General features: G+C 45.6%; 41 protein-coding genes. 10 read left to right on the forward strand and 31 right to left on the reverse strand.

Going from position 1 to position 55,962, the window contains the following annotated elements; all coding sequences use genetic code 11:
* Positions 1-416 precede the first annotated feature (416 nt).
* From DW657_RS06915 to DW657_RS18155, 10 genes are all read right to left on the reverse strand, one after another.
* The gene (locus DW657_RS06915) at positions 417-845 is read right to left on the reverse strand and encodes a hypothetical protein (protein WP_118311927.1); all 429 of its coding nucleotides are present in this window, start codon (positions 843-845) and stop codon (positions 417-419) included.
* Positions 846-911: 66 nt separating this feature from the next.
* Positions 912-1,187, reverse strand: a complete 276-nt coding sequence (locus DW657_RS06920; protein ID WP_147327884.1) for a hypothetical protein — start codon at positions 1,185-1,187, stop codon at positions 912-914.
* A gap of 39 nt (positions 1,188-1,226) precedes the next feature.
* Positions 1,227-1,727, reverse strand: a complete 501-nt coding sequence (locus DW657_RS06925) for a hypothetical protein (protein WP_147381900.1) — start codon at positions 1,725-1,727, stop codon at positions 1,227-1,229.
* A 29-nt stretch (positions 1,728-1,756) separates the two neighbouring features.
* Positions 1,757-2,101 carry a hypothetical protein gene (locus DW657_RS06930; protein WP_118311929.1) on the reverse strand — a complete coding sequence of 115 codons (345 nt, stop codon included), beginning with the start codon at positions 2,099-2,101 and terminating at the stop codon, positions 1,757-1,759.
* Between the two features lie 15 nt (positions 2,102-2,116).
* Complete coding sequence (locus DW657_RS06935) at positions 2,117-3,064, reverse strand: hypothetical protein (protein WP_118311930.1); 948 nt, start codon at positions 3,062-3,064, stop codon at positions 2,117-2,119.
* A gap of 213 nt (positions 3,065-3,277) precedes the next feature.
* Complete coding sequence (locus DW657_RS06940; RefSeq protein ID WP_147381901.1) at positions 3,278-3,649, reverse strand: hypothetical protein; 372 nt, start codon at positions 3,647-3,649, stop codon at positions 3,278-3,280.
* Positions 3,594-4,073: a hypothetical protein gene (locus DW657_RS06945; RefSeq protein ID WP_118311932.1), complete on the reverse strand. Its 480-nt coding sequence runs from the start codon at positions 4,071-4,073 to the stop codon at positions 3,594-3,596. The genes DW657_RS06940 and DW657_RS06945 overlap by 56 nt, the downstream gene beginning before the upstream one ends.
* 257 nt (positions 4,074-4,330) lie before the next feature.
* Positions 4,331-19,414: a DNA cytosine methyltransferase gene (locus DW657_RS06950; protein ID WP_118311933.1), complete on the reverse strand. Its 15,084-nt coding sequence runs from the start codon at positions 19,412-19,414 to the stop codon at positions 4,331-4,333.
* 42 nt (positions 19,415-19,456) lie between these two features.
* Positions 19,457-20,437, reverse strand: a complete 981-nt coding sequence (locus DW657_RS06955; RefSeq protein WP_147381902.1) for a hypothetical protein — start codon at positions 20,435-20,437, stop codon at positions 19,457-19,459.
* A 9-nt stretch (positions 20,438-20,446) separates the two neighbouring features.
* Positions 20,447-21,112 carry a hypothetical protein gene (locus DW657_RS18155; protein ID WP_199658317.1) on the reverse strand — a complete coding sequence of 222 codons (666 nt, stop codon included), beginning with the start codon at positions 21,110-21,112 and terminating at the stop codon, positions 20,447-20,449.
* Between the two features lie 151 nt (positions 21,113-21,263).
* Between DW657_RS18155 and DW657_RS06965 the strand changes: the two genes are divergently transcribed.
* The gene (locus DW657_RS06965) at positions 21,264-21,572 is read left to right on the forward strand and encodes a hypothetical protein (RefSeq protein ID WP_118311935.1); all 309 of its coding nucleotides are present in this window, start codon (positions 21,264-21,266) and stop codon (positions 21,570-21,572) included.
* 158 nt (positions 21,573-21,730) lie between these two features.
* On the opposite strand, the gene DW657_RS06970 is transcribed toward DW657_RS06965, so the two are convergent.
* From DW657_RS06970 to DW657_RS06985, 4 genes are all read right to left on the reverse strand, one after another.
* On the reverse strand, positions 21,731-22,009 hold the full coding sequence (locus tag DW657_RS06970; RefSeq protein ID WP_118311936.1) for a hypothetical protein: 279 nt from the start codon (positions 22,007-22,009) through the stop codon (positions 21,731-21,733).
* A gap of 2 nt (positions 22,010-22,011) precedes the next feature.
* Positions 22,012-22,371, reverse strand: a complete 360-nt coding sequence (locus tag DW657_RS06975; protein WP_118311937.1) for a hypothetical protein — start codon at positions 22,369-22,371, stop codon at positions 22,012-22,014.
* A 37-nt stretch (positions 22,372-22,408) separates the two neighbouring features.
* The gene (locus DW657_RS06980) at positions 22,409-23,167 is read right to left on the reverse strand and encodes a ribonuclease HI (RefSeq protein ID WP_118311938.1); all 759 of its coding nucleotides are present in this window, start codon (positions 23,165-23,167) and stop codon (positions 22,409-22,411) included.
* Positions 23,168-24,285: 1,118 nt separating this feature from the next.
* Positions 24,286-24,639: a hypothetical protein gene (locus tag DW657_RS06985; protein WP_089542820.1), complete on the reverse strand. Its 354-nt coding sequence runs from the start codon at positions 24,637-24,639 to the stop codon at positions 24,286-24,288.
* Between the two features lie 467 nt (positions 24,640-25,106).
* On the opposite strand from DW657_RS06985, the gene DW657_RS06990 reads away from it, so the two are divergent.
* The 3 genes from DW657_RS06990 (at position 25,107) to aroC (ending at position 27,353) form a co-directional block, all read left to right on the forward strand.
* Positions 25,107-25,391 (forward strand): hypothetical protein, encoded by a 285-nt coding sequence (locus DW657_RS06990; RefSeq protein ID WP_118311939.1) that lies wholly within the window; start codon positions 25,107-25,109, stop codon positions 25,389-25,391.
* Between the two features lie 145 nt (positions 25,392-25,536).
* Positions 25,537-26,133, forward strand: a complete 597-nt coding sequence (locus DW657_RS06995; protein ID WP_118311940.1) for a peptidylprolyl isomerase — start codon at positions 25,537-25,539, stop codon at positions 26,131-26,133.
* 77 nt (positions 26,134-26,210) lie between these two features.
* Positions 26,211-27,353, forward strand: a complete 1,143-nt coding sequence (gene aroC, locus DW657_RS07000) for a chorismate synthase (RefSeq protein ID WP_118311941.1) — start codon at positions 26,211-26,213, stop codon at positions 27,351-27,353.
* 93 nt (positions 27,354-27,446) lie between these two features.
* Here aroC and nth read toward each other — a convergent pair whose 3' ends face one another.
* Genes nth through DW657_RS07015 form a run of 3 tightly spaced genes read right to left on the reverse strand, consistent with a single transcriptional unit; the run spans position 27,447 to position 28,978 of the window.
* Positions 27,447-28,094, reverse strand: coding sequence for an endonuclease III (gene nth, locus DW657_RS07005; RefSeq protein ID WP_118311942.1), 648 nt, complete (start codon positions 28,092-28,094; stop codon positions 27,447-27,449).
* A 29-nt stretch (positions 28,095-28,123) separates the two neighbouring features.
* Entirely contained in the window at positions 28,124-28,738 is a 615-nt protein-coding gene (locus tag DW657_RS07010) for an OmpH family outer membrane protein (protein WP_117663843.1), read from the reverse strand.
* 45 nt (positions 28,739-28,783) lie between these two features.
* Positions 28,784-28,978, reverse strand: coding sequence for a hypothetical protein (locus tag DW657_RS07015; protein WP_089542716.1), 195 nt, complete (start codon positions 28,976-28,978; stop codon positions 28,784-28,786).
* A gap of 149 nt (positions 28,979-29,127) precedes the next feature.
* Here DW657_RS07015 and DW657_RS07020 point away from each other — a divergent pair, with 149 nt between their 5' ends.
* Positions 29,128-30,585 (forward strand): aminoacyl-histidine dipeptidase, encoded by a 1,458-nt coding sequence (locus DW657_RS07020; protein ID WP_118311943.1) that lies wholly within the window; start codon positions 29,128-29,130, stop codon positions 30,583-30,585.
* 38 nt (positions 30,586-30,623) lie between these two features.
* The gene (locus tag DW657_RS07025; RefSeq protein ID WP_117663841.1) at positions 30,624-31,007 is read left to right on the forward strand and encodes a hypothetical protein; all 384 of its coding nucleotides are present in this window, start codon (positions 30,624-30,626) and stop codon (positions 31,005-31,007) included.
* A gap of 134 nt (positions 31,008-31,141) precedes the next feature.
* On the opposite strand, the gene DW657_RS07030 is transcribed toward DW657_RS07025, so the two are convergent.
* The 7 genes from DW657_RS07030 to DW657_RS07060 all read right to left on the reverse strand — a co-directional run bounded on the left by DW657_RS07030 (position 31,142) and on the right by DW657_RS07060 (position 39,944).
* Entirely contained in the window at positions 31,142-31,687 is a 546-nt protein-coding gene (locus tag DW657_RS07030; RefSeq protein WP_118311944.1) for an RNA polymerase sigma factor, read from the reverse strand.
* A gap of 205 nt (positions 31,688-31,892) precedes the next feature.
* Entirely contained in the window at positions 31,893-33,950 is a 2,058-nt protein-coding gene (gene htpG / locus DW657_RS07035; protein WP_118311945.1) for a molecular chaperone HtpG, read from the reverse strand.
* A gap of 275 nt (positions 33,951-34,225) precedes the next feature.
* Complete coding sequence (locus DW657_RS07040; protein WP_233546642.1) at positions 34,226-35,089, reverse strand: N-acetylmuramoyl-L-alanine amidase-like domain-containing protein; 864 nt, start codon at positions 35,087-35,089, stop codon at positions 34,226-34,228.
* Positions 35,086-36,306, reverse strand: coding sequence for a DUF4421 domain-containing protein (locus DW657_RS07045; protein WP_233546649.1), 1,221 nt, complete (start codon positions 36,304-36,306; stop codon positions 35,086-35,088). Before DW657_RS07045 ends, DW657_RS07040 begins: the two co-directional genes overlap by 4 nt.
* A gap of 19 nt (positions 36,307-36,325) precedes the next feature.
* Entirely contained in the window at positions 36,326-37,309 is a 984-nt protein-coding gene (locus DW657_RS07050; RefSeq protein ID WP_089542721.1) for a Gfo/Idh/MocA family protein, read from the reverse strand.
* A 109-nt stretch (positions 37,310-37,418) separates the two neighbouring features.
* The gene (gene yihA, locus DW657_RS07055) at positions 37,419-38,024 is read right to left on the reverse strand and encodes a ribosome biogenesis GTP-binding protein YihA/YsxC (RefSeq protein ID WP_118311946.1); all 606 of its coding nucleotides are present in this window, start codon (positions 38,022-38,024) and stop codon (positions 37,419-37,421) included.
* Between the two features lie 87 nt (positions 38,025-38,111).
* Positions 38,112-39,944, reverse strand: coding sequence for an ABC-F family ATP-binding cassette domain-containing protein (locus DW657_RS07060; protein WP_118311947.1), 1,833 nt, complete (start codon positions 39,942-39,944; stop codon positions 38,112-38,114).
* Positions 39,945-40,096: 152 nt separating this feature from the next.
* Here DW657_RS07060 and rho point away from each other — a divergent pair, with 152 nt between their 5' ends.
* Both rho and DW657_RS17720 read left to right on the forward strand, forming a co-directional pair.
* Positions 40,097-42,181 carry a transcription termination factor Rho gene (rho, locus tag DW657_RS07065; RefSeq protein ID WP_118311948.1) on the forward strand — a complete coding sequence of 695 codons (2,085 nt, stop codon included), beginning with the start codon at positions 40,097-40,099 and terminating at the stop codon, positions 42,179-42,181.
* 322 nt (positions 42,182-42,503) lie between these two features.
* Entirely contained in the window at positions 42,504-42,644 is a 141-nt protein-coding gene (locus DW657_RS17720; protein WP_153089462.1) for a hypothetical protein, read from the forward strand.
* Positions 42,645-42,747: 103 nt separating this feature from the next.
* Here the strand turns inward: DW657_RS17720 and DW657_RS07070 are convergent, their stop codons facing one another.
* The 5 genes from DW657_RS07070 to dapA all read right to left on the reverse strand — a co-directional run bounded on the left by DW657_RS07070 (position 42,748) and on the right by dapA (position 49,795).
* Positions 42,748-44,928 carry a family 20 glycosylhydrolase gene (locus tag DW657_RS07070; RefSeq protein WP_118311949.1) on the reverse strand — a complete coding sequence of 727 codons (2,181 nt, stop codon included), beginning with the start codon at positions 44,926-44,928 and terminating at the stop codon, positions 42,748-42,750.
* Positions 44,929-44,974: 46 nt separating this feature from the next.
* Positions 44,975-46,294 (reverse strand): YihY/virulence factor BrkB family protein, encoded by a 1,320-nt coding sequence (locus tag DW657_RS07075; protein WP_118311950.1) that lies wholly within the window; start codon positions 46,292-46,294, stop codon positions 44,975-44,977.
* A 104-nt stretch (positions 46,295-46,398) separates the two neighbouring features.
* Entirely contained in the window at positions 46,399-47,802 is a 1,404-nt protein-coding gene (gene uxaC / locus DW657_RS07080) for a glucuronate isomerase (protein ID WP_118311951.1), read from the reverse strand.
* Between the two features lie 135 nt (positions 47,803-47,937).
* Positions 47,938-48,825 carry an AraC family transcriptional regulator gene (locus DW657_RS07085; protein ID WP_118311952.1) on the reverse strand — a complete coding sequence of 296 codons (888 nt, stop codon included), beginning with the start codon at positions 48,823-48,825 and terminating at the stop codon, positions 47,938-47,940.
* 82 nt (positions 48,826-48,907) lie between these two features.
* The gene (dapA, locus tag DW657_RS07090) at positions 48,908-49,795 is read right to left on the reverse strand and encodes a 4-hydroxy-tetrahydrodipicolinate synthase (protein ID WP_118311953.1); all 888 of its coding nucleotides are present in this window, start codon (positions 49,793-49,795) and stop codon (positions 48,908-48,910) included.
* 166 nt (positions 49,796-49,961) lie between these two features.
* On the opposite strand from dapA, the gene truA reads away from it, so the two are divergent.
* The gene (truA, locus tag DW657_RS07095; RefSeq protein WP_118311954.1) at positions 49,962-50,786 is read left to right on the forward strand and encodes a tRNA pseudouridine(38-40) synthase TruA; all 825 of its coding nucleotides are present in this window, start codon (positions 49,962-49,964) and stop codon (positions 50,784-50,786) included.
* A gap of 140 nt (positions 50,787-50,926) precedes the next feature.
* On the forward strand, positions 50,927-51,844 hold the full coding sequence (locus DW657_RS07100; protein WP_089542731.1) for a DMT family transporter: 918 nt from the start codon (positions 50,927-50,929) through the stop codon (positions 51,842-51,844).
* A 229-nt stretch (positions 51,845-52,073) separates the two neighbouring features.
* On the opposite strand, the gene DW657_RS07105 is transcribed toward DW657_RS07100, so the two are convergent.
* Together DW657_RS07105 and DW657_RS07110 are read right to left on the reverse strand one after the other, a co-directional pair.
* The gene (locus DW657_RS07105) at positions 52,074-54,101 is read right to left on the reverse strand and encodes a M13 family metallopeptidase (protein WP_118311955.1); all 2,028 of its coding nucleotides are present in this window, start codon (positions 54,099-54,101) and stop codon (positions 52,074-52,076) included.
* Between the two features lie 171 nt (positions 54,102-54,272).
* On the reverse strand, positions 54,273-55,703 hold the full coding sequence (locus DW657_RS07110) for a sodium:solute symporter (RefSeq protein WP_118311956.1): 1,431 nt from the start codon (positions 55,701-55,703) through the stop codon (positions 54,273-54,275).
* Positions 55,704-55,962: the final 259 nt, after the last annotated feature.

Here is a 55,962-nt window from a genome sequence, read left to right on the forward strand (position 1 = left end):
AATCCACCAAGCAAATAGCAAGCCTCCTCACCATACATATCAACAATACACCTTGAAGAACTTTTCGCACAGACTCCCCATCATATAGCATGGCTCCTCGCTTAGCATATCAATATGATCCTGCTCGCATATATGCGCTACCACATGAAGAAGCTCATGACCTATTGTGTTGATGATACTGCTATCAGATTCACATTTTCCAATGGCAAGAACACTCCTTCTTTCGGCTAGGTTTGAATAGGTAAGACCCCTATCTGCACTCTCTTTGGTTAGATGTTCTTGGGCTTCTGATAATGGATTGCCGCTGCATCCAATACCAGAAAGAGCATAGCATATCTCATCGGCATCATCCGGCTGATAACCTATGAAACATACTATGCTCCAATCGTACTTCGGGAGTTGTATTACTCTTCTGATCATAACACATCTTCCCAAGGGATAGGCACTCCATTATGGCAGCAGTCGGCATAGAATCGGTTGAAGATAAAACCATCCTTCTGGTCGGCATCATCCACCATATCCTTGATAAACTGGGCTAACTGCTCCTCATTCTTGATGGAAGACTTGTAGAAGTCTGCCCTAGCCATATTCGCCACATATACATGGTCGTAGCCAGCCTTATTCTTTACCTCAATTCCCTGACCAAGCAGAAGGGCATCCACCTTCTCTTTATCCCAAAACGAGACACTTACATCACGCTTGGATGAAGGGTCATACTTATACATCAGGCTCACCGCCCACTCACACATTTTCTTGCTGAAATGATAGCCATTGTATCTGAGATAGGCAACCATTGCCTCAGGTTTGAGGTCATACATATCCAATGGCATTCTGCATTTTCCCATATTGCTGAATATTAAAGGGAGTCTGGTTCCGACATAGTGCCGCTACCAAAACTCCCAAGTTAAACACTAGCGACCGCCACCATTGTAGCCGCCACCACCTCTTTCACCATAGCGGTTCGAGTAGTTCCAATCATCGTTCACGTTGTTGAATCTGCGTCTGTTCTCACGCTCTTCACGTTCCTCATGCTCTCTTCTCCAATCGTCACGATAATCAGGCATACGCTCACCCATACGCTCCTGCTTCATCTTTTTCAGACAAGACATAGCCTTGCTGCCAAAACCAAGCATAGACTCGATGTTGTCATACAAATCATCGAACTTATCTTCTGTAATCTCAATCATTACCATAATCATAAGATATTAAAGTGAATAGATAGGAGATTACTTGCTCATGCTCTGTTGGAGCCATCCCATCATCTTGTCAATCTTGCCCTCAATGCCGGAAACCTTGCCTTCCAGCTTGTTGATTTTCTCGGTCTGTTCCTTCTCCTTGGCTATCTGGGGGTTGAGCTGCAGTAGCATTCCCTCGCAAGATTTTACGACTCTTTCGTGGTAATCTACGCTCTCCAGTATCGCCTTGGATTGTCTCAGCATTGCATCGACCTCGGAACTCATGGCATCCTTGCTATCGCTTACCACAAGATTCTTGTCGTTCGCTATCTGTCCGTTAGCAGGTAGCTGCTTGAAATCCACTTCCTCGTCATTGATCTTCACCTTCACATCAACCACAGTCTCCATAGGCTGAGGAGTGAAGCCATTATTGAAAGAAGGGTATCTCGTCTGAGGGTTGCTCACCGAAACAACCTGACCGATCCGCAAGCTCGGGTTCTCGCCCTTGTCGAGGACATAGAACAAAGAATTAGTTCTTAAACCTTGAAACATAATGTAATCTCCTATTATCTATTCTGTTGTTAAACAATACCCGTCATAAGTTGAAGGGTGTTAGTATCTCGCTCGAACCAGAGCTGAACCACTCCAGTACCCGGCACATCTGCAACCGTCAATGGTTCGCCATTGAACTTGCTCACAGCTTGTGTCGCCCCGTTGGTCTCGAAAAGGATAGGCAGCGTACCAGTCGTTCCAGTCGGAATAGCCTGACGCAGATTTACGAAAATCGTTCCTCTGTAGCTGGCATTCACGAAAGCGTGGTTTTTGAAGGTGAACACCACATCGGAAGTATTCACCTTCACGCCAGTAGAAGCGATAGCTGCCGAGCCATTACGATTCACCCATGTATAAGGTCTTAACCATAACATAGCAGCCTCCTTTCTTTAACCCCAGAATCCTGCATTGTTGGCAGCATTCAGTCCATACAAGCCAGCCTGATAAGCCACGCAGTTAGGAACTGCAGTGAATGGGCTGTAAGGTGTAGTCACAGTCTCCGGCAACTTACACTTGATACCAGCCACCTCGTTCTGCAAACCAGCCAATACCTGATTGATAGGAGCCACCGCCTGACCAACAATCTGAGAGGTCATAGCAGAAGACTTGAAGGTGCTGTTCTCCTCACGGAGGGCATCAATCTTGTTCTGCATTTCCCTGAACTCAGCTTGCTTTTGTCCGTCAACGATGGTCTGAGTACTCTCCTTGATAGCGTTGTGCAAATCACAAGTCTGACGCTGGGTCTCGTAAGCCACGTTAGAGAAGCCACGCTCCTGACCTACTGCCACGTTGTTGATGGCAGTCTGCAAGGTTCCAGTCTGCTGGCAGATAGCCAAGCGGTTCTCGCAGCAGCAGTTTGCAATCTGCTGAGCAATCTGCATATTACCCTGCTGCAAAGCATTGATGGTCTGCATACCGCTCATACCAACCTGATTACCTACACTCTGAACCTGAGAAGTCAAGGCAGAAATGGCATTCTGAATCTGTCCTTCTGTGCAGTTGAGCTGAGTAGCGAGATTACTGAGTGCGTTACGATTACCGCCGATGGCATCCATCAAGAGGCTACGACCGTAGTCATTGTTAATCTCGTTAGCGATACCGCCACGACCGTTGCCGCCGAAGCCGCCCCAGCCATTGCCACCCCAACCCATAAGGAAGAAGAGGAAGATTACCCACATAAACCATCCACCTTCGCCACCGAAGCCATTGTTTCCCTTCATGGCAAGAAGGACATTTGGGTCAACACCCTGCTTCTGGAGAAGGGGTGCAAGAAGACCGAGCATCCCATTGTTAGATGTTGAGCCTTCGTTTCCGAATACATACGTTTTACTTTCCATATTATCCTGAAATCTTTTTTGTTAAACACTAAATTATGATTCTCACTTTGTAACGTTACGAGCACAAAGATACGAATAATATGGATAGAGATTGATAAACTCGTAAAAGGTTCTATAAGTGTGTGATAAGCAAAGATTTATGGTTACGGGAAAGGGCGTAAATATACAGGAGGGGCGATTGGGTCTCTCCTATATATAATAATGTAGCTGATGCTATATGCTTATGCCATACTTTCGGGCTTGCTTGCGGAAGAAAGCTTTCTTGTTGGCGAAGAACCTGATGAGCGATTTGTTCCACTTTTTTTCGTGACCGAACTGGTCGTGGATGCCCTCAGGTATCTTTCCATCGTGAACATACTTCTCGAATGAGGAGATAGACTTCCCCATTTCGTGAGCACACCAGCCCTTGTTGGCTTGGGTATCATTCATCATGGCGGTAAGGAGTGCCACCAGTTCCATATCATTCTCTGATAGACCGCAAGGGATAGGCTTGCCTTCTGCTTGGGCTACCGCTGATTCGTGAGCCTTGTCAGCAAGAGCACGAAGTCCTGCTTCGATGATGCTGTAATTTACTAATTGCGACATAAGCATATATAATTAAAATGAGTGTAATCAGGAACATATCACAATAGTACATCTGATTCGTGATAACGATGGAATCATACATGACGTGAATCACATTGACTCCTGCAATATAGAAAATCGGAATGCGCCACTCTACACACAATCGGTGCAACACCTGACCTTTCCAAAGAGAAATCGGGTAAAGAATGTAAGTGATGAAGTAGAAGAACCAGACAGGTTCCTCGTTCTCTTCGTACCATAGTGTTATCTCCATTTTGTTGTCATAGAACTGAGATATACCATACCATCTGAAAAGCATGACCAATATAGGCGCATACTTGAAATAAAACAAGTCAGTCTTAATCTTGCTTCGTTCAGGGAGTAACTTAGTTATCTCTCCAATTAACTTCTTGACTCGTATGTCTTCGTCTTCATCTTTTTTCATAAGCCTTCATTTTTAAGTTTATAATGATTGGATAATCTTTTGCTGATGTAATCACCTGAGATTCAGATATTCTTAGATGCTGCAAATATAAAAAGAAATAATGGGAACATAACAATTTAGGATATTTTTAATAGTTAAACTTTATAAATACTTACAGATTAACAGATTTACACAAGAAATATAAGTAAAAAGTTTCAGATTGAAAGCAATTATCCCCCGAAAGCCTAGCACTTTCAGGGGATAGTCATATATATATATTACTTCTCAGCCTTCGCCTTCTGGTTAGCCACAACCACCTTATTGGCTGGCTCCAGTACGGAGAGGATTCGCTTTCTCAGTTCACGGATTCTCTTCATATCCTCGGCATTGTAGGCATCCTTGCCATCTTCCAAGAAGCCCTTCTTCAACTCGGAAATTTCCTGCTTGTCAAGGGAAATCTCGTCAATGGCATCAATAGCAGCCTTGTTGGTGTTGTAGTAGCCATCGCTCTGACTCGGAGCCGTATCAAGCAAGAGGTCGTATGAAGTCTTGAATCCGTTCAGCTTAGTGTAGAGTTGTTTCAGCTTCAAATCCTCGAAATCATCCTTCGGAGTAGCGTGAGCCTTGTATATATCCTCGGCATTCAACTTGTGAGGTCTGTACTCTTCCCCACTCTCCTCGGCACGTTCCTTCTTCTTGTCTTCCTCATACTTCTTCACCTTCACATCTTCCTGCTTATACTGCTTGTATTCCTCTGAGCCGTAGAACCGCTCCAGCATAGAGTAATCGCCATCCACCTTAGCTTGTTTCTTCAACTTGCTCAGGGTATTGGCTGCACGGTCGTGGTTCTCCTTCATATTCCAGAACTCATCACCCTGCTTCTTTGTGACTGGTCTATCATCTGGGTTGCTCACGAACTTGCTTACCAATGGTATGTCTGCCATCTTGATTTCCTTCGGGTCGTTGAGTGACTTAGTGAGGACACCGAGCACCTGACTGCCCATGGTGTAAGCACCACCGAGATAGGAAGACAAGACATGGTCAACTACAGCAGGGTTGTTTATGTTGTATCTTGGGTTACCCAAAGCATCCCATCTATTCTGCTGCACATCAGGATAATCGTTCCCGATTGAGTTCATCATCCTTGATGCACGAACCAACCAATCAGGAGTGCCCACGTATGCCTTAGTGAAGTTCGGGTCATACTTATTATACTCTGTGTCCTTGAATAATGGCTTGCCAGTGAAGTCAACATTGAAAGCCAATTCAAAGACAGGACGGATAGGGTTCGGCATCAGGCTGACTGCTATGTTGCCATCATATCCAGTTGGGTCAAGCGGAAGCATATCCACTACCTGACCGAGCAAGTCTTCTGCATACTGGCTCCAAGTTTCCTCTGCCAGCTCGCCACCCATCATCTTGGATGCAATCATATCACCTACTCCATAGAAGGCACGGAACTCCTGAGCAAGCGGAATCGTCACATACTCATGAGTAAACGGAACCCACATAATCAGGTTGTTTCGTCTATCCCACTTGGTGAACTGCCAGTACTTATCCTTATCATCATCACCGCCCAACAGACTCATCAGGGCTGCATTGACAATAGGAACCAGCACACCACTCGCCAACCAAGCTGCAGTAACAGCCGTGAACTTGAAAGGATGATGCTTGGCAAGCGCACCCAATGTCTGCAAACTCTGTACAGCCGGATTGATGAAGAGATAGAGGTTTCTAATCATCTGCCAGCCATATTCGCCAGTACCCTTGCGGTTGAAGTTCAAGGTTACATCTTTGGCATCATTCACAGCCTCATCAATGGAGCGACCATACTGGATGGAAGTCATATAGACCGCAAATCGGTTGCTATCCTCAATCATTCTGTTCAGAAACTCAATGCCATCCATGATGGTATGTCCTACCTTTACTGGGTTCGCCTTCCATCTATCCAAATCCTTCAAGTCATTCTTGAATTTCTTCTTCAAATCTTCCACGTCAAGCGAAGAGACAAAGCCAGTCTCGCCACCATTCATCATAAAGTCATAGAACATCTGTTCCTTTGGAGTAGCATTTCCATTGCTTACCTTCTCTCTCAACTTGCCGTTCTGATAGTCTCTCAGCATAAAACCGAGATTCCAAGAGGTAGCGAGATTCCTTCTGAGGAGATAATTGTATCTGCCATCCTCACGAATAGCGGTAGAAGCCAGCGTCATGGTCAGGTCTCGGAAGTAGTTGGAAGGGATAAAGAGAGGAGAAAGACTTGTGTAGGCAGCAGCCATCTTTCTTCCCAACCAAGCAGCAGCCCTATCCAGTTTGCCGCTCTGAATTTCTCTCACTCGGTGTGCTCTGGTATTGTTCATCGCCTGAGCCAACTGAGGGTCACCATTCACATAGATAACATACTCCTCGCCATCCTTCATCACTCGTACCTCATGTTCTCTCTCCTCGCTATGAGTCTGAGGATAGGCAATATTCAAGCCGTCTCTCTGCTGGGTAGCATCGCCAGTTTGAGCCATCTGCTCCATCTTCTGCTCGAAAGCATCAATGGCAGCTTTCACCTGATTACTATTCATCTGAGAAGTAATCTTAGGGGTAGCAGGAATCCACTCCTCGTTGCCGTTGGCATCCGTACTCTTCACATACCAAGCCTTGCTCAGGGTGAGCAGGGAGGTAGGATGATTCTGCGCCAAGAGCATCAGGTGCTGCTTCACCCAGTTCTTGTTGTTCAGCAGGATTCCACTCTCTGCCATGTTCTCGATGTATGCGATAGGATCATCAGCGATAGAGGTTCGTCCATGTGCAGTCTTCAATGTCTGATTGAACGCACCCTTGCCGCCACCGATATAGTCCCATACTTGGTCGGCAGTAGTGCCATCCCAGCCACGGAGAGGAATGTAGTGGCTATACATACCCTTCACATACTCGTAGGCATCCTTGCTCATCATTCCAGCCTTGAATCCATCACGGAGAATCTTCTTGGTGGCAGCATTCGTTGCATTCCAAAGAGTCTGAACCTCGGCAAGATGCTTGGTTTCCACATCCCTTACCAGTTTGTGGGCAGCTTCCTCAAAGTCTGAGCCACCGAATAACTGAGACAAGCCAGAGTAATCATTGACGATACCATTCTCATCGTAGCGGTAGTCCATATAGGATGGAGAGTACTTTCCTCGGAGAGCATTATCCTTCTGTCTCCAAGTGGTGAAATCTACCCTGCCAAACTCCAAGTCGGCATCATTTGACACACGATCCAAGTCGTTTTTGTATGCCTTGTATGCTGCACTTCTCTGATTCACATCTTCATAGTCAGCTTCCAAAGACTTCTTGAATGCCATCTGAGCATCACGCTCCAAGCCGTGTTTCGCCATCATATAGACTCGCACATTGTCGTAGCTATCGCCCAGCACCTTCTTCATCTGATGATAAGCCTTTCTGAGTGGCTGCAGGAACTCGTTGTTGTACTCCTCAAACTCGTTCTTGCCCTTGCCATGACTGCGATTCTCGGCAGTATAGGCATCCTCAGCCATATTCAGGCGGTCAACACCCACTTCCTTCATAATAGCTTCCTGAGCTTTACGGATAGCCAGCATACTATCTTGAAAGGCGATACGTTTGAGCACAGAACCACGCTGCAACTCTCGGTTGAACTCACCAAGGGCAGTATCATCACTCAGAAGATGCTGCTCGTAGGTTGGAGCAGTCTTCCAAAGAGCCATCTGCTTGCGGTACTCGTCCACTCTCCTCAGGAAGTCAACGGCACTCTCACCAGCGTTGCGTTGTGGGATGGTTGGTCGCTGGGCATCCTTAGGCAGATTATTATCCTTCTTCCACTGGTTCAAGTCGTGTTCAAACTTGTCATAGCGCAAGGAGAACTTGGTATTGCCATCCTCAGGAGTGGTTGGGCGCAAGGTATTCTGCAAGAGTGGAGCAATCACATGTTCCGTCAACTGGGTAGGGATTCCGTTGCCGATGATGGTATGGCTCAGGTTCTCAGAGAACGGCATCTTGTAATCATCGCTCACTCCTGATACTCTAGCGAGCACTCTACCCATGGCACGATATATCTTACCATCCGGCATCACAATCACATCACCGCTCTTGGTTCTGAGTGTTGGCAGCAGTTCATCAGCGAAGGCATGAGGAATCTTTCCGTCAGCATAGGCACTACCCATCACATACAATGGCTTGTCAATGTTTCTCCAGTCAATGCCATCAGTCTTCAAGCGAATATCCATCCAAGGAGCCACACCATTCTTCTTCTCGGTCAGGGTCGGGATAATATCAGCCACAGCTTCATACCATCCACTCTTGTGTGCCATCTTCTTTGGCTTGGCAGGGAGTTTGCCATCACGAACCGCACGGACAATCAATCTCTCTCGGTTGGTGTAGCCTCCATAGTCAGCTGCATTATAGACATCTGCATCCCAAGTGTAGCCGTTGGCATCAAGCGCATCCGTGATAATCTTCATCGCATCTGAATCCTTGTAGCCCTTCACATTCTCAATGGTTACCACCTTTGGCTTTATGGAATTGATAAACTCTGCAGTACTTGCAGCAGTCTCCTTGTCAAGTTCCACCTCAGCGTGGTTACTCTTCGCCTGAGAGTAGTTCTTGCAGACTGGGCTGGCATGGAAATACTCTACCTCGCCATCTATCAGCTTCACCAATTCCTTTGGATCAACGTCACGGACATCAGCAGTAACGATGTGCTGCCCGAAGTTGTTGCGATATACACCGCTTATCTTCTCATCATACTCAACTGCCAAAACTGGGTCGATGATACCCTTCAAGCCTTCCTCAACAAGACCGCCACCGCTAAAGTAGGTTCCAGCCTTAATGAGAGTGCCATCCTTCAGGGAGAACTTAGGTTCCTCGCCAGCAATCTCTGCTTTGCGGTTCTCGCCCAGAGCCTGAGCAATATGAATCATCTTCCTATTAGCCATCCGCCAGCCGCTCGGCATATCATCAATGGCAGTCTTGATAGCATCATCCACCTCATCAGGAGTATTCAGACTCTTCAAGTCCTCAGCCATATCAGCCGCCCCACTCTCCTTTCCGTCAGCCATATCACGGAGAGAGAAGGACACATCGCCCACACCCAAGAAAATCTGGTCTTTGCGAGCCACGTCCTCAGTAGATTCAACGAGAGATTTTCTTCTTTCCTCAGGAGTCATATTCATTCTTTCCTGCACATTTCTTGCTTCCACCTCACCAGCAAGCGACTTGTAGCTGTTGTAATCATCATTCGCCTGATAAGCATTATAAAGACCTCTGTTCTTCTCAACAATAGCCTTAGCCTCATCTTCCTTGCCTTCTGCACGCAACTGGCGAATCTGCTTAGTGACCTCTGCTAATCTCTTCTTAATCTCACCTCTAACCAATCTAGGGCTACCTCCTCTATCAAAGCCCTCAATAGACTGGATTGCATGCTGAATCTCGTGATTCAATATACTATTCATATATTTCAGCTCGTCAGCATGGATGGTAATGGTGTTTGTCTTGGCATTATATTCACCATTTGAAGGCATATCGTTCATAATGGCATCCGTTTCAATACGTACATCCTTCAAATGAGGATAAGCCTTGAATAGTTCAGGAGCATCAATCACATCAGAAAGCTTGCCACCATTCCATAGCATATCATCCTCATAACGCTTAACAATATGTCCACCGCCTACATCCATCGTGTCCTTGATCTTAGCATCCGGCATTTCGTATCTCCACTTGCCATCAGCACCACGTTCCCAGCCAGTAGCAATCTTGATAGCCTTGGCATCCTTCTTCTCCTCTTCCATCTTGCGAGCCACGGAGAGGTTATCCATACGGAAGGTACGCTCATCTGCCTTGTCAGCAGCAGCCGCACCACGCTCGCCAGCGAGAGAGAAACGAATATCATTATTGTCGGCAGAGAAATCACCATTGTTATTCTCGGCAGACTTGATTTGGTTGGCATCCAGAGCGCAATAGGAAATCTTGGTAGGCTCATAGCTATCATCCACCTCTTCAACAAAGATGGCTCCATCATAGCCTTTCTTCTTAATCTTGTCAGCCATGCCCTCTTCATCCATGATACCCCAAAGATTATCCTGAGTGTCCATGCCCACCATGTACTCCCAGCCAGTCACATCTTCGTAGATTCTATCATAGTCTTCGCCAGTCAAATCCATCGGTTTTCTGATATTCAGGAAACATGGAACCACGTTAGCCTTGCCGCCACGATGTCTAGACGAATTGGATGCAAACTCCTCAGCCAAGCCCTTATCAGGAGAGAAGAAGAATCCTTCAGCCTTCACCTTGTCTTCAAGCCCCATGATAAAGCGGACACCTTCCTTCTTCTCAAAGGTGTTGAACTCTGCACTTCTGCCATGCCAAACCACCATAGGTTCACCATTCTCATCCACCACCTTGGAAGCATTCTCAGGGTCATTCTCCCAATCACCAAACCAGTTCTTGAAGTTGGTAGTACGGACGGTTGCCCATTGTTCAGCATCTAGTTTGGTCTTCTCACCATTAGGAGCAGTCATATAGGTTCCGTTTGCCTTGGCATCAGCCACAATCTTCTCCTTTTCTTCTTTCAGAGAGAAACGGATATCACTCTTGCGAGAATTGAAACGCTTTGAAGGAGGAATCACATTGCCCTTATTATCATAAGTAATGAGGTCATTCAGCTTACGATTATTCTTGGCATTCTTATATCTGTATTCTTTACCATCATCAAAGCCGAACTCGTTAACATCATTGCCATCCCACCATAATTGATTTGCAGGAACTTCATCTTCAATGATACGATATTTTCCATCCAACCTGTTATCACCGTGCATTTCAGCATACTTCTTTGAAGGAGTAACCCAGTCACCATTACGCAACTTGCCTTCCTTTACAGAAGTAGGAACTGCACGATAAACCTTAACCTTAACATCTTTCTCGCCATTCTTAATGGCATCAAGTGCATTCTTTATAACATGAGCAGACTCCAATCCATAAGCAGTATTGTTCATATACGCTCTTGGATTGTCGAAATAATCATCAGGCTGCAAGTTATAACCTAATGCAATATCTTCCAAGTTTACATCAGGAGAGTTTTCTATGTCGGCTCTTCTTGCCTCATCAGACTCATATTGAGGATTTGATGGAGCAGCCCACGCTCCCTGACCTTGGTAATCGCTATCAACGTCACCGTAACCATTACGTCTGGCTGATTCATCAAGCATTTCCCTTGCCGTTGATTCATCATTATTAGCAATAGCATCCATATAACGCTTATCAAGTTCATCAGTTGGAATCAGAGAGAGTTCATCCAGATGTTTCTGTCTCTTCTCTTCCTCTTCCTGCGCTCTTTTTCTTGCAGCTTCCATAGCATTGCGCTCTGCTTCAACCTGCTTTCTTCGTTCCTCAATCATAGCGTCAAGGTCACCGAAGTTCTCTTTCAAGGCTTCATTTATAGGTTTGGTGTACTTAATAATATCCTTAAATGAGGAAATCTTGTCTTCATTTGCCTGCAATAAATATCGTTTGATGTTTGCTCTGGCACGTGCAGCCTCAGCAGTAGAACCTCGTTCAACTGCATTCGCATACATAGCAACATCATCCTCATTTACCCCAAACTTTTCAGCAATACTCTTAATCTTCTCATCCTTCAACGAGAATTTTATGCCCTCACTACCAACTTTTTCGCCATTTTCCTTGGCAGTTTCAGAAGAATTGTCTATCTTTGCAGCAGAACCTTCGGTTTGGGAGAGAGCGGTGTCACCTTCCAACGAAGTAGCGGCAGTGTCTGTCCTCTTGTCGCTTGCCGAAGTTTCCTTTTTAAATGCAGTCAACAACCAAGATTTTCTTTCTCCATCCCAAGTAAGACGAACACCAGCCTTATGGGTTTCACTTTCCAAGTTTACACGATTCCTACTGCTTGAAACTACACGCATATCATTCAGAATCTCCTGCAAATTATCAAGAACCTCAGGATGATACTTCACAAGTTTAGAAAGACCATAGCCATCACTATGTCCAGTTCCTTCTTTGCCCCAAACCAAATCAATATCACCAATATCCTTGTGATGAAGAGCACCGACAGCTTCTCCACCACGAACCTTCTTCAAGAACTCGATTGCAGCCTTGGCATTGCCACGGAACTGATTGTATATATTTCCGAAAGCACCAACACCAACTGGCTTTATATCCTTCAACGAGAACTTTACCTTAGCATAGTCTTTAAATGGCTTTAGCTTACGTTTGCTCATATCAAGCCACTTGTCGAACTCATCCTTACTTACTCCAGTAATATCTCCAAGACCTTGCCAACCATCGCTATAGTTAGCGAGATAAGCCTTTTTGGCATCATCCATGGAGTCATAGCCATACATTACTTTATGTTCATCAAACGAGCCATCAGGATTCACTTGGTCAACGACAAACACATCACCATTCCAATTATCAAGGTCTGCTTTATCATTGATGAACATATCTAAATGGTCACCATCCTTGCCAAACTTGCCACGGATATAGCCATAGGTATCGTGCATGGTTACTTTCCACTCTTTTCCATCGGCATCCTTGCCTGAGCGAGTTGAACCTTTCGGATTTTCTATAGTGTAATCGTAACCACCGAACTTGATGTGTCCTTTCTTGTAGTTGCCACTCTCTTTCTGTGCATCAGATGGATTGGTTTCAGTTTCTTCAATAGCAGACTTCAAACGGAGAGAGAACTTGGTGTGCTCTGTAATTCTCATATCCTCAGGCTTGAAGATAACATAGTTGGTATCGCCCTTTTTAGCACCACCGAAGTTACGTCCAGCCTTGTACTTAATACCAGTAAAGCCAACAGAAGATAGGAACTTGCTTATTCCTTTAGTTCTTTCAGGCAAATCATACTCTGTTCCAGTTAACCCAATATACAGAGTACTATTGTAAACATTTTCGCCAGTTCTCTCTAAAGACTGACCTTTGCTTTCTAACGTCTTAATACCTACACCAAGATGCTCCAACCCTTCACGAATGGCATCCTGCTGATTTTTACTCAAAGGCTTATCCCAATCCATATAGTTGCTGCCATTATCATCAGGTATATCCACCTCATAGAGATTGTGGTATGGCTCAGCCAACTTCTTCATTTCATTGTAGAAGTCAATCTTTTCCTGCTCTGTGAACTTGTCATTCATGGCTATTTGCTTATCACCATGTAGGAATGATTCTAGAGTAGGATATTTCTTGGCGAACCTTGTACCATTAGAACGCTGAATGCGAAAATATGCCCTAGAAGGATCATTGTCCATCAGAGTAGCATAATTCTTTCCTATCTTCTTGGAAGATGTAACATATCCACCCCAACCGAATACTTGGGAGCCAGCACCCTCACCCATGTGGTTGAAGTCAAACTCTGTGAAGTCAGCACCGCTACCATGATATACCTTTAACGAGAACTTAGGAGCAGCAGCTATCTCCTGATTGATGCTGTTCACAACATCATCAGTAACAATATCGCCCTCCTGAATCTGCTGAGGTTCACGACCAGCATTCTTCACAAGTTCCGCTTGCTCTGCTCTGGTCAAGATACGGTTCACCTTCATCGCACCAGTAATCACCCAAGGATCAGTCTCAGGGTTCGGGTTGGTACGATACATATAATAGCCATCAGTAGGCAGATGTTTCAAGCCAACCAATGAATGCTGATACTTGCCCGATGGATTGATACCCTCTTGGCGAGCTTCCTCCTGATAATCTACATCAGCGGCATACTCCACCTCAGCGAAGACGAAGTTCTTAGGGAAGAGAGTCTTGTTTCCCTCAGCATCCTTGCGGTTGAACTGGATAGCGTAAGGCACTACACCAAGATGCCAGCCTGGTCTATAGGCTAGCTTACCGCTACCGCCTTGTGTTCCCTTGCCACCCTGCTTAACCTGAGGTCTGCCAGTCTTGCTTTCTCCTGCAATAGGAGCAGCATCAGCATCGAGCCATACACCCACTGGAGTAGCAGCACCATCAGGGTTCGCTACCATTGGTGGATAGAGTTTGCCATCCTTTAGCACGAATACCTTGTAGCCGATACCCTTCTTCTTAGGTTCAGGCTTTTGACGGAGAGAGAATGAAACATCCTCGCCAGTCTCAGAGTTCGTTACCTTACCATTGGCAGTCTTCACATAGGCTTGTTCGATAGAGCGGATGATGTTCTTGGTCACATCGCTATACTCAGTACCATAGAATGCTAACTTAATCTTCTGCAATACCTCATGGATAGCAGCGAGCAGAGGATGAGACATCATCATAGCGAGAGTGTGAGCCAAGTTGAGGTCACGAATCATTTCGCCTACAGCATCAGCAACAACCTCCTCAGCGTAGTAATCTCTAGCACGTTCAGAGAATCCAGCATCAGAATATCTCTGCATGGTCTCATCTACCGCCTTGTCGAAGGCATCAGAGCCATAGGTATCAAGCACAAGCTGAGTCAGCTCATTGTATGCAGCAGGGTTCAGGCTCTTGATTTGGTGAGTCATTTCGTGACCGAAGATAAACTGAGCACCTTCCGTAATAGAAGAGTCAAGAGTGATGAAGATTGTACGATGAACGTTGCCATCGGCATCCGTAGTCTCCTGAATCCAGCCGTTGCCCAACTTGTCAGAGTACTGCCATTGAATGCTAGCACCCATCATCTTAGCCAGTCTCTCGAAAGCCTTGCGAGTCTTCTCACCCACGATATTATCAACGACCTTCATATCATCAACCTTATTCTTCTCCACATCAGCAGCACGTTCAGATGTAGTCTGCTGTGTTCCATTGTCTCTAGCAGAGAAAGGAAGGTCAGTCTGGTCACGCTGAGCACCAAGCGGATTCTCTTCCGTTGCATCCTCAGGAACCTCAGGAGCATTTATATTCTCATTTGTCTGCTCATTCTCCTCATCATTAATCTCATCAGAGTTATCTTCCCCCATCTTCTCCTCAGATTCAGGAGCCGTTTCTGTCTGTTGTTCTGATTCAGCCTTATTCTCCTCAGCAAATGCAGCGTTGTCAGCCGCCTTCTTCTGCTCTTCAAGAATGTTCTCAGCCTGAGCGATACGGAGATTCTCAATATAGTTTCTAGCTTCCGAAGCCTTGAAACCGCTAGTGAGCACACCAATAAGGGCATTGCGAATATCCTGAGTGTCGAGTGAATCAAGGTTAGATGGACGATTCTCCCACAGACTATGTACGAGATCATCAATGGTAGTTCCCTTGCCATCAGCAGCGAGGAGCTGAGTCTTGGCAAAGTCTTCTCTGCTCAATCCAGTTTCCTGCTTTACACCCTTGCTTGTCTCAGTTCCCTCATAGTTGAGAGAGTGAGCACCGAGGTTGCTAGCCACATATTCCTCAGCAGTAAGCGGAATTGTATCAGTCACATCAATGCCAGTGCCATCATACAGACGATGCAGGAGAGAGCCGACAACATCTTTATAAAGCTGAGACACTGCCTCTGCATCATCCTTTACAGCACTCTTCAAGCGAGAGAACTTTCTTCTTGCCTTCTCAATGAGATTCTTTCTACCCTCAGCAGTATCTTCGACCTTGGCAAGTTGTCTGCTGTTATAGGCATCACGGATAGCAATAGCAGAGTCATAAGCCGTCTGAGCATCAGCAATAGCCTTCTCCTTGGCTTCCTTTGCCGCCTTCTGTTCCACGAAGTTCTTACCCTTCACGGTCATATTGTTCGCCTTGTCGAGTGCCTTCTTTGCATCAGATACCCATCCACTGATTACGCTATCAGCATCATCACCAAACTGGGTGTCATACAACTCTGCAGTCTGATCAGCAGTCAGCTTCGAGAAGTCAGGATTGCCATCCTCCAGCATAGGCACGATGGTTCCATCTTCGAGAGTCATAGCAGGAGTCTGTTCTGTCTGTTCAGCAGGAGCAGTAGTATTTTCTCCACCCTGCACAGCACCATCAACAGAGTATGTTCCGTCACCATTGATTGTCACATTATCAGGAACTGGTGGAAGTTCATCATTCACCTCTATTCCACCTCTATCGCCCTCTATCGCACCACTATTCTCCTCTATCATTGAGGAGTCAGCAAATGCTTGCTTATACTCATCGAGTGTCATAGTAGTAGCAGTTCTCACATCTTTCTTGTTTACCGCATGAGGAACGAGAGTACCATCACTCTTCAACTCCATCACCTTAGCTTTTGCACCAGAATCACGAATAAGGAACAACTGGGAGTTTGGATATTTTGTATTGCCATCCTTGCCGAGCACATCAGCGAGCACCACATTACCATTATCATTGAGAATCTGGTTGAAGTCAAATGATGGTTGAATCTCCTCTGTCTGTTCTGTCTCCTGAGTCTGCTCAGCACGTTCCTTCTCCATCTGCTCACGCTCAGTCTTGGCAGCTTTCAGTCTCTTCAAATCCTCAGCATCCTTTAACTGCTGCAAGTCAGCAAACGAATATGGTATCTGTACATTCTCACCATTGACAAGTTCTGTAGGTACATTACCATCAATAGTAATCATAGCAGTACCATCACCATTATCAGCCAACACCTCATAGGTATGTTCTGTACCATCTGAATCAGTAACAGAGAACTGAGAACCAACATCAATGGTTCCATCAACGATGCCAGCAATCTTCTTGATAGCATTTTCTTTCGCATCAGCTACCGCCTGAGCTTTTACATCAGCAGCAGGGAGTTCTTCTATGAGATCAGCGAACATCATAGCATCAGCGTGTTCCTTTCTGCCAGTTGTCGGGTCATAGTAGATAATCATATCATCGCTATTACCAACGTCTATAGAGCCATCATCATGAGTAGCGATATTACCACTAATAATGTACACCTCATAGTCTTCCAAGCCACCAGTTGCTTTAATGGTTGCCTTACGGACGGTTCCACGACTTAGGTCAGTCATATTATCAGTTTCCATAGCCGCCTGATGTGCTGCCATATCAACTTCATCCTGTGCTCCATCCATCACACCCTGATACTTGGCAGTTGATACTTGGTAGTCATAGATAGCCTTGTCAAGTTTATCATCCTGACCAGTCATAGTTTCCAAGTCTTCATCTGCCATATCATGTAGCTGCTCTGGAGTAATATGCAACATGGCTGCAAGTTCATTCGCCTTGTCGTTCTGCTCCAACTGGATATTATGCTTATCAGCATCATCAGCATTATGTCCTTCTGTATAAGCATCATCAAGGTCGTTAGATAATGTCGGAGCGGTATCACCTTCTTCAACCTTATCTTTTGTCTTAGCATCTGATGCCTGATTGAATCCACGAAGTTTGCTAAGGAACATAGCATAATTAATAACTGCACCTTTCTGCTTAGCAGTCATGGAGTCTGAGCGAGTAGCCTCCAAGACAGTTTTAGTCAAGTCTGCATTTGTTGTTACATCAATCTTGCTTTTAATGTCCTCCCACTTATCATTAAACATCATCTGACCGAACTTATCTGCTTTGGCAACCTGATGTTTGATGTTGAAATATAGCACAGCATTTATAGCACCAATGGCAGTTCTAGGAGCATGCATGAAACCAACAGAATAGAACATTCCAAGGCAAGTATCAATCTGCTTTTCTCTGGCATCAGGATTCGTGAAAACGTTGAAGTCACTCCAGCTTCCATCTCCATCACCCCATGCTGCATGAAGGGCAGTACCAAACTCCTCTTCTGAAATCTCAGCCATCACACCTTGGATTCCAGATTTATTTGTTGCGTTACTCAACCATTTATAGTAAGCATTATTGCCTATCTTTTCAAAGAAAGAAGATACTTTAGAAAGCCCTAACTTTGATAACAACTTAGGTGCTCCAGGTAGATACTCACCGAACATTTCCGAGAAGTTCTCTATTGTAGCAGAGCCAAAGCCATCCTTGATAGCCTTACCAAGACTGACACCTTCATTGAACTTCAAATCGCCATTCTTGTCTTGGGTCACACCACCATTCTCGTTATTCATTCCAACATAACGTTCTATCACATTATTATATGTAGAACCAAGTTGATTGGTTGCTGCCAATGCTGCACTACCAGCCATATCACCGAGCACACGACCAGTATTCTTAGTAAACCATTTACCAAGAGCACCGAGAGCCATTTTTTCTCCAACCTTTTCTCCTGCCTTAGTAAAACCAGTAGTCATAACATTTCTCCAACCGCTTAACAAAAAGTCTCCCCAAAACTTTAAGGAGCGACCACTCATGTCTCCATACTGATAAGCCTTTGTGCCATACTGCTGCTGTTTAGCAGCTTCTCCTTGTTGCTGCTGAATAGCACCAAGCATAGCTTGTGCGGCATTTCCTGCATTGGAACCTTTCTTTATTGTTCCATCTTCCATACCCTTCTTTACTTGGAGCAAATTGTTTGATATAGCTGCATCCATAATACCCTGAGAATATAACTTCGGGTCAAGCATGGTATTAAACATCGCACCAAAATAATTGGAAACATCATTCCACTTATCTTTCAACCAACCAGCATTTTCATTTCTCTGCTTTTGTTCCTTCAACTCCTGAAGCAGAGTGGTACGCAACATCTGATTATAAGCCTTGGCGGTATTATAAGCACCATACTCTACATCAGACAAGCGGTTTGCCTCATTGCTTATAGCTGTATTAAATGAAGAAGGAGCAACTGCTCCACCAGACGCAACAAAAGGAGAACCCTGCAAGTGCATAGACTCATTCAATTCCTTAGAATGTCTGTCTTGATTCTCATTAAGCCACTCTTGTCTTCTCTCCATTTGTCGCATAGCAACATCTGTGTCAGACAAATCAGGGTCAGCCTTATCCAACTCAGAAGGAACAATACCCATATCAACTGCATTGATATACTGCTCCCCCTGCTTATCCAACTGATTCTGATACTGAGCAGCATCATACTCGTTATTAAACTCTACACCATCTGTTGTAGTATAGGTTCCAGTCTTGCCAGTTGTCGAATTGTAGTTGAACTCATTCTTCTGTACATTCAGATTCTGCAAAGGGTTCTTTAGATGTGGAGCAACCCTGCCACCATTGAACTTCTTTGCTTGCCCCAGTTTGCTCTGAATGTTTCGTTTAGCTTGTCTTACTACATTATTAGCACTAGCCGAGATTGCTGATGCCCCAGCCGAGAAACGAGCACGGTCAGCAGCACTCATAGGAACACTACCGCCCTTCGCCCTTGATGAAGTCTTGCTTTTTGGCTCAAAAAGTGCAGAGTAGAAACGCTCATAGGTATTAGGAACATCGAAGTTCTGAGCCTTCAAGTTCTCATAGATAGCGTGTCTGTTGTCAGCACCGCCCTTTCCGTCTCTGGTCAGGGCACTCTCAAACTTATTGTAATCGTCCGGCACATCATAGTTCTGTGCTTTCAGATTCTTGTATAATGTGTATAATGGTCTTTCTGCCATAATATATATATGTTTGTTACCAAATTTTTGTTACCAACTCTGTTACCAGTTTACACCAGTCTTCTTCTTACCTCCATTATTGGATGATGATGTATGATGCTGCTTAGGCTTACCATGCTTACGCTGATAGGCAATCTTCTGAGCCTTCTTTCCTGCAGCAGTCTTAGGGGAGTACCCCATCCTTCTGACTTCCCTAGCAGCCTCAGCCATACCTTCAGGGTCTTTGTCCATCAAATCCATATACTCATCAACCTCTCCTGAATAGGAACCTTTTCGGGAGCCACCACTACCCGACTTGTTGGCACGAATACGACCAGTCTCAGCATTCATACGCTGAATAGCCTCTTGTGCTTGCCAGTGGGAAATCTGACCATCAGCCAGAGCCTTCTTTATAGCCAAGATAGACTTCTTATAATCAGCATCAGTATCATATTTCATCTTCGACAAATCAAGTCTTCTGTTGCCCTGATCAATTCTCTGCTGGCTCAGATCATTCTTGCTATCATTGTTCTTAGCAATAATATCGTGATACCTCATCTGCTCGGCAAGAGTCAGGTTATTCTTTCTCGCTTCCTCATCAAGAGCCAATGCCCTCTGATAGCCAGCCTGCCAAGCCGCCCGATTCTTCTCACGCTGTGCATCCATATAAGCCTTTCGCTTGTTGATTGAAGCAGTCATATCCGACTCAGGATTGTGTACCACCTTGGCTCCCTTGCTAGCGAAGACGATGTTGGCGAGTGCCCGAAGACCATCTCCAAAGGCAGCGATACGAGCCTTCCGCTTCTCGTTCTTCTCTCTCTGTGCTCTCTGCTCAGGAGATTCACTATCAGCAGGATTCAGCATCTTATACATTTCCGCATAGGTCAACTGCTTCTTTTCCGGCTCCAGCTTAGTTTCCGGCTTCGGCTCTTCCTTCTTCACGATAGGGATAGAGCCGTTCAGCATACCCTCGGCAGTCTGCTGCTTGTTGAGTACACTCTGTGTAGTCTTCAAGCCATTGTTCGTTCGTAAATAATCTGCCAATCCCATAAGCTATACGTTTACCTTTTGAAGTTTAGCACCCAGACTATTCAGCTCACCCTCAGAAGGGAGACCAGTAGTCGTAGCCTTCAAGCCGAGAACATCATCAGGATTCTTGGCGATACCATTCAACTGATTCTGAGTCACATTCATATTCGGAGCCTTCTTTACACCGCTCAATCCACCATCAATGGTGGCAGCGATATTGGCGGCAGTTCCGGCAACACCAGCAGCCACACTAGCAGTACCAGCAGCCTTCTCTGCTTCCAGCCCCATCCTCTTGTTCTGAATAGCATCCTTTCTCGCCTGATACTGACCTTCGATGGCATCCTTGCGAGACTCATTTGCAGCTACAATCTGGGAGGTCGTGTCGGCAAGAGTCTTGTTGTTCGCTTCCTTCACTGCTGTGGTGGAATCTTCTGTGCCGCCCATCACCGCTTGTCTTCCCTTGGCAGCCTTGTTTCTGTTCTTGATCTGCTCCTGCATCTGAGTGAGCAATCTTACGGTATCGGCACGTTTGGTAGGGTCTTCATTATACTTCCTATCATACCATGCCTGATTTTCCTGTTCCTGCTGTGCAAGCATCCGCTCCTGCTTTCGTCTTGCTTTTCGGGCTGAAATGCCACCAAAGATACTACTTGCAACACCGAGTCCTGCACCGATTAATGATCCTAACATAAAAATTTATTTTAAACGTTTAAACTGCAGCAAAGATAACTATACCTTATTATATAAGCATCTTATCCATTAACTTAGCGGCAAAAAGTTAATAGATAAGATTTCTATGTGCAGGATTGTGTGTACCTTTGCATCATATTTAGTGAAGGATATGGCTACAGACAGAAATTCAAAAGGTCAGTTCGAGAAAGGTCGGGCGAAATCCGGCGGAAAGCAGAAAGGTTACGAGTCTCCTATCAAGAAGGAGTTTCGTGAGCTGTGTGCCGACTTCACTAGAGATGCTTGGGATGATTTTATGGCGGCATGGTACAAATGCGAGCCGAAGGATAAGGTCAGCACCTTCATCAAGATGCTGGAGTTTAATTGTCCGAAGCTGCAGACCGTCACTCTCGAAGATAAGCGTGAGATTGCAAATGCGCTTACCGAGAAGTTGAAGCAGATGTCTGAGGAGGAAGGTTAATGGGTTCTTAGAAATATTTTGTTCATTTGATCTTATTGATTTGAAATTAAAATTCATAGGCTAAAGGTTTTTGTTTAAGGTTAATAGATTGTTGATAACGGAAGAGGGAATGCGTGAGCACTCCCTCTTATTCTTTCCGTATGTTCCGGCAATCACTATCAGCGACCACCCCTAGCTCTTCTATCTCCAGCCATATCACTCTTGGAACCACGATTTACCGATGAAGGTTTATACCTAATTCCTGCCTTGGTATGTGAAGCATCCATTCCCATTCGGGATGCTGATCCATACTTCTTATCGTGTTCGGCATTGTGACGAGCCAACTCCCTACGCTTAGCCTTCTGTGTAGGTGAAGACTCAAAGCGTGTATCATATTTCCTATTGCGCTCCCTTGCTGCCGGATGAGTCTGATAATATCTAGCTGATTCTGATACCATAGTTACTCCTTATCTTCCGTCAACGCATCATCAAGATACTTATCAAGAGCCTTGACACACTTATCAGGAATCTTATTTGCATTCTTATTGTCTTTGAGATAATCAATAGTACCGCCTACCCCATAGATGATAAGGAGATTCTTTTGTGAAGGAATAAATATACACCCAAATATCGCAAACACAATAGCGAAAAGAGAACCCTTCAATACTTTTTTAATAAAAGGAGATGGCTCTTCAAAATCATCAATGCTCATAAGTACCCATATACCTAAACCAGCAAAAACAAAAAAGCAAAGAACTACAGTAACCCCACATAATTCATTCAAGTTACCCAAAACACCTAACCAATATAATTCACTCATAATCTTATAATTTTAATTATTAACTTCATTCAATATCTTAATGTCTCTTTGTTTTCTCGATGTTATATTGCTCGCAGATGTCGCAGTATGCTCCATAAGCCAAGCTATCTACCATTTCATTGTACTTGTCACCATTGTGACCTTTAACCCAATGGAAACGAACACCAGCAACATGGGCAGAACACTTCTTGTACAATTCGTAGAGATCAGGATTCTTCTTTGGCTTGTAAGACTTGGAGAGCACCAAGATACAATACTGACTATCGGTATAGATGTCTATGTATGCACCATCAGGGCAAGCATTTACGGCACTAATGATTGCCAGTAACTCCATTCTGTTGTTTGAAGTGTTCAGTTGCCCATGATTCTTCATCTTCACAATCTCACCATCTTTAAGGAGAATATAAGCCGCACCACCAGCCTTGGTTTGTGATAGGTTATCACAAGACCCATCTGTATAAGCCACATAGTGCAAGCCATTATCAGGGAACTCATCTTCAATCTCGTTGATGATTGTCTTTTCATGCTGAGGAACAGAGTTTTTCTTCTTCGCCAGTAAATGAGGTTTTCTTCCCCTTTGAGCAATGAGTACCCCATTATATGCAGAAACAAGAGAATGCCAATGGTTAGGAGCTTCTCCATTTTTCTTTCTCCATCCTACTTTTGAAGCAAGCTTCCAAATGGCATCTATCCATTCCTGATCATCCAGTTTCATCCCATTGATGCAAAACTCATTGAACTCTTCACGTGTAGGCACGTACACGTTAGGTTGTTTATTATTAATTTTATTGTTCATAACGAAAATATTTATTTATATATTCCCAAAACTTAAAATAGGAACTGGTTGCACGTTAGCTGAGGGAAGCAAAATCCCCCTTACCCACAAGTCTTTCATTGTGGTGGAGGATTCACTTTGGTGGAGACCGTATATTCGCCCCTTCCATCGACCTATCACAAATCTATACGTGAATCGGTTTTGCAGCTTTCTGAAATATAGCTTTCAGTCCTTGTCGCACCTTCTGCAATCAATCCTGTGCTTTGCCGTGACTCTTCCTTGCAATTTATAGACTTGATGAATCGGAATGTATCTAGCCCATAGTCTTCCATCTTGTCTTGCCAAAAAACTCAGGGATAAAAAAGGAGAATCCCCAAGCCTAGGTAGCGGTCTAGAACTCAGGGATTCCATATCTTGTCGGCTTTCGCCGGAAAGGAGGTCTTCTTTCATTTGTCATTCCACTACGTTTGACTGGTGCAAAGATAGAAACTTTTTTTTGAACAACCAAATGTGAAGTTTTGTGAAAAACGAGCAAAACTACACTTTATTATACATTTGAAATACACGTATTATACATTTGACTATTTGTTAAAAGACTATAAAAATAATAGTGGATAAAAGCTAGGCTAAACTTCTGAACAACAATTTGTTATTTTTCTTTTTGGTGCTAGTTAAAAATTTGGTGCTATTTTGGTGCTAGAAAATTTCAGCACCAGCACCAATGCACGCTTAACTATCTGTATAACAACAGAAAAGCCTATCCTCTCGGATAAGCTTTTTCCTTTAATACAAAAACATTATGAATTATTTCTATTAGCGAACAAGATTCGTTTTATTAATATATTCTATCTAAAAGTTATATTTCAAACAAACTAATAGTTTCAAACAATTACCATACTCCTACGGTTCATCTATTCACGTTTACGGGTGCAAAGATACGGCTTTTTTCTTATTCTTGCAATACCTAATAATGGGGGTTTTAGACAATACCTAAAACTGATGAGCCAGACACTTTAGGCTATTGCCATTTTCCCCTCTCCTATACACACAAAAAAACTGCAAGTCAGACTTATCGTCCAACCTGCAGTCCATTCATATCTCTCTCTTATAGTTTCTTTTCAGAATTCAATCGAATTGAATTACTTCAAACCACGATTCATAAGTGTTGCATTCAGAAGCATCACATACTTGCGATACTGAGAATCATTGAGGATGCTGTGCATGTACTTGAGATCCTTAATGACAGCCTTGTCAATCATAGCTGCACGCTCATCCTTTGCTGCAGTTGCTGCATTCATCATATCAGCAGTGAAGTTCTTGTGAACATCAGCTACAGCCTCTGCCTGATCAATATTGAGTGACAATGCATTAGCCAAGCTACCCATCTTTACATTCATGTTGTAAGCTGCTGTTGCGTTTGTTGCCTCGTCTGCTGCAAAAGTAGTTGTTGCCATTGCGAACATTGCTACTGCCAAAATCATAATCTTTTTCATAATCTTTTTACCTTTCTTTACTTTACGAGCCATCTTCTGAACCTACACTATCTCTCTTATAACCTAGGAGGCTCTAGAAGGACTCTTGTTAAACATTATCCTGATGTCTTTTCTTTAAGACACTGCAAAGATACAAACTTTCCGTTGTGTACGCAAACAATTTATAAGAAAAATGCTCTAAAGGGCCTCTTTTTTGATATATATCAACATCAAAAGGCTTCTTTCTTCTACTTTTCGTTATCTAACGCTTGTTTTTGCATTCAAAAGGTAAGCAGTTTTGCAATATCAGTAACATTTGCGTTTCAAATGAGAACTACTATAAGAAAAAGCCTAGCAAGTTGCCATTTTCCAGCCATAGAAAATGAGCACTCTGAATATTTTTTCCCGAAAACCCCAATATTTCTACTATTTCTTTTCCATATCCCAATTATTTATTGTATCTTTGCAGAAGATTTACAATAGAAACAATGGAAGAACAAAATCATATAGACAAGGCACTCGCCTTCCTCGAAAGCCTCGAAAAGTTGGGAAACCAGCTCAAAGTAGCAGAAGAGAATCAGAAACAGTTTCTCGCCAGAATGCTTGAACTCAAGAAATCTAGCGAAACTGACAGTGAGGAATACGCAGACCTTTCACGAAAGAGCAAAGGATTGCAGGACATCATCGACAAATGGCGTCCTATCTATCTGGAGCGAATGGAAATGGTGAAAAGCGTACAGATGAAGAAGCGTAAGCGCACTGGAAAGAAGTAACTGCAATAGTGGCTATCAGGCTGGGACAAAGAACCTACAAGCAAGGTATAAAGAAACTATATATATAATGTACGCGCGTACATTATATATATCAAATAACCTACAGATAGCACTATCAATAGAAAACAATAAAAAATAAAATAAAATGGAATCAAACAACAAAAACAAGTTTATTAGAGTATCATACGCATTGTATGACGTAACAAAGGGTGATAACGGCGAAGAGATGCTGATTGAGCGCACTACAGATGAGCGTCCTTTCTTCTTCATCAGCGGTATGGGTGTAACCTTGCCTGCTTTCGAGGAGAAGGTAGTTGATTTGGCTGAGGGCGAAGAGTTCGACTTCGAGTTGGATCCTGAGCAGGCTTATGGTTTGCACTATGACGAGCGCGTAATCGACCTCGACAAGCAGATCTTCACTATCAACGGACAGTTTGACGCTCAGCACGTACAGGTAGGTGCTATCATCCCATTGCAGAACGAGGATGGTAACCGCTTCAATGCTGTTGTCAAGAATATCACAGACGAGAAGGTAACTTGCGACCTCAACCACCCATTGGCAGGTTTGAAGCTTAACTTCTGCGGTCAGGTTCTTGAGAGCCGTGAGGCAACAGCAGAGGAAATCGCCAAGATGGCACAGATCATCAGCGGCGAGGCTGGTGGTTGCAGCGGCGGTTGCGACAACTGCGGCGGTGACTGCAAGGATGGCAACTGCGAGGGCGGCTGCGATTGCAACAAGTAAAATTTGAGAACAAACGATAGCGGCTATCTCAATACCATTGGGATAGCCGTTTTTCATATCAACTAAAGAATTTGGCAATGAGGAATACATTTGGCAATCTTTTCACTCTCACAACATTTGGCGAGAGTCATGGCATAGCTGTAGGAGGCGTCATCGACGGTTTCCCTGCAGGCATAGACATCGATATGGACTTTATCCAGAGCGAGCTCAACCGTCGTCGCCCTGGACAAAGCCACATCACCACAGCACGAAAGGAAGCAGACCAGGTAGAATTTCTAAGTGGTGTTTTCGAGGGAAAATCTACGGGAACCCCTATCGGCTTTGAGGTGCGCAACCAGAACCAGCATTCTCAGGATTATGAGAATATGCGCTGTCTGTTCCGACCATCCCATGCCGACTTCACTTACAATGAGAAGTATGGCATCCGTGATCATCGCGGTGGCGGTCGTTCATCTGCACGCATCACCATCGCCCGCTGCGTAGGTGGCGCCTTGGCCAAGTTGGCACTCCGCCAGCTCGGCGTCAGCATTACGGCATATACATCGCAGGTTGGCAGCATCGCCCTGGAGAAGGATTACCATCTATATGATCTCAACACCATAGAGGACAATCCTGTTCGTTGCCCAGACCAGGCAAAGGCAAAGGAGATGGAAGAACTCATCGCCCAGGTCAAGGCTGATGGTGATACCATCGGAGGCATCATCACCTGCGTCATCCAGGGATGTCCTGTAGGATTGGGTGAACCGGAATTCGATAAACTCCATTCCCAACTTGGTGCAGCCATGCTCGGCATCAATGCCGTCAAAGGATTTGAATATGGAGAAGGATTCGCCGGAGTTACTGCTCGCGGAAGCGAACAGAATGACGTCTTCATTCCTAAAGCTAAGAATATGGGTGCTACTGTTGATGCAGCAAACCATCAGGAAACTACAATCAATCAGGATGTTGCAGCTCGCATCACGACCAAGAGCAACCATAGCGGCGGCATCCAGGGAGGATTGAGCAATGGTCAGGATATCTACTTCCGGGTAGCCTTTAAACCAGTAGCTACCCTCCTGATGGAACAGGATACTGTAGATTTGGAAGGAAATCCTATCAAACTCACAGCTCGCGGACGCCACGATCCATGCGTATTGCCAAGAGCCGTACCTGTAGTAGAGGCAATGGCAGCCATGGTTATCCTGGATAATTATCTTTTGAATAAAACGGTGAGATTATAAAATAGTTAGGAGTTAAGATTGAGGAGTTGACTACCAACCACAACAACATCCAATTCTTAACTCCTATCTTTTTAACAAATATCTCCTCACAGGTCAAAGTTTACTGTCCTTCAAGAGTTTTGGACAATATTCATTGAAGAAGCATTTATCACAAAGCGGCTTGGCACTTTTGCAGACATATCTGCCGTGCAACAGAATCCAGTGATGCGCATTCGGAATATCTTCTGCCGGAATGTGCTTCATCAGATAATCTTCTACCTTGCGAGGCGTATCAGCCGTACGAGGCACCAACCCCATACGATGACTTACACGATAAACATGCGTATCCACTGCCATCGTAGCATGACCGAACCAAACGGCACGGATCACATTCGCCGTCTTGCGCCCCACTCCAGCCAGTTTCACCAGATCATCAGCAGTCTCCGGCACCTCACCTCCAAAGAGTTCAACCAGTTGCCGTGACATCTGTGCCAGATGTTTCGCCTTGGCATTAGGATAGCTTACCGAACTGATCAGCTCATAGATATCCTCCTCGCTCGCCTTCGCCATATGCCGTGCATCTGGATAGCGGGCAAAAAGAGCCGGCGTAACCATATTGATACGCTTGTCGGTACACTGAGCCGAAAGCAAGGTAGCAACCAGAAGCTGAAATGCGCTACCGAATTGCAACTCGGTAGTCACATTCGGCAGCGCATTTCTGAAGTGATTCAATATGAAATCGTATCTTTCGTTACGAAGCATATTTCAATACGTTTATATTTTCCGGAATATTACTTCTTCTTGGCAGGAGTTTCCTCTGCACCCTTCAACTTGCCCTTGTAAGCCTTGTTCAAGCCAGTGATAACCTCACTGGTAATATCGTATGCCTTATCAGCATAAAGCAGATTGTCACCACTCTTAGAGAAGATGATGCTATACTTCTTATCCTTGTTATACTGAGCCAGGTAGTTGGCAATGCTGTCGTGGAGAGCCTTGTTGTACTTGTTCTGCTCAGCAGCAAACTCATTGCTCAAACGCTGCTGCAAACCCTGAAGATCGTTGTTCTGCTTCTGCAAACCAGCCTGGATAGCCTCAGCCTGCTCACGGGTGTAAGCATTCTGCTGAATCTTCTGCTGGAAGTTAGCAGCAGCAGCCTGCAACTGCTGACCCTTCTGAGCGATAGTAGCCTGAATATTCTGACCCTTCTTCTCCAACAAGGCAGCATACTCCTTAGCGAAAGTGTATTGAGTCATGATAGAGTCAACCTCTACGTATGCAATCTTCAACTCTGCTGGAGCCTTGCTCTCAGACTTAGCCTCAACCTGAGGCTGTGACTTATTGCATGATGCCAACGACAAGGCAGCTACAGCAGCAATAGCCACTGAACTCAAAATGTTCTTTTTCATTTCTTCTGTATTTTTATTATTATTTATTCCTAAAACTAAAATGATTTAATACGCCTTGTTTGCTTCGCGCGCTTCGCGGTCTTGGTCAACCACACAGTGGATACCCATCTTGCGCAAACCAGGATTGTCGTGAACATGCTGAGAAGAGAACTTACCATTCTTCTTAAAAATCAGCTTCACACTAAATAATGCCATTGCGATAGCAATTATTAACAGACTTAATAACATTAATTTTATCATTTTTATTACCTTTGCAGTGCCTTAGTGCACTTCACGTTGCAAAGGTACGATTTTTCGGGCAAAAAGCAAAAGAAATCTCATAAATAAATGACTTTCTTGATGCAAAAATAACAAAATAAGAGAATAATACATACAAAATAACATTATCAATGGAAAAAAATGAATTAAAACCTGCTCTTGTGTTCGAGCAGTTCGCTAAAATCAACGAGATACCTCGTCCTTCCAAGCACGAGGAGAACATGATTGAGTTCTTGAAGGAATTTGGCAAGAGCCATAATTTGGAAACTGTAGTTGATGAGACTGGCAACGTATTGATTCGAAAGGCTGCTACCCCTGGATATGAGAATGCTGATACCATCATCCTTCAGAGTCACATGGATATGGTATGCGACAAACTGGTGGACGTAGAGTTCGATTTCCACAAGGATGCCATCCAGACCTACGTAGATGGTGAATGGTTGAAGGCAAAAGGTACTACCCTAGGTGCTGACGATGGTATCGGATGTGCCATCGAGCTTGCCATCCTCGCAGCCAATGACATCGAGCATGGTCCTATCGAGTGCGTCTTCACCCGTGACGAGGAAACCGGCTTGACAGGTGCTGTAGGTATGAAGGCTGGTTTCATGACCGGCAAGATGCTCATCAACCTTGACTCAGAGGATGAGGGTCAGATTTTCGTATCCTGCGCAGGCGGCCAGACTACCAAGGCTACCTTCCACTTCACCCGTGAAGAGGCTCCAGCAGGCTACTTCTTCATGGAGGCATCCCTGAAAGGTCTCAACGGCGGTCACTCTGGTGATGACATCAACAAGAAGCGCGCCAATGCCATCAAGGTACTTGCCCGCTTCCTCTTCCTGGAGAACGAGAAACTCAATGGTGCCCTTCGTCTGGTAAGCTTCAACAGCGGCAAGATGCATAACGCCATCCCTCGCGACGGCAAGATTGTCTTTGCTGTCAAGAATGAGGCAAAGGAGCAGGTACGTGCAGACTGGAATATCTTCGCATCTGAGGTAGAAGATGAGTTCCACGTTACTGAGCAGTCTATGCTTTTCAACATGGGTTCTGCCGATGCAGCTCCTGTTATCGAGAAGGCTGTAGCCGATAAGTTCATCATGGCTTTACAGGCTGTAGATAATGGTCCACTCACCACCTGTCAGGACGAGGCACTTGCCGAGATGGTAGAGACATCCAGCAATGTTGCAAGCGTGATGACCGACGAAACTAGCATCAACATCGTGGCTTCTCAGCGCAGCAATGTGATGAGCAACCTGGACAACATGACCAACACCGTGAAGGCAGCCTTCCTTCTGGCAGGTGCCGAAGTAAACGTGGGTGGCAAGTATCCTGCATGGAAGATGCGTGCCAACAGCAAGCTGACCGACATTACCGTGAAGAGTTACGAGAAACTCTTCGGCAAGGAGCCATGGGTAAAGGGTATCCACGCCGGTCTGGAGTGCGGTCTCTTCTCAGAGCGTTATCCAGACCTTGATATGGTAAGCTTCGGTCCTACCCTTCGCAATGTTCACACACCAGAGGAAGCACTTCTGATTCCTACCGTTCAGATGGTATGGGATCACCTGCTCGATATCCTCCGCAGCGTGAAGTAAGAAGAACTGAGTGAATTCCTAACAAAGGATATGAAATCATGAAGAAGATACTATTCGTATTGACATTAGGCTTGGCGCTAGTTCTCACTTCCTGTGGCGACCAGCACAAGGCTCAATCACTCGTCAAGGATTTCCTCAATGAAAACCTGGAAAACGAAGATTGTAGCTTTAAACGCTTCAGCCAACTCACTCCTACAGCCATGATCGATTTTAACAGAGTAAAATCTATGCGTCAGGAGATGAACCAGTTGCCATATATGAAAAAGAACATCGACTACAACGATGGCACCTTCCCAGATACCTTAATGTATCTGAGAGCCACCTACCAGTTGACAACTCATGATGGCAAGAAAGAAGAACTCACCCAGACATTCTATCTTGACAAGGCTTTGACCCGAGTCATCGCTTTCAAAGAGAACTGATTCTATCTCAAAAAAAGCTAAAATCAAGAATTCAAGTTTAGATTGTAAAATTAGAAAAACATAAAAACAAGGCTGCACTCCTATCAAAGGGAATGCAGCCTTATTTTCGTGATAAAACCTCTAGCCAAGGGACCTCATCCTGCCAAAGCCTTCTCTACAAAACCACGAACCTTCTTACGGGCAACTCCCAGTTTCTTTTCTGCTTGTTTATATTTCAGATTTAGGGTTACCGCAATCTGACGAACCGGCATATCTTCGTAGAGATTCAGACGATATACCGAACGCTGACTCTCTGTAAGCTGAGCAATACCCCGCTCCAGTATCTCATTCACTTCACGAGCCGAGAAGACAGACTCCACCCCTTCAGAAGAACGGTTTATCCAACTGCCCTTCCTGATAAAATGCTCATACTTCTCATATTGCTGTCTGCAACGCCAATAATCTACGATTTTATTCCTTGCCATTGTATAGACCAGACAAGGCAGAGTTACCGGTGATATCATCTGATCCGACTGCAGAAGTCGAACAAAGATATCCTGCACAATATCCTCAGCCTCATCCACAACTTGCAGACGAGATATCACAAACTTCTTGAGTTCGTCATAATGATTTGTGTAATAATCAGCAATGATGCATTTTTTAGATGCAACATCCTGTTCTGATTCAACATTTTGTTTCATATCAGGAGGGTTTTATCTGTTTATAGTTTATTTGTTTCTTCGATCAAGTAGTGCAAAGGTACAAAAAACAGATAATATCACCAAAGAAAAGAAACAAAAAAATGTGCTAAATGTCTGTTTTTAAACATTTAGCACATATCTAGAAACAATTTGTAACATTCGATGTTACATCTCGTAAAGTAATATACTTTTTATAAAGCAACAATTACTTGATCATATCCACACTTCTCTTCAGGAAGGCATCGAGAGAAGCGCCCTTCAGCATACCATTCTGCAACAGGGCGAGGTCGATGAGCTGATGAACGATGTTGTTGTTCTTGGCATAACCAGAGATGATATCGTTGCGCTTAGCCTTCTCATCGCTGATGGCTTTCTCTGTGTTGTGAACATCATCCTTCTCCTCCTGGGTAATCTCTTCTGGCTTCTTCTTGCCCTGCTCCTGATGAAGCACTGCAAGACGAGCTTCCTGTCCCTTGATCTCTGCAAGGATTGGCTTCAGGCTTTCGGCGGTATTAGCCTCAGCATCCTCCAACACCTTCTTCACCAATGCATGGTCTGAGTTCAATACGATGTTGTAGCTGTCTGGCATCTGACCATAGAAGTTCATACCTGCCTGGAACTGACTCATTGCCTTCATACGGCGCATATACTCGTTCTGAGTAATGAGCACAGGTTGGTTCTGCTCACCCAAAGCCTGAATCTCCACGAAGAACTCTGCCTTGTCGAGCTTAGGCATCTGAGAACGGAACACCTCTGTCAAATTGTCAGACTGATCCTTTGTCAAATCTGTCTTCTTGGCATCTTCCTTCACGATGAGTCGGTCGATGATATCAGCATCCACACGGGTAAAGCGGCTCTTCTCCAACTTCTGCTCCAACATATTTACCATAGGTGTATCGAGCTGACCTTCCATCAGGAGCACAGAGTAACCCTTCTGCTTGGCAGCCTCGATATAAGAGTACTGCTCCTCCTTGTTGTTGGCATAGAGATATACCAGATTGCCATCCTTATCAGTCTGGTTGTCCTTGATCAGCGTTTTGTACTCCTCGTAAGTGAAGTACTTGCCCTCAACATCCTTCAGAAGCGCGAAGTCCTTGGCACGCTCGTAGAAGTCTTCCTGTGAAAGCATACCATAGTTGATGAAGAGCTTGAGATCATCCCACTTCTCCTCGAATTCCTTGCGGTTCTCCTTAAAGATTGAGCTCAGACGATCTGCCACCTTCTTGGTGATATAGGTAGAAATCTTCTTCACGTTGCTATCGCTCTGCAAGTAGCTACGGCTCACGTTCAATGGGATGTCTGGCGAGTCAATGACACCATGTAACAGGGTCAGGAACTCAGGAACAATGCCCTCTACCTGGTCGGTAACGAATACCTGGTTGCAATACAGCTGAATCTTGTTACGCTGCATGTCGATGCTGTTCTTGATGCGTGGGAAGTAGAGAATACCCGTCAGATTGAATGGGAAATCTACGTTCAGGTGAATCCAGAACAATGGGTCGTCCTGCATTGGATAGAGGGTGTGATAGAACTTCTTATAGTCCTCATCCTTCAGAGTGCTAGGAGTCTTGGTCCAGAGAGGCTCCACATTATTAATAATGTTATCCTCGTCAGTCTCCACGTTCTTGCCGTCCTTCCACTCGGTCTTTTTGCCGAAGGCTACAGGCACTGCCATAAACTTGCAGTACTTGTTCAGGAGTTCCTCGATCTTGTTCTTCTGGAGGAATTCCTTGCAGTCGTCTGCAATATGGAGAACGATATCTGAACCGCGGTCAGCCTTGTCAGCGTCCTCGATTTCGAAAGCTGGTGAACCATCGCAGCTCCACTTTACAGCCTTGCTACCTTCTTTATAGCTCTTGGTGATGATTTCCACCTTGCTGGCTACCATGAAAGAAGAATAGAAACCGAGTCCGAAGTGACCGATGATGGCATTGGCATTCTCCTTATACTTATCAAGGAAGTCGGTTACACCTGAGAATGCAATCTGGTTGATATATTTATCGATTTCCTCCTCAGTCATACCGATACCACGGTCGCTGATGGTCAGGGTACCAGCCTTCTCATCTAGAGAGATACGCACTGTTGTGTCACCAATCTCACCCTTGAAGTCGCCCTGGGCAGCAAGGGTCTTCAACTTCTGTGTAGCATCCACAGCGTTGGAAACCATCTCACGGAGGAAGATGTCATGATCTGAATATAAGAATTTCTTGATGACAGGGAAAATGTTCTCTGTCGTTACACCGATATTACCTTTCTGTGCCATAATTATAATGTTTATTTATATGTTTTACTTTATTTTGTTTTTGCTATAGGTTTTACAAATAACGTGCCAAAAAGGGAGAAATGAACAAAATGGCAGAATTAATCTGACAGAATCATCATAACAAGAAGTAAGCCTTAAGGAAAAAAATAAAAAGCCTTAAGGAAAAAAATATTTTCCCTTAAGGAAAAAAACAACTATCCTTAAGGGAAAATATTAAATGTGAAAAATGCCCTATTTACAGGCTTTTCCGACATCAGCATTCATATTCCGAAATTTTATAACACCCTACAAGCCCGGACTCCAATCTGAGATGAATGCTTCTGCATATAGGTATAAAGTGTCATCGGTTCATCAATCACTTTTTTGTGGATGCTGCTGGCATTGAGCAGATGTAATCCATCCTTATGCCAGGAAGCAATACCAATATGCGTGGTGTCCAATCCCTTCTTTCGGGTTATCATCAGAAGAATATCACCATCCTTGATGGTATTTCTGAAAAGCTGGTTGTTACGAATCTCCCCTTTCGGGATATAGCGATAGCGCTTGCCGTTGATGCTCTGCTCCAAAGCACGGATACCCGACTTCCACTGCGGATGAGCCGAAAGCATCTTGTAACTGGAAGGATGGGTGGACATCCAGTTTACGTTGATAGTCTGGACTGCTGAAAAGGGAGGATTATTCTGAATATCCTTCACGATGCCTTCCTTTACATTGTCATCCACCCAGAGGGTGAAATAATGCTGGCGTTTTACATACGCTACCTCTCCGCCGATATAGCGCACATGCTTCAGATGATTGCAGAAAGCTGCGAAACTGGTTTCCTGATGCTTGGCACACATAGTCAGGGCGGTCACAATCTCCACGTAGGTAGTACAATCCAGCTCCCTGGTATTCACCACGAGCTGCTCTTCCCGTGTTCTGTCCAAGGTGCCACCCACATAAGGAATACCCACAAACTGCTTTCCAAACCACATCATCCAGTTGGCAGGCTTTTTCTTCATCGCCTTCGCCTGCTGCAGCAAGGATACAATTCGCAAACTATCCTGGCGCTGATAAGCCACGCCCGTCTTGGCAAAAGCAGGCATTACCATCAGGAATGCCGCTGCAAAAACTAAAAAACTATGCTTTACTTTCATCATTTTACATTTTTATATTCTCGTTTCTTTCCAAAGTTCACACCCACATAAATATTGAGCGAACCGAAGGAATTGTTGGTTGAGAAATGATCCTTGTGATAATTATACGAATGGATGACAGTACTGGCACCTGCATACCAGCGGTCGTTGTTCCATACCACTCCAAAACGGCCGATACCATCAAAATTGAAATTCTTGAAGTTGAAGTTCTTCAGATCAAACTTATCCTTTTCCGGGTCTCCCGATTTGGAGTGATTATAGGCAAGACCTACGGAGAGGGAGGCATTGAAGAGCCAGTTTTTGGCAAACACCCAGTTATAGCCATATCCCACCGTAGCGGAATAATCGCTATACTTTACCTTCGAGAACATCAGACTGCTATCTATTTTAGCCTCCAACTGTTGCTTGGTTTTCTGATTGAGCCGTTCATCCACTATGGCAGAAAGCTTATCCCAATCCACTTCCAGCTGATGCTGGGTATATCCCAGTCCTACCATCCATGAGCCAGCACTTTTCTTCTGCCTTGTACTTTGAGAGTAAGCTGCTGGATATGAGAACTTACGATGATTAAATATGTAGTAAAGATTCAGGCCTTTAATACTACTCTTAAAACCATCGAAAGATACTTTTCTCAGAGCATCCGTATTGATATGATCACCCAGATTCATTCGCTGAATATGATAATCATTACCTGTCTGGCGCCAGAACAGATCCACACCCAGCAAACTGCTGTACAGACTCAGGTTGAACTCCTTCTTGCTGCTATGATTATCCTTGGTATTGATATGCTTCAGGTCGAGGGTATAACCCAGGAATACCCATCGCCATCCCAGATAAGGTCCCAGGCGCCAGGAAGGATCAGGCGCAAAGGAGATTCGCTGCCCCTCCTTGCCATACAGGGTATATTCCTCGTAGGTATTGGTATTCTGCAGCATCACCGTATAATTGAAGTGCTGCGGTTCTATATACCTTTCATCTATATTGGAGAACTCTCTAAAGAAGGTAGTGAAGGTCTTACCCAGGCGATGAAAGAATGTGCGCTCATGACGGGCACGAATCAAACTGTCCTGAGTATTACCCTTGAACATCGAAGAATTGAAAAGGGTCTTGATGAGAGATGAATCCTGTCTTACAGGGCATTCCAACGTATCTCGCTCCGCCGCCATCAGTGGCAGCAGAACGAGATACAGCAGTCCTACTATAATACCAATTTTTCTCATCCCATTTAGGGTATTCTTTCTAATTCTTCCAAAGCACACGATCAAGCACCCAGTTTACCGGGGTAGCAGAAACGCTGGTGCAGGTACAGGTATTGATGCCCTGCAGATGCTCTATCACATTTCTGATGATAGGCAACTGAACATACGGTGGATTGGCAACGGTGATGCTCGATCTGCCCTCGCTAGTTATCAACTCGATAGGCTGATAGGTAAAGACAGAGAAAGAGAGCGAACCCTTATCGCCAATCACCTCAATACAGTCTTCCTTGGCACTCTCATGTCCCACGAAGCACCAACTGCCGCTCGCCGGAATACCACTTTCGAAGAAGAAACAGGCAGATACCGTATCTTCTGCATCATAAAGATGCGCACGGTTGGCAGGATAACCATGGGCACGGGTGATGACTCCAAAGAGATCCTGCAACAGGTCTATCTGATGAGGAGCCAGGTCGTAGAAATATCCTCCACCGGCAATATCCGGCTGCAATCTCCAAGGCATCTCCTTGCCACTCTTGGTGTCCAGATCACGTGGAGGCACAGAAAAACGAACCTGTACATTGATGACATCACCTATAGCACCACTTTTGATAATCTCCTTTACTTTTTGAAAATAAGGAAGATAACGACGGTAATAGGCAACAAAACATGGCACCCCCGTCTGCTCGCTGATACGGTTGATACGAATACAATCGCTATAGCTTGCCGCCAATGGTTTCTCGATATATACCGGTTTGCCGGCACGCATTGCCATAATGGCGAAGGTGGCATGCGATGATGGTGGCGTAGCGATATATATTGCATTCACATCTGGATCATCGATGAGTTCCTGTGCATCGGTGTACCATTTTCGTATATGATGACGCTCGGCATAACCACGAGCCTTCTTCTCGCTACGGCTCATCACCGCAACGACCTGCGAACCCTCTACCTCATTGAAGGCAGGTCCGCTCTTCTTCTCGGTTACTTCTCCGCAGCCGATAAATCCCCAGTTTATCTGTTTCATCCTATTACTTTATATTCTGATTTTACCTGAATATTGTTTATCCGGACACGATTATATATCAGAATCCGGCTGAATGTATCTTGACCCAATAAATCCAGAAGGCAGGCTTTTACTCTCCTGCCAATGATTTATTGATTTCGTCAATATAGTCGAGTACTTCATCACGACCCATCTTCTTCTCACTACTGGTGATGAAGTAAGGAGGAAGGGCCTCCCAACGGTCCTCCAGAGCGTGCATCCATTTCTCGGCATTCATACGAGCCTTTACCGGCCCCAACTTATCCGCCTTGGTAAAGACGATACAGAAAGGCACATTGCTTTCGCCCAGCCAATCCACGAACTCACGGTCAATCTTCTGCTGCTCATGGCGCACATCAATCAGAACGAAGACATTTGCCAACTGTGGGCGCTGCAGGATATAACTGCTGATCATCTGCTCCAACTGCTTCTGTACAGTCTTCGAACGCTTGGCGAAACCATAGCCAGGAAGGTCAACCAGATACCATTCATTATTGATGATAAAATGATTGATAAGCAATGTCTTACCCGGTGTAGCAGAAGTTTTAGCCAAACCCTTATGATTGCAAAGCATATTGATGAGGCTCGATTTGCCTACATTACTACGGCCGATAAAAGCATACTCAGCCTTATTATCTTTTGGACACATGCTCACGCGTGGAGCAGATATCGTAAATTCTGATTTCTTGATTTCCATTCTTTCTATTTTCTTTTATAATTATTATTATAGGCAGCACACGAACTAATCATAAAGTTCAATATTCAACCGCTCAAAGTTCAATGTCTATAGCATCTCTGACAGTTCCAGCCACCTCATTTCCTTCTCGTCAAGCTCATCCTTGATTTCCGGCAGGCGCTTGCTCTTTTCGGTCAATTCCTCTACCGACAGGGTACCACTGCAAAGGGCTTCTTCCAACTTTTTCTGCTCATCGGTAAGCTTCTCTATTTCCTGGGTCAGCTGTTCATATTCACGCTTCTCCTTATAGCTCATCTTACGCTTGTTCTCAAAGTTGGCATCACGCTTGGCTGTGCCGGCACCATCATTGGCAGCCGTATTGTTATTGCCTGCGTTTTTAGCCGTAGCTGCAGCTTTTTCTGCTTCATCCTTCTCCTGCAACCTGCTCCAGTCTCTATACTGGGTATAGTTGCCAGGGAAATCCTGAATTTCGCCTTCGCCCTTGAATACCAGGAGATGATCTACCACCTTGTCCATAAAGTAACGGTCGTGACTCACCACAATCACGCAACCGGCGAAATCCTGCAGATACTCTTCCAACACCTGCAAGGTCTGGATATCAAGGTCGTTGGTAGGCTCATCGAGCACCAGGAAGTTGGGATTCCTCATCAACACCGTACAGAGATAGAGCTTGCGCTTCTCGCCACCGCTCAACTTATATACATAGTTGTGCTGCTCCTCAGGAGTAAAGAGGAAGAACTGCAGGAACTGCGAAGCCGTCATGTGCTTGCCGTTGCCCAGGTCGATATAGTCGGCTATCTCCGTGATGACATCTATCACCTTCTGGTCTTCCCTGAACTTGAGTCCCTCCTGCGAGAAATAGCCAAAGCGCACAGTCTCACCAATGTCAAACTTACCACTATCCGGCTGCACCTCACCCAGGAGCATCTTGATGAAAGTAGATTTTCCCGTACCATTATTACCTACGATACCCATCTTCTCAAATCGGGCAAAGTTGTAGTAGAAGTTATCGAGAATCACCTTCTTCTTTCCTCTGTCATCAAAAGCCTTGCTCACATACTGGCATTCGAAGATTTTCGAACCAATATATACGGTAGAAGCCTTCAATCTTACCTGACGGTCTTCGATGCGCTGCTTGGCTACCTTCTCCAACTCATAGAAAGCATCCTCACGATATTTCGCCTTATGACCTCGAGCCTGAGGCTGACGACGCATCCAGTCCAGCTCTCTGCGATAGAGATTCTTGGAATGCTGGATTTCTGCACGCAGATTATCCATACGTTCCTGGCGCTTTTCCAGATAATAAGCATAGTTTCCACGATAGGTGTAGATGGTCTTATCGTCGAGCTCCAGGATGGTATTACATACCTTATCGAGGAAGAAACGATCGTGCGTAACCATGAAGATGGTCTTGTTGCCACGATTCAGATAACCCTCCAGCCACTCTATCATCTCCAGGTCGAGGTGATTGGTAGGCTCATCGAGCATCAGGAAGTCAGGCTCATCTATCAGCACATTGGCAAGTGCCACACGCTTCTGCTGTCCTCCACTCAACTGTCCCATCGGCTGGTCCATATTAGTGATATGCAACTGTGTGAGGATCTGCTTTGCCTTGAGCACCTTTTCCGGATCATCCTTATGATTGAAGCAAGCCTCCAGCACGCTTTCCTCTGGATCAAACTTAGGAGATTGTTCCAGATAGCCCACCTTCAAATCGCGTCGATAGATGATATCACCACTCTCATGTCCCTCCTTATCCATGAGCACCGACATCAATGTAGATTTACCCGTGCCATTGCGTGCCACGAGTCCCACTTTCTGTCCTTCAGCTATAGAGAAGGATATTTTATCAAAAAGAACCTCTGCTCCAAAGCGTTTGGTGAGGTTTTGAACGTCTAAATACGGTATTTGACTTGCCATTTTCGTTATTTTTGTGCAAAGTTACAGAAAAAATTTGGCAGAAACAAATTTTTTGCTTATCTTTGCACTCGAAAAGTTCAAATACATCTAGTGTTTCCATTGTAGAAACGCTACATTTCATAGAAAAATCATATAATATACAATATATAATAATGTATAGCAAAGACGAATTATCAGCAAAAAGTGTCCTTCAACTGAAGGACCTTGCAAAAGAAATTGGCGTCAAGATTAAATCTGGCGACAATAAGGAGACGATTATCTATACGATTCTTGATGCTTTGGCAGAGGCATCAGCAGATGGTGCTGCGCAGAAGCGTAAACGCACACGCATCGCCAGCAAGAAAGAAGATCGAGTATATTCTGTTCATGGAATCGAGGGAGAAAACTTCGATGTTATGAAAAACCAGGTTAACGGCCCTGCCGCTACTGATACAACCACTGAAGGAGACACTCCACAAGCTATCCCTGCTAGCGTTGACCCACTGGCAGCTTTCCCTAAGCACAGAGGGCGCAAGAGCAAGGCAGAACTGGAAGCCATTGCGGCTGCTAAAGCGGCTGCCATCAAAATGCAGCAGGAAGGAATGAAGGCAGCAGAAAATACTGCTGAGCTACCAACCGAAAATGCAGATCATACAGACAATACTGAAAGCCCAACAGAGCAGGCTGCTGTTTCTGAGGAAGAAGCTATGGCTACAGCTCTGGCAAGCAATGAGCAGCCAACCGAAGAAGCTCCTGTATCTGACAACCAGGAGACAGAGATTCCTGAGGCGCAGTTTACTGCCGACGGTTCGGGCAATGACAACAGTGAGTTGATTGCCATGCTCCAGGCTAAGATGAATGCTCACAACGAGAACAGTACTCCTGCAGAGCCAAAAGAAAACAATACTCCAAAACATACTCCTGAGCCAGCTGTAGCCGAGACTACACCAGATGGTGTCTGGGCAGGCGACCCGGGCGATGGCACCGATTTCATCACCGTGGTAGATTTACCTATCGAGGATCAGGCAGCCATGCCTACATACGATATCTTCGACCGTCCGATGACTCCGGCAGCAACTGCAGCACCAGCTTCTGCACAGGCCCCTAAGGAGGTAAGTCAGGAACCGGAATATGATTTTACTGATATCATCTCTGCCAATGGTGTACTCGAAGTACTCTCTGATGGATATGGCTTCCTTCGCAGCAGCGATTTCAACTATCTCTCATCTCCAGATGACATCTACGTAGCTACCAATTTTGTGAAGCGCTACGGATTGAAGACTGGTGATGTCATCCAGTGCCACGTTCGTCCACCACATGAGGGTGAAAAGTACTTCCCGCTCACCAGCATCGACAAAATCAACGGTCGTGACCCATCGGATGTAAGAGACCGTGTTCCATTCGAGCACCTCACCCCACTCTTCCCTAACGAAAAGTTTGAGCTCTGCGGCGACCGCCGTACCACCAACCTGAGTACCCGCATAGTAGATCTCTTCTCACCTATCGGTAAGGGACAGCGTGCACTCATCGTGGCTCAGCCTAAGACCGGTAAGACCATCCTGATGAAGGATATTGCCAATGCCATTGCAGCCAACCATCCAGAGGCATACCTGATGATGCTGCTCATCGACGAACGTCCTGAGGAGGTTACCGATATGGCTCGCACCGTGAATGCCGAGGTAATCGCTTCTACCTTTGATGAGCCAGCCGAGCGCCATGTGAAGATTGCCGGTATCGTTCTGGAGAAGGCAAAGCGTATGGTAGAATGCGGTCATGATGTAGTCATCTTCCTCGACTCTATCACACGTCTGGCACGTGCCTATAATACTGTTGCCCCAGCATCAGGTAAGGTGTTGACGGGTGGTGTGGATGCCAACGCATTGCAGAAGCCAAAGCGCTTCTTCGGTGCAGCCCGTAACATCGAGGGTGGCGGTTCACTCACCATCATCGCTACAGCCCTGATTGATACAGGTAGTAAGATGGATGAGGTCATCTTCGAGGAGTTCAAGGGTACAGGTAACATGGAGTTGCAGCTCGACCGCGCACTCAGCAACAAGCGTATCTTCCCTGCAGTCAACCTCGTGGCTTCTTCTACCCGTCGCGACGACCTCTTGCAGGATAAGACAACCCTCGACCGTATGTGGATTCTCCGCAAGTTCATTTCCGACATGAACCCGATTGAGGCGATGAACACCATCCACAAGAGTATGCAGCAAACCCGCAACAACGAAGAGTTCCTCATTTCAATGAACTCATAACGATAAATGTCACACAAAAAAGAGTCCAGTAAGTCCATTCATACTTACTGGACTTTTTCTTTCTATTTGATAGGTAAAACAATGCATCCCTGTACATAAAAAGCTATATTGCAGATACGGCATACAAGCATGACAGCAATACGGAAAATATACTATAAAAATGTCATTTTCATCACATATCTGAAGTAGTTGATACAGGTCAAAAAACACTTGTTGCATTTATATTTCATAGCATAAAATGCCGTTATTTGATAAAAAAGTGTTAACTTTGCACTCGTATTAAGGAATAACAGTAACAAAAAATTAAAAAGATTTAAAGATTATGATGACTATTTTTACAATGGCAGTAGCCGCAGTTATGTTTTCAGGTATGGTACTTTGCATGGGTATGTTCTTGAGAGACGTAATCAACTCAATCCCGGAAATGACTAATATGAGCCACTCTGTTAGTTTGAGCAAGTAAAAATAGAAATCTCTATTATATTTTACAGTGAGAGAGAGATTTAAATATGAGAAAGGGCAAGATCCATTTTTGGAGCTTGCCCTTCTTGCTTTCTAGTTCATCATTAATATTCCATAGAGAAGGTGATGCCTCTTCTCATCATATCCTTCACGGTTGGCTTCAAGCGGGTCAGGAATCCCTCCCATGAACGGTTCTTCTGGAAACTCCAGCCTGCCTCAGCCAAAGCCAGCGAACGAGGATAAGCCTGATAGTAGATACGCTCTGGCGAATTGATACACTCGCTCCAAAGGGTTCCGGCTACACCGAAGAGATTGTTCTTCTCAAACTCCTCGCCCATACCCCAGGCAGGATCCAGGCTATAGGCTGCCTTCAGAGATGTTACAGGCATACCCCAGTTTACCTCAGGCATATCGCCCTTTGCCATCGGATAATCAAAATAGCAATGCTCTCCAGGACAAAGCAGGATACGGGCATTGTTCTCTACCGCTGCCACCAATGCTTCCTTTGTCAAACCGGCACGCCAGGCAAAGGTAACACAACCAGGCTGAATCTTCTTGAAATCGGTCTCATACCAGAACATTGGAGTCTTGTGATACTGGGTACGAAGCAAGTCTATCACCTTATCAAAGAGATAGCCCTGCAACTTCCAGTTCTCAGAGCGGTCGGTTGTGGTAATACCCAGCTTCTTCTTCAATGCCTGGCACTTAGGACAGTTGGTCCAGCAGTCGAGCGCAGGATTTCCAGCCTCATCACCACCCAGATGGATATATTCTGAAGGGAAGATGTCTGCCAACTCCTTGAATACATTGCCCAGAAACTCGTAAGTGAAGTCATTACCCGGGCAAAGCAACTCATCCGATACACCGCAAGTGGTACGAATAGGTTTCTGAACACCCTGACAGGTCAACTCCGGATAGACACTGATGGCAGCCACCTCATGTCCCGGCATTTCAATCTCAGGAACCACCTGGATATGATACTTGGCACAATATGCCACGAAGTCGCGCATCTGCTCCTGGGTATAATAACCCTTGATAGGCATCAGCATATCGTCCATTCCCCATCGACTGCTCGCCTCGGCGGTGAGTCTAGGATATTTCTTGATTTCAATGGTCCAAGCCTGGTCATCTACGAGATGGAGATGAAGCATATTCAGTTTATAGCGGGCCATCTCCGGAACAAAAGCCTTCAGATCCTCGTATGGAACGAAGATACGGCAAGGATCCACCATCAACTCTCTCACATGGGTGCGAGGCTGGTCTTTCAATGTTAGCTGTGGGATGGCATCGCAACCTACCTTAGAGGCATCGCCACGGAGCAACTGGTCGAAAGTCATCAAACCATAGAAGACACCAGCAGCAGTCTTACCCTTGATTACAACTCCCTTCTGCTGCACATCCAGGGTATAAGCCTCATTGTCAGCCAGCGTCTCATCCAGGGCAAGCGTCATAGTGAGCTGTCCGCCCTTTTTCAAATCCTTATGCTGCTGCTCTACTCGCTCTTTCAGGATTCTCTCGGCATGTTCCTGCTCATTGGCAAGACCATCGGCAGCTACGATCTTCCAGTTTCCTGCCACCTGCAAAGGTGCCGCCTTGGCATTTACTTTCAGGTCCATCGGGGTAGGAATCAGACAAGCCTCAGGATTGCAGACTGCTCTCGCCTGTTTCACCTCACCGAAGAAGTGGTTCCATCCCGGAGCCTTGCGATAGAGTTTTTCGCTACCTCTTGGCATCACCAGTTTCACGCCTCGCATATTCATGCCCGAAAAAGCAGTAGAAGCTGCCTTTGGCGGAATCTTGGAATTCACCTTGATGACCTTGACACCTTCCAGATTGGCAAAGGCAAACTCTCCCAACTCCGGCGTTCCGTCTATCGTGATGTTTTTCAATGCCTTGCAACCAGAAAAGGCTGCAGCTCCCACCTTCGTCACGCTCTTAGGAATCACTACATCCTGCAGATTGTCGCAGGCAAAGAAAGCCTGACTACCAATCTCCTGCAACTGGTTTGGCAGGATGATACTCTGCAGATGATGACGGGAATGGAAGGCATTCTTTGGAAGAACAGGACAGGTAGCCTCGCTCAAGTCCAGAGTTCTCAATTGCCAGCACAAGTCACGAAGCTGTCGGAAATCCGAATTTCTCGTGGTTGTTAATGTTCCTGTCAATTTCAGGTTAATAGCAGCCGATTTTTTCTCAGCATTGAGGTCCTTCATATTGGCGACGGTCTGCGCCGACAACGAGGTTGCCAACAAAGCAAAAACTGCAAAAGAAATCATTTTTCTCATACACTAATGGTTTTTAAAGGTTTATATACTATTATTCTAATTAATATTAAACGAAATTTATACTCTTGCCACTTTCTACGAACTCTGCATTCAGGACATCTATGTCTTTCCACTTTTCCCAGTCAGGGTTCTGCTCAGCAAGTCCCACAACATCAGCCCCATAGGTAAAGAGTCGCTCTATCATCGCTCCATAGGTAAGATGATCGATCTTCTCTATCGGATGCAGGATGATCGATTCCTCGAAACTACCCTTTTTCTCGCTTCGGATTTCCACCAGCAGCTTTGCCTGCAGCAGTTCCTTCACGGCGTGATTGATAATCTGCTGCGGAATCTTCGTCACATCATGGATATCTTTCGGCGTATAAGCCTGCTCACCATCATTGAAGCGATGGCACACCTGATGCATCACCACGGCACAGACCTTGATACGCTGTTCCAACTTCACATGGTCGTACTTCAAGTCCAGGTCATAATGATGAAGGTTCTGGTTGGTATAGCAGAGCAAGGCACCGAATACCACGATTGCCCACGAAATCTGGAGCCACAGAAGGAACAGCGGAATGGCGGCAAGCGAACCATAGATTACGTTATAGCTCGAAAGGAATACCTGCAGATAAATATATCCATACTGCAATGCCGTCATGCTGATGCCCGCCAGAAGCGAAGGCACCAAAGTACTGCGAAACCGGATATAGGTATTAGGAATCACGCAATAGCAGAATACGAAGAATAGGAACATCGGCACAAATGCAGCTACATGCAGGATGAAAGCCGGGATAGTCTCTCCCATATCAGCAATCCGATCCACATCATCTATCACATTCACTGTCCATACATTAAAGAAAGAGGCGAAGAGAATCATCATACCCAGTCCGAAAAGAATGGTAGGATATTCTGTCACGATCTGCTTCCACGAACGCTCACCCGTATGCCAGATGTCATCAAAGGTGAGCTCTATCTTCTGCATCAGTGAGATGATGGTATAGAGAAACATCACAATACCCGTACCGATGATATAATTACTCTGCGTGTTCTCGATATAATTGTGAACGAAATTCACGATAGTCTGAGCCACAACGGGTTGCGCCTCGAAAGTGGTAGATAGCCACGACTCCAGCATAGCCGTATAACCGAAACCGCGGGCAATGACAAACATCATCGCCATGAATGGAATCAATGCCATAAACGAGGCAAAGGTCAATGCCGCCACATCCCTGGCCCACATATCCTTGATATAGAAGATACGACCGGCGAGCATACCCATCTTGAGCCAAGATTTCATCTTGCCTCGAAAATCCTGGATATTCGAAGAATTCAACTCCCTGATATCCTCGTAGAAACCTACTATTTTATCTATTAATCCCATAAACTCCGGTTTTTTGTTATCAAGCAACAAATCCCCTCACAACACCCAGAAGATGCCGTGAAGGGATTTGTCTTAGTATTTTGCTGATCAGATTCTACTACTCTTTAGTAGAACTTGAAGTAGTTGCGAGCGTTGTTGTAAGAGATGTCCTCTACCATGCGAGAGAGGCTCTCCATGTCGTTAGGAAGCAAGCCCTTCTCTACATCATTGCCGAGGAGGTTGCAGAGCAAACGACGGAAGTACTCGTGACGTGGGTAGCTGAGGAATGAACGTGAGTCGGTCAACATACCTACGAAACGGCTCAGAAGACCCAATACAGAAAGTGCGTTCATCTGACGGGTCATACCATCGAGCTGATCGTTGAACCACCAGCCAGAACCGAACTGGATCTTACCTGGGCAAGAACCGTCCTGGAAGTTACCAAGCATGGTAGCGATTACCTCGTTGGCGCATGGGTTCAAAGTATAAAGGATAGTACGTGTCAACTTGCCTTCCATGTTCAATTCATTGAGGAAGCTGCTCATAGCCTTAGCGGTAGTAAACTCACCGATAGAGTCGAAACCGGTATCAGCACCGAGCTTGTTGTACATCAATGTATTGTTGTCACGGATAGCTCCATAGTGGAACTGCTGTGTCCAGTCGGCAGCGTGATCCATCTCAGCGCAGACCTTCAGGAAGGCATGCTTATACTGGCGGATCTCGAGTGCAGAGAGCTGCTGACCGCGCATTGCCTTTGCAAAGATAGTCTCAATCTGAGAATCTGTGTATGGCTCATCATAGAACTCCTCGATACCGTGGTCGCTCAACTTGCAGCCGTTCTCGGTAAAGAAGTCGTGACGCTTCTGCAAAGCATCTACCATATCCTGGAAAGTAGTGAGGGTAACACCAGCTACCTCGCCCAACTTGTTCATATACTCTGCGAAATCAGGCTTCTCGATGTTCATAGCCTTGTCAGGACGCCAAGCTGGGATCATCTTAATCTCGAAACCGCTCTCACGGGTCTGCTTGTGGTAACGGAGATCATCGATAGGATCATCTGTTGTACAGACGCACTCTACATTATAGTGACGCATCAAGCCGCGAGCGCTGAACTCAGGCTGCTGCAACTTCTCATTACACTCATCGTAGATTTCACGTGCTGTCTTAGGGCTCAACTGCTTGTTGATACCAAAAGCTGTCTTGAGCTCCAGGTGTGTCCAGTGATAAAGAGGGTTACGGAAAGTATATGGTACAGTCTCTGCCCATTTCTCGAACTTCTCCCAGTCGCTGGTGTCAGTACCTGTGCAGAAACGCTCATCTACACCATTGGTACGCATAGCACGCCACTTGTAGTGGTCACCACCGAGCCAGAGTTCTGTAATGCTCTTGAACTTGTGATCATTCGCAACCATCTCAGGGATGAGGTGGCAGTGATAATCTATGATTGGCATCTTAGCCGCATGATTGTGGAAAAGGTCCTGCGCTGTCTTGGTGTCAAGCAGGAAGTTTTCATCCATAAATTGCTTCATAACTGTATAGTAGTTTTTAAATGTTTATTTAATAATACTAATGATGACGCAAAGATACAACAAATATCCCAAAAAGAAATCGTTTAAGGGAAATATTTTTGATTATTTCACTTAAACGATTACGTTGTGCGTATTTTATACGATAATTCTAGTCTTATGATAGTTCTCTCTGAACTCACTTGGCGAGCACCCCTTCTTCTTCTTGAAGATGCGATTGAAGTTACTGAGGTTATTGAAACCGCAGTCGAACCCAATCTCACTGATGCTTTTGGCTGTATCCACCAGCATTCTGGCGGCATAGCCCAGACGGAGGTCGATAATATACTCCGAGATGTTTCTGCCCGTATGGAGCTTGAAGAATCGGCTGAAGGCACTCGAGCTCATACCCGCCAGCGAGGCGAGATCCGGCAAACGGAGTTCATCCATATAGTTCTTCGAGATATAGTTCTTCACCTTCAGAATACGGCGGCTGTCATCCTCCACCGCCACCTTGGCATAGCTGCTCGATGCCAGAGTTCGCGCATCCTCACACTTCGACAGTTCATAAAGAATGGTGAGAAACTGCTGCACGGCATAAAAGCCATCTTTCACTGTACTCAGGGTATCCAGCAATCGATAAACCTTCATAATCGCCTTCAGAGGAAAGCAAAGTCCCTTCTTTGCCTCCTGCATCATGCGGGTAATGCTGGCATACGGATTTCTTCCGAAGAGAGTCTCCTCACCCATACTGAAATCAAACTGGATGGTAATCTCACGGATATCTTCACTGCGACAGACGTTCTGTTCCCATACGTGTTCCAGATCAGGTGATGTGATGAGACAAAGGTCGAAGTCGCCAATTACCTCCTGAGAATCACCCACAATACGCTTTACTCCCGCCGCATTCTCTACAAAATTGAGTTCGAACACCGAATGATTGTGTATCGGATAGGTAAACTCCTTCTTGTGCCTGTCGGCAATGTAAAGCACATCCTTACCCATCAGCGGGGTAATCTCATGTATGATTCTTCTGTCTTCAGCCATAATGTATAGTGATTAATGATCAGTGATTAGTTATCAATGATTATTCTATGCGTGTAATAATCAATAATAACTAATCAATATATTAAATATTCAAAGTTCTGAGGATTTCACTCATCTTCTGCTTGGTAGCGATACGGGTAGGAACCAGCGGCAGGCGCAGCTCGTTCTCGATAAAGCCCATATCATTGAGCAAAGCCTTCACACCGGCAGGATTACCATCTACGAAGAGAAGGCTGTAAAGCTCAGTGAAGGAATGATGAATCTTGCGGGCTGGCTCGTACTCACCACGGAACTCCAGACGGATCATTCTACTGAATGCCTTTGGCAGAGCATTACCGATGACAGAAATCACACCGGCAGCGCCACTCGCAATCATAGAGAAAGTAAGGGCATCATCACCGCTGATTACTTCGAAATTATCCGGCTTGTTCTTGATGATCTCATCTACCTGCTCCAGACTACCACTCGCCTCCTTCACGGCTACCACATTAGGGAAGTCGCGGGCTATGCGGCAGGTGGTTTCCGGCTTCATATTGATACCGGTTCTGCCAGGTACATTATAAAGTACGATAGGCAGCGGACTAACCTGTGCGATGGCCTTGAAATGCTGATACAAACCTTCCTGGGATGGCTTATTATAATAAGGACAGATGCTGAGGATGCCATCGATGCCACTCCAGTCGCTATTCTTGATTTCCTCTACGACAGCAGCAGTATTGTTGCCGCCACAATATTTCAATATCTTGACGCGACCCTTGTTCACGTCTTTCACCAATTCTGTAATCTTGTCTTTCTCTTCCTGGGTCAGGCAAGGAGCCTCACCAGTTGTTGCAAGGATGCAAAGGAAGTCTGCACCATTGTCAATTTGGAACTCTACCAATCGCTTGAGCGACTGATAATCTACCGAACCATCGGCCTTAAAAGGAGTAATGAGGGCAACACCAAGGCCCCTAAATATATTCTGTGCCATAATCTAAATAAACAAAATCGTTGGCAAAAGTACACAATTATTAGCATATTGCAAAATAAAATCGCAATTTTCTTTCAAGATTGTACCATTTTTGAAAATATTCTGTATTATTATACCATATTTCACGTTTTTTTAGTAACTTTGCAGTCGTTTTAAGTGAAAAGCAATGAGATATTTTATATTCTTTGGTTACGACGGAACCAACTATCACGGCTGGCAGATTCAGCCCAATGCCAATTCGGTGCAGCAGGAGTTGCAGCGTGCCCTTTCCATCCTTCTCAGAAAGGAGATAGAGGTGGTGGGAGCCGGAAGAACAGATACCGGGGTGCACGCCCGGAACATGGCGGCGCATTTTGACTGGAATCCGGAAGGGAAAGCTTCGGAAGAGAAAGCTTCGGAAGAGAAAGTTTCGGAAGAGAAAGTTTCGGAAGAGAAAGTTTCGGAAGAAAGAATCCCGATGGCCCTTGACCAGCTGGTGTATCGTCTGAACAGAATCCTGCCACGCGACATTGCCGTCTATGAAGTTCGGGAGGTAGATACCGAGATGCATGCCCGCTTCTCTGCCACCTCGCGTACCTATCATTATTATATCCATACACGCAAGGATCCCTTCGAGCGCCACTATTCGCTGCAGATGAACTACCCGCTGGATTTCGAAAAGATGAACCAGGCGGCGCAGCATTTCCTGCATCACGAAGACTATGCGGCTTTCTGCAAGGCAGGCGGTGACAACAAGACCACCATCTGCCATGTGTCGGCTGCCAGATGGGTCCAGACCTCCCCTACCACCTGGTATTTCGAGATTACCGCCAACCGTTTCCTCCGAAACATGGTACGTGCCGTAGTGGGAACGCTCATCGATGTGGGCAGAGGAAAGATTACGATGGATCAGTTTCTCGACATCCTGCACAACGGAAGCCGCAGTGATGCGGGCGAAAGCATGCCAGGCAACGCATTGTTCCTGGAAGACGTGGGGTACAACGAACTTTGAACTTTGAGATTTGAACTTTGAACTTTATGATTGGCAATAATCCTATAAGTTGCAAGACAAGCCATATCATAAAGTTCAAAGTAATCTCAAAGTTCAAAGTAAAAGTAATCATAAAGTTCAATGGTCAAAGTAAAAGTAATATGTGGTTAGTATTAGCATTTCTCTCAGCAGCGCTGCTGGGATTCTATGATGCCTTCAAGAAGAAGGCACTTTCAGGTAACGCAGTGATTCCCGTGCTCTTTCTGAACACGCTTTTCTCATCGCTCATCTTCCTGCCGTTCATCATCTTGAGCTATACAGGAAATTCGCTGGATGGAACGATGTTCCATGTTGCTGAAGGCGGATGGGAAGTTCACAAGTACATCGTGCTCAAGAGTTTCATTGTTTTGAGCAGTTGGATCTTCGGTTATTTCGGCATGAAGCATCTGCCGCTCACCATTGTGGGTCCTATCAATGCCACCCGTCCGGTGATGACACTCGTGGGTGCCCTGCTGGTTTACGGTGAGGTACTCAACCTCTATCAGTGGATTGGTGTCATCCTTGCCATCATCTCCTTTGCCATGCTTTCACGCAGCGGAAAGAAGGAGGGCATCGACTTCAAGCACAACAAGTGGATCTACTTCATCGTACTGGCTGCAGTGCTCGGTGCCGTGAGTGGTCTCTACGATAAGTATCTGATGGCTCCACCTGAGAATGGCGGCGTGGGATTGGATAGAATGATCGTACAGAGCTGGTACAATATCTACCAGTGCTTCCTCATGGGAGCCATGCTCCTGATGATCTGGTGGCCAACAAAGAAGAATTCCACTCCATTCCATTGGCACTGGAGCATCATCTTCATCAGCATCTTCCTTTCGGCTGCCGACTTCGTATATTTCTATGCGCTCAGCCTGCCGGGTGCTATGATCAGTATCGTAAGCATGATCCGTCGTGGTTCGGTCATTGTCAGCTTCCTCTTCGGTGCAGCCATCTTCCACGAGAAGAATCTCAAGGCGAAGTTCGTGGATCTCCTCCTCGTCTTGCTCGGTATGCTCTTCCTCTACTTCGGAACCAAGTAAAAGTTCTATGCCAGCACGCCCTGAAAGGGCAGAAGCTCCTAGCCCAGGGCATCGCCCTGGGTTAGATCCAGCAACAACAAAGTCGCCCTGAAAGGGCAAAATCTTTGAAATAGAAACCTTTTGCCCTTTCAGGGCGACTTTCTATATATACCTTATACCCAGGGCGTTGCCCTGGGCTAGGAGCTTCTGCCCTTTCAGGGCGTGTGGGGATGCCTTACCCCACATGTTTTTACCAGATATGTGCACGCTTGTTCTTAGGAACAAAGAGCTTGTCGCCCTTCTTGATGTTGAATGCCTTATACCATGAATCCACCATTGGGAGGGCACCGTTCACACGAGCCTCGTTTGGAGAGTGAACATCCACGGTCATCAGATACTGCAGGTACTCAGGACGGGCATTGCCTGCCCATACACGTGCCCATGCCAGGAAGAAGCGCTGCTCTGGAGTAAATCCATCCTTCACACCCAACTTCTCTGTCTTCATCACATTCTGAAGTGCACGGAAAGCGATGTTCAAACCGCCATTGTCACCGATGTTCTCACCCAGGGTCATCTGGCCGTTTACCTTCTTGCCAGCCAACTCAATCTTGTTGAAATGGTCAACCAGAATCTTGGTGCGAGACTCGAAGTTCTTCTTGTCAGCAGCAGTCCACCAGTTGTTCTGGTTACCGGTCTTGTCAAACTGGCTACCCTGATCGTCAAAGCCGTGGCTCATCTCATGACCGATTACACCACCGATACCACCATAGTTCATCGCATCATCGGCTGTTGGGTCGAAGAATGGAGGCTGGAGAATAGCTGCAGGGAAGCAGATCTCGTTGGTAGTTGGGTTATAATAAGCATTGATAGTCTGAGGAGTCATTCCCCACTCAGTCTTATCTACAGGCTTGTTCACCTTACGGGCGATGGCATCCTTGGTAAAGAACTCAGAGATATTTGCCATATTCTCGTAGAGAGAGAGGCTGTCATCTACCTGCAATCCACTATAGTCCTTCCACTTGTCAGGATAGCCGATCTTGATGATGAAGTTCTCCAGCTTGTCCTTAGCCTGTGCCTTGGTAGCAGCACTCATCCAGGTAGCCTCGTCGATGCGCTGTGAAAGCGCAGTCTGGAGATTGTGAACCAAGTCGAGCATACGCTTCTTGCTGCTCTCTGGGAAGTACTTCTCTACGTAGATCTTTCCGATAGCCTCGCCCAAAACACCGCTCACGGTACTTACGGCACGCTTCCAGCGAGGACGGTCCTGCTGAACACCACTCATAACCTTACTCAACTCAAAGGATACGGCACGGAAATCATCGCTCAATACGCTGGTTGCACCAGAAATCACCTTGATCTCTGCGTATGTCTTCAAATCATCCAGAGAGGTCTCAGCGAGAATCTTCTCTACCTCGTGGATTGGTTCAGGCTGACCCACGCAAATTTCCTTGAAAGCTGGGAAACCAGATGCCAGGAACACGTTGCCCCAGTCGATGCCAGGATAATCGAGCACGAGCTGGTTGTAGGTCATCTTGTGATAGTTCTTGTCGATGTCGCGGAGCTGTACCTGGCTATAGCTTGCCTTAGCGATGCGGGTCTCGATAGCCATCACTGCCTCCATCTTCTTCTGGGCTGTAGCCTCGTCGTTACCAACCATCTGGAAGAGCTTCTTCATATAAGCCTTGTATGCATCACGAATCTTCTTGGTCTGCTCGTCATCGTTTACATAGTAATCGCGTACACCAAGACCAAGACCACTCTGTCCTACCTCAACGAGGTTGTTGGCGGCATCACGAAGGTCGGCGCCCACACCGATGCCATACATCATGGTACCCTCGCCACGGAAATCGAGCTGAGCGGTTACGAGCTGATACTCTCTGCGATCCTTGATGGCTGCAATGCGATCGAGAGTTGGCTTGATAGGTGCCCATCCCTCCTTGTTCAGGCGAACGCTGTCCATACGGAGGTTGTAGAGCGAACCGATCTTCTGTCCGAGTGAACCCTTCTGCTGTGGCTTGGAAGCATACTCGAGGATGATGTCCTGGATGCGCTTCTGGTTCTGCTCAAAGAGGTCGGTGAAAGCACCATTATCGGTATGCTCGGCATCGAGTGGATGATTCTTCATCCAGTTGCCTGCGGCATAGCGATAGAAATCATTTCCCGGCTTGATGGTCAAGTCCATGTTGGTCTTGTCAATACCGGAGCCCAACTTCTCCTGCTGGGCAAAAGCTGTTGTTGCACTGAGCAACAATGCTGCGAATAATACTTTTGTTCTCATTATTGTTTTATTAAATAAATCTTTTTTGTATGGGGGATTTCAAATCCCCCGGTTTAATAGGTCGAACATTTTTTAACGACGGATTGCAAATCCGTCGGAACGCCTAACGGTGGACTTACTGTTCGGAACGCCTGACGGTGGACTTACTGTTCGGAACGCCTGGCGGTGGACTTACTGTTCGGAACGCCTGGCGGTGGACAAGGCGAGACCTGCAAATGTCAGGGCGCCATTCAGCATCAGAAGCTCATAGCCGAACTTATAGCCCACATACTGCGAGGTAAGGGTATCGATGGCGAAGCAGATGAGCGGACTGGCGATGCAGACCCATGGCGACCAGCGGTCGTTTACCTGCCGCTTGGTGAGCAGACTGAAGGCAAACAAACCCAACAGCGGACCGTAAGTATAAGAGCAGAGGATATAGATGGCATCTATCACGCTCGTAGAATTAATCGCCTTGAAAGCGATGATGAAGAGCATGAAGACGAAAGCCACCAGCAGATGCATACGCTTGCGAAGCTTCACATCATCCTTCTTGCCCAGAATATCCACGCACAGACTCGTCGTAATCGCGGTCAATGCCGAATCGGCACTCGAAAAGCTCGCCGCCACGATGCCGATGGTAAACAGTACCACTACCAGGGTTCCCATCACTCCCGAAGCTGCGAACATCGGCAACAGATCATCCGGAGCCTGCGGCAGCGCGACACCCTGCTTCTGAGCCAGCATCATCAGCAACACACCCAGACTCAGGAAAAGCAGATTGGCAGGCACAAAGGCGAAACCATAGGTACAGACATCCTTCTGAGCCTCACGAAGCGACTTGCAGGTAAGATTCTTCTGCATCATATCCTGATCTAATCCCGTCATCACGATTACCACGAACACGCCGCTCAGGAACTGTTTCCAGAAATTCTGCTTCGACATCCAGTCGTCAAAGACGAAGATGCGCGAATGACTGTCGTGGGCGATTGCCGTGATAGCCTCAGATGGCGTCATTCCCAAAGCTGCCACCACATGATAGATAATCAGGATGAGCGCAGCAAACATGCAGGTAGTCTGGAAAGAATCCGTCCACACCAGCGTCTTGATGCCACCCTTGCGGGTATAGAGCCAGATGAGCATCACCATCATAGGTACCGTCACCCAGAACGGAACTCCCACTCCATCGAGCACGAACCGCTGCAACAGAATGCAGACCACGAAAAAGCGGACTGCCGCTCCCGTCATCTTCGACAACAGAAAGAACGAAGCACCCGTCTTGTAGGAACGTTCGCCCAATCGCTGCTGCAGATAACTGTAGATGGTGGTGAGATTATACCGGTAGTAGATAGGCAGCAGGAGAAAACCTACCAGAAAGTAGCCCAGGATAAAGCCGATGCACATCTGCAGATAGGTCATATCAGTCTTCATCACCATACCCGGCACACTCACGAAGGTGATGCCCGAAATAGAGGCACCCACCATTCCGAAAGCCACCATATACCATGGCGAACGTCTGTTCGCCCTATAGAAAGTTTCATTGCTGCTGGTACGTCGTGCAGTGATGTGGCTGAAGAGCAACAGTACGCAGAAGTATGCTAAAATTGTGATGATGATAATCATTTTTTCTCTTATATCTTTATTTACGTTGCAAAGGTACAGTAATTTAAGGAAATAACAAAATTATTTTCATAACTTAACAAAGAAATAACATACAGAAAGAAACTGAAGGGTGAAAAACGAAGGGTGAAAAACAAAGAATGGAGAGTGGAGAGTGAAAAACGAAGAGTAGAGAATGGAGAGGACAGGGGGTATAAAAACAAAAACCTTCGAGAATCACTTCCCGAAGGTTTCAGCGGTGCGTACGAGACTCGAACTCGTG

It is taken from the genome of Prevotella sp. AM23-5 (assembly GCF_003473645.1).
In the GTDB taxonomy this organism is placed as follows: Bacteria; Bacteroidota; Bacteroidia; order Bacteroidales; family Bacteroidaceae; genus Prevotella; species Prevotella copri_A.

Coding starts and splice junctions, on each gene's coding strand:
- DW657_RS06915 (WP_118311927.1), bottom strand. CDS start 845: ATGGGAAAATGCAGAATGCCATTGGATATGTATGACCTCAAACCTGAG.
- DW657_RS06920 (WP_147327884.1), bottom strand. CDS start 1,187: ATGATTGAGATTACAGAAGATAAGTTCGATGATTTGTATGACAACATC.
- DW657_RS06925 (WP_147381900.1), bottom strand. CDS start 1,727: ATGTTTCAAGGTTTAAGAACTAATTCTTTGTTCTATGTCCTCGACAAG.
- DW657_RS06930 (WP_118311929.1), bottom strand. CDS start 2,101: ATGTTATGGTTAAGACCTTATACATGGGTGAATCGTAATGGCTCGGCA.
- DW657_RS06935 (WP_118311930.1), bottom strand. CDS start 3,064: ATGGAAAGTAAAACGTATGTATTCGGAAACGAAGGCTCAACATCTAAC.
- DW657_RS06940 (WP_147381901.1), bottom strand. CDS start 3,649: ATGTCGCAATTAGTAAATTACAGCATCATCGAAGCAGGACTTCGTGCT.
- DW657_RS06945 (WP_118311932.1), bottom strand. CDS start 4,073: ATGAAAAAAGATGAAGACGAAGACATACGAGTCAAGAAGTTAATTGGA.
- DW657_RS06950 (WP_118311933.1), bottom strand. CDS start 19,414: ATGGCAGAAAGACCATTATACACATTATACAAGAATCTGAAAGCACAG.
- DW657_RS18155 (WP_199658317.1), bottom strand. CDS start 21,112: ATGTTAGGATCATTAATCGGTGCAGGACTCGGTGTTGCAAGTAGTATC.
- DW657_RS06965 (WP_118311935.1), top strand. CDS start 21,264: ATGGCTACAGACAGAAATTCAAAAGGTCAGTTCGAGAAAGGTCGGGCG.
- DW657_RS06970 (WP_118311936.1), bottom strand. CDS start 22,009: ATGGTATCAGAATCAGCTAGATATTATCAGACTCATCCGGCAGCAAGG.
- DW657_RS06975 (WP_118311937.1), bottom strand. CDS start 22,371: ATGAGTGAATTATATTGGTTAGGTGTTTTGGGTAACTTGAATGAATTA.
- DW657_RS06980 (WP_118311938.1), bottom strand. CDS start 23,167: ATGAACAATAAAATTAATAATAAACAACCTAACGTGTACGTGCCTACA.
- DW657_RS06985 (WP_089542820.1), bottom strand. CDS start 24,639: ATGAAAAAGATTATGATTTTGGCAGTAGCAATGTTCGCAATGGCAACA.
- DW657_RS06990 (WP_118311939.1), top strand. CDS start 25,107: ATGGAAGAACAAAATCATATAGACAAGGCACTCGCCTTCCTCGAAAGC.
- DW657_RS06995 (WP_118311940.1), top strand. CDS start 25,537: ATGGAATCAAACAACAAAAACAAGTTTATTAGAGTATCATACGCATTG.
- aroC (WP_118311941.1), top strand. CDS start 26,211: ATGAGGAATACATTTGGCAATCTTTTCACTCTCACAACATTTGGCGAG.
- nth (WP_118311942.1), bottom strand. CDS start 28,094: ATGCTTCGTAACGAAAGATACGATTTCATATTGAATCACTTCAGAAAT.
- DW657_RS07010 (WP_117663843.1), bottom strand. CDS start 28,738: ATGAAAAAGAACATTTTGAGTTCAGTGGCTATTGCTGCTGTAGCTGCC.
- DW657_RS07015 (WP_089542716.1), bottom strand. CDS start 28,978: ATGATAAAATTAATGTTATTAAGTCTGTTAATAATTGCTATCGCAATG.
- DW657_RS07020 (WP_118311943.1), top strand. CDS start 29,128: ATGGAAAAAAATGAATTAAAACCTGCTCTTGTGTTCGAGCAGTTCGCT.
- DW657_RS07025 (WP_117663841.1), top strand. CDS start 30,624: ATGAAGAAGATACTATTCGTATTGACATTAGGCTTGGCGCTAGTTCTC.
- DW657_RS07030 (WP_118311944.1), bottom strand. CDS start 31,687: ATGAAACAAAATGTTGAATCAGAACAGGATGTTGCATCTAAAAAATGC.
- htpG (WP_118311945.1), bottom strand. CDS start 33,950: ATGGCACAGAAAGGTAATATCGGTGTAACGACAGAGAACATTTTCCCT.
- DW657_RS07040 (WP_233546642.1), bottom strand. CDS start 35,089: ATGATGAAAGTAAAGCATAGTTTTTTAGTTTTTGCAGCGGCATTCCTG.
- DW657_RS07045 (WP_233546649.1), bottom strand. CDS start 36,306: ATGAGAAAAATTGGTATTATAGTAGGACTGCTGTATCTCGTTCTGCTG.
- DW657_RS07050 (WP_089542721.1), bottom strand. CDS start 37,309: ATGAAACAGATAAACTGGGGATTTATCGGCTGCGGAGAAGTAACCGAG.
- yihA (WP_118311946.1), bottom strand. CDS start 38,024: ATGGAAATCAAGAAATCAGAATTTACGATATCTGCTCCACGCGTGAGC.
- DW657_RS07060 (WP_118311947.1), bottom strand. CDS start 39,944: ATGGCAAGTCAAATACCGTATTTAGACGTTCAAAACCTCACCAAACGC.
- rho (WP_118311948.1), top strand. CDS start 40,097: ATGTATAGCAAAGACGAATTATCAGCAAAAAGTGTCCTTCAACTGAAG.
- DW657_RS17720 (WP_153089462.1), top strand. CDS start 42,504: ATGATGACTATTTTTACAATGGCAGTAGCCGCAGTTATGTTTTCAGGT.
- DW657_RS07070 (WP_118311949.1), bottom strand. CDS start 44,928: ATGAGAAAAATGATTTCTTTTGCAGTTTTTGCTTTGTTGGCAACCTCG.
- DW657_RS07075 (WP_118311950.1), bottom strand. CDS start 46,294: ATGGGATTAATAGATAAAATAGTAGGTTTCTACGAGGATATCAGGGAG.
- uxaC (WP_118311951.1), bottom strand. CDS start 47,802: ATGAAGCAATTTATGGATGAAAACTTCCTGCTTGACACCAAGACAGCG.
- DW657_RS07085 (WP_118311952.1), bottom strand. CDS start 48,825: ATGGCTGAAGACAGAAGAATCATACATGAGATTACCCCGCTGATGGGT.
- dapA (WP_118311953.1), bottom strand. CDS start 49,795: ATGGCACAGAATATATTTAGGGGCCTTGGTGTTGCCCTCATTACTCCT.
- truA (WP_118311954.1), top strand. CDS start 49,962: ATGAGATATTTTATATTCTTTGGTTACGACGGAACCAACTATCACGGC.
- DW657_RS07100 (WP_089542731.1), top strand. CDS start 50,927: ATGTGGTTAGTATTAGCATTTCTCTCAGCAGCGCTGCTGGGATTCTAT.
- DW657_RS07105 (WP_118311955.1), bottom strand. CDS start 54,101: ATGAGAACAAAAGTATTATTCGCAGCATTGTTGCTCAGTGCAACAACA.
- DW657_RS07110 (WP_118311956.1), bottom strand. CDS start 55,703: ATGATTATCATCATCACAATTTTAGCATACTTCTGCGTACTGTTGCTC.